Raw genomic sequence first — 57,671 nt, 5'->3', positions numbered from 1 at the left:
GGCCAGCCCATCGCGATCTTGAGGATGCCCAGCTCGGCGACCGCGTCGTTCCCACCGATCAGGAAGACGGGGAGCTGCGCCGCCACCCGGACCACGCACGGGATCATCAGCAGCCAGGTGAGCCTGGTGCACAGCTTCACCACGGCCGGATCCGCGCGCCACGCGGTCGGGTCGCCGGTGACGGAGCCGATGAGGAAGCCCACCACCGGCCATCGGGTGACGATCGACAGCAGCATCACCACGGAGTAGCCGGCGTTGTAGAGGATGCCCGGCAGGAAGACGTCCTTCGCCTCACCGGTACGGGAGGCGAAGAACGCGCCGATGCCGATGCCGATCAGGCTGTTGATCACGAACTGCGGCGTCGAGCGTTGCAGCAACCGCACGACGAGCAGCAGCACCGCGGCCGAGATGCTGACGATCAGGGACATCTTCAGGTCGGAGGTGGTGATCCACATGCCGGTGAAGGCGATGGTGGGCACGGCGGCCTCGATGACGCCCCGCACTCCGCCGAAGGCCTTGGCAAGCTGGCTGCGGATCGCGGCCTCGACCGTGTCGTGCGCGGCGGTCTCGCCGGTGGTGGTCATCTTCTCGCTCACCGTCTCGTGATCGTCAATCACTCACGCACCGCCCGCGGGGCGCAGCTCGTATCTCGGATTGAACATGACTTTGCGGCCATCCTGCACGCTGACGAGCCCTTCCGCCAGCACCAGGCGCCCCGGCTCGATGCCCGCGATCTTCCTGCGGCCCAGCCATATCAGGTCGATCACATCGGAACCATCGTAAAGCTCGGCCTCCAGCGCCGGGGCGCCCCCGCGAGGGCGCAGCGTCACCGTCCGCAGGGTGCCGGTCACACAGAAACGACGGCGCATGCCGCACGAGACGATGGGGGTGGCACCGTGGCGGTCGAGGTCCTGCTGGAGCTCGTCGGCCTCCAATTCGGCCTGACCGGCGGTCAACCGGCGAAAGAATCCCCGCAAACCGCTCTGTTTGTGCGGCTCCTGAGAACCCACGGACCTCTCCTTCACACACGAGTCGAACCAGAGTACGCGATCCGCCCCGTCAGCGGATCTCGGCGATCTCCGGGCCCCGGTCGAACGGGTTGAGGTCGGGCACGTCGCCCCCGGCGGCCTGCTGCTCCGCGGGCTGCCTGGCCTCGGGCGGCAGCCGCAGCTCGATGGGCTCCTTGGGGGCCATCGGCTCGTCGCCGCGTACCACGACTATGTCCCGGACGACATCCTCCAGCGTCCCGGAGACCTCGGCGTCCTCCGCGGCCTTCCCGCTGATCACCGCGCGCAGGAACCAGCGCGGCCCGTCCACCCCGATGTAGCGGACCGGCTGCTCGCCGCCCTCGGCGGGGATCCTGGCGGCCAGCTCGACGCCGAAGGCCCCCTCCCGCTCCTCGGCGGTGCCGCCGGCGCTCTTGACCCCCTCGGCCAGCTCGGCCCTGACCTCGTCCCAGATCCCGCTCCGCTTGGGCGCCGCGAAGGCGTGCACCTGCAGGGCGCTCCCCTCGAACAGGACCACCGCGCCGACGATCTGGTCGCCGGCCAGGTTGAGCTGCACCTCGAACCCGGCGTCGACCGGCAGGCGCATGCCCCCGAGGTCGACCCGCTCCCGCTCGGGGTGGGCCTCGTCGGCGTCCCACGGCCCCGACTCCCGCGCCGGGACCCGCTCGACCTCCTCCTCCACCACGGGCTTGGCGGCCTTGGCGGCCGGGGACTTCTCACGGCGATTGCGTCCGAACACTTTCCTCACGCTCCTTGAAGATTCACTGGTCACTCGTCCCCCGCCGGGCCGGGCGGCGGGCGGCCCCGGGGGCCGGAGACGCCCTCCGGCCCCCGGCGCCTCGCCGGGTCCACTCCCTGTCAGCGGCCGGTGGACCCGAACCCGCCGGCGCCTCGCGCCGAACCCGGCAACCGGTCCACCTCGTGGAACGCCGCCTTCTCCACCTTCTGGATCACCAGCTGCGCGACGCGGTCACCCCTGCGCAGTCGTACGGCGTTCTTGGTGTCGGTGTTGATCAGCGTCACCTTGATCTCCCCCCGGTATCCCGCGTCGACGGTGCCGGGCGCGTTGACGAGCGTCACGCCGTGCTCGGAGGCCAGGCCCGAGCGCGGGTGGACGAACGCGGCGTACCCGTCGGGCAGGGCGATCGCCAGCCCGGTGCCGACCACGGCCCGCTCTCCGGGGAGGAGCTCGACGTCCTCGGCGGCGTGGAGGTCCGCGCCCGCGTCGCCCGGGTGGGCGTACGAGGGCGGCGGCAGGTCGGCGTCGAGCCGGTGGATCAACACCTCGACGGTGTGGGTCACGGGTTCACCTCGTACTCGTGGTGCTCGTCGGCGATCGTCTGGATGTCACCGTGCTTGGCGAAATGCTCCATGGCCACCTCGATGAAGAGCGCCGCGGCCCGCACGGCGACCGGCCCGTCCGGGGAACCGATCCGGCCCTCAGCCTCAAGGTACGCCTTCCTGCCGGACATGCCGTTGCACCAGGCGCGCATATGCAGGACGGTGCCGACCGGAACCGGGGCGAGATAGTCGGTCTCCAGGCGGCCGGTGACGTAGGGGCGCTGGAAGAGCCACACGGACATGCCGATGACCTCGTCCATCGCCGCGGCGAGCACGCCGCCGTGCGCCAGGCCCGGCGCGCCCTGGTGGGTCTCCTCAACGGTGAACTCGGCGACCACCGAGACCCCGTCGGGGGTGAGGGCGGTCAGGTGCAGGCCGTTGGGGTGGTCGTCACCGCAGCCGAAGCAGCGGCTGTAGTGGGAGCCGAGCGGGGTGCCGGGAGCGGGCGCGCCGGCGAGCGGACCCGGCGGGGTCGCGTCCGGCGGGGGGGTGGTCAGGGCGGAACGGGTCACGGGGCAGAACGTTACCCCCTGGGCTGCGGTGATTCCTCATTCACCGGCTTTCCCGCGGCATCCGCCGGTGCCGGCCCGGCGGGACCGGCGTTCGGATCACCGGGACGGCCCGGACCGCGAGGACCGTCGGGATCGGCGCCTGAGGGATCGAGACCGCCCGGACCACCCGGACGGCCCGGACCACCGGGATCGGCGCCGGAAGGATCGGGACCGTCCGGACCGCTCAGACCGCGAGGACCGTCGGGATCGGCGCCTGAGGGATCGGGACCGCCCGGATGGCCCGGACCACCGGGACCGTCCGGATCGGCGCCGGAGGAATCGGGGCCGCCGGGATCGGGGCCGCCGGGATCGGGGCCGCCGGGATCGGGGTGCGGCGGGGCCGGTGGCAGGGCCCGATGCGCGCTGCCCGTGAGCTCGGGCAGCGCGCGGTAGATCACCGCGGCCACCGGCACCGCCACGGCGGCCCCGGCGATGCCCGCCAGGATGCCGCCCACCGCCAGCACCAGGATGATCGCCAACGGGTGGAAGTGGAGCACCCTGCCGACGATCAGCGGCTGGAGCACGTGGTTCTCCAGCTGCTGCTCCACGAGCAGAATTCCGAGGAAGATCAGGGCGTAGATCGGGCCCTTGGCGCCGAGGGTGACCAGGGTCGCCACCGAACCGGCGAAGAAGATGCCGACGATGGGGATGAAGCTGGCCAGGAAGATCATCACCGCGAGCGGCGCCCAGAGCGGCACGCCCATCCCCGCGAGCACGATGCCCATGATCACGCCGTGCACGGCGGCCACCGCGACCGTGCCCTGCACGTAGTGCGAGAGCGTCACCCAGGCGGCCCGCCCGGCCCTGTCGACGCGGGGCGCGACCTCGCCGAAGCCCTTCAGGAACCACGACCAGATCCGGTCGCCGTCTTTGAGCAGGAAGAACGTCACGAACAGCAGCAGCACAATGGAGGCCAGCACCTCCAGCGCCACCGTGGCGCCGGTGAGGACCGTCTGGGTGATCTGGTTGCGCTGGGTGGTGATCTGCTTGCCGATCTCGTCGACCCAGCTGGTGATCTGGGTCGGCTGCAGGTGCAGCGGCCCGGTGTGGAGCCAGTTCTGCACCGTCTTGACCGTCTGGCGCACCTGGTCGACGAGGCCGGGGAACTCGTCGTTGGCGCGCACCCCGATGATCCAGCCGGTGCCGCCGAGCACGGTGAGCGCGATGATCATCGTGAGCCAGGTCGCGTAGATGGGCCGCATGCCCATCGCGCCGAACCGCCGGGTGAGCGGGAACAGCAGCGCGGTCAGCAGGAGCGCGATGGCCACCGGCAGGACCACGATGCGCAACGTCGCGATGAACTGCGCGAAGTAGAAGACCGCCCAGCCGATGATGATCAGGCAGAGACTCCACATCGCGATGCGCAGCAACGCGCGAGGCACCAGGCTGGTCAGGCGTTCCCGATCGGAGATCACGTATTCCAGACTGTCACGCCGGCCAGGGAAATGCGCGAGAGTTATCGTCTGGACACGAAAAGCAGCGACCCGGCCGTACGGCGCCCGTCAGGGACGGGCACCCGCCCGCCGAGGGCGACGCCCGGCCGACAGAGATGAGCGCCCGCCCGGTCGAGGGCGGGCGCTCATCCGGCCGGGATCAGCGCTCATCCGGCGGGCGGGAGATCACCCTGTCTTCGAGGTAGCAGCTGCAGTTGCCACATCCTGGCGGCATGCCTGTCCTCCTCTCACCTGTCCTGCCTCGACCGTACGGCAGGATTCACCGACGGCGAGGACAGATTCGCGTGCGCCCCGGGCCCGCGCGCCCGGGGTCAGGTGAGATCGACCTCCACCAGCAGCTCACCCTCGCCCTCCTGGAGCACGAACTCGTCGATGACGCCCGCGCCGCACAGGTCGTCCTGCGCCCGGCGCACGAGGTCGACCCCCGCGCCGGTGACGGTGAGCCGGGAGACCTCCGCGCGCATGGACAGGCGGGCGTCGGACTTGGCCTTGCGGACCCGGCCGAGGACGGCGGCCACCACGGGCAGCAGCTCGGGATCGCCGCCCCGCTCGCGCGTCTCGGGCCAGGCGGCCCGGTGCACCGAGCCCTCACGCCACCAGGACCAGACCTCCTCGGTGACGAACGGCAGGAACGGGGCGAACAGCCGGAGCATGACGTCGAGCGCCTCGCGCAGCGCCGCGTGCGCGGAGCTCGCCGCCGCGCTCGCCTCCCCCGTGCCGTCCCCGCCGTCCCCGTCGTTCGCGTCGTCGTAGGCCCTGGCCTTGACCAGCTCCAGGTAGTCGTCGCAGAACTCCCAGAAGAACCGCTCGGTCCGCTCCAGCGCGCGGGTGTAGTCGTAGCCCTCGAACGCCTCGGTGGCCTCGTGGACCACCTCCGACAGCCGGGCCAGCATCGACAGGTCGATCGGCTCGGTGACCTCCCCGCCCCCCTCGCCCAGGCCCAGGACGAACCTGGAGGCGTTCAGGATCTTGATGGCCAGCCTGCGGCCGACCTTGATCTGGCCGGTGTCGAACGCCGTGTCGGTGCCGGGACGGCCGCCGGCCGCCCAGTAGCGGACCGCGTCGGAGCCGTACTGCTCCAGCAGGCCGAGCGGGGTGACCACGTTGCCCTGGGACTTGGACATCTTCTTGCGGTCGGGGTCGAGGATCCACCCGGAGATCGCGACGTGGCTCCAGGGCAGGCTGCCCTGCTCCAGATGGGCGCGGACCACGGTGGAGAACAGCCAGGTCCGGATGATCTCGTGGGCCTGCGGGCGCAGGTCCATCGGGAAGACCCGCCCGAACAGGTCCCGGTCGCGCTCCCAGCCCCCGGCGATCTGCGGCGTCAGCGAGGAGGTGGCCCAGGTGTCCATGACGTCCGGGTCTCCGATGAAGCCGCCCGCCTTGCCGCGCTGGTCCTCGGTGTAGCCGGGCGGGACGTCGGAGGACGGGTCGATCGGCAGCGCGGACTCGGGCGGCGCGATCGGCGCGGAGCGGTCGGGCTCGCCCTCGTCGTCCAGGGGGTACCAGACCGGGATGGGCACGCCGAAGAACCGCTGCCGGGAGATCAGCCAGTCGCCCGCCAGCCCCTGCACCCAGCTGTCGTAGCGGACCCGCATGTGCGGCGGGTGCCAGGACAGCTCCGCGCCGCGCGCCAGGAGCGCGTCGCGAAGGGCGAGGTCGCGCCCGCCGTTGCGGATGTACCACTGGCGGGTGGTGACGATCTCCAGGGGCCGGTCGCCCTTCTCGTAGAACTTCACCGCGCGCCTCACGGGGCGCGGCTCGCCCTCCATGTCGCCGGACGCGCGCAGCAGCTCCACGATCCGCTCGCGGGCGCCGTGCACGGTCCTGCCCGCCAGCTCGGCGTACGGCTCCGGGGGCACGCCCTCGGGCGCGTCCGGCAGCAGCCTGCCGTCCCAGCCGATGACGGCGCGGGTGGGCAGGTCGAGCTCGCGCCACCAGACGATGTCGGTCACGTCGCCGAAGGTGCAGATCATCGCGATGCCCGAGCCCTTGTCCGGCTCGGCCAGGTGGTGGGCCAGCACCGGCACCTCGACGCCGAACAGCGGCGTCCTGACCGTGGTGCCGAACAGGGGCCGGTAGCGCTCGTCGTCCGGGTGGGCGACGAGCGCGACGCAGGCGGGCAGCAACTCGGGGCGGGTCGTCTCGATCCAGACCCGGTCGCCGAACCCCCTGGCCCGCTGCTCCTCGGACAGGCCGAAGCCCAGCCGGTGGAAGGCGCCGGGCCACTCGCGGTCCTCCAGCTCGGCCTGGGCGACGGCGGTGCGGAAGGTGACGTCCCACAGCGTGGGCGCCTGGGCGACGTACGCCTCCCCCCTGGCCAGATTGCGCAGGAAGGCGCGCTGGGAGGCCGTCCGCGCGGCGTCGCCGATCGTGGCGTACGTCAGCGACCAGTCGACCGACAGGCCGAGGCGGCGCCAGAGCTCCTCGAACACCCTCTCGTCCTCGACGGTGAGCCGCTCGCACAGCTCGATGAAGTTTCCGCGCGAGATCGGGATCTGCCGCTTGGGGTCGGGCCTGGCCGGAGGCTCGAACGAGGGGTCGTAGGCGATGGAGGGGTCGCAGCGCACGCCGAAGTGGTTCTGCACCCGGCGCTCGGTGGGCAGGCCGTTGTCGTCCCAGCCCATGGGGTAGAAGACCTCACGCCCGCGCATGCGCTGGAAGCGGGCGACGGTGTCGGTGTGGGTGTAGGAGAAGACGTGGCCGACGTGGAGGGAGCCGGAGACGGTCGGCGGCGGGGTGTCGATCGAGTAGATCTCCTCGCGCGTGCGCGACCTGTCGAAACGGTAGGTCCCTTCGCTCTCCCAACGGCCCGCCCATACGGCTTCCAGGCCATCGAGAGTCGGTTTCTCGGGCATGGGCGCAGAGCGCGGTCGCTGTTGTGTCATGCCTCCCTATGGTATGGCTTCACGCGATCCGCCGCTCGGGGAGACTAGTGTTCTTGGGGCGGACAGTAAACGGGAGGACCACATGGCCGACAAGACCGAGAAGCAGGACATGGCGTGGAGGGCGATCGGCGGCCTCCTGGGCCTCGCCACCGCGTGGGGGGCGAAGAAGGTCATCGGGTTCGCCTGGGAGAAGGCCACCGGCAAGAAGCCGCCCCTCGACAACGAGTCCCTGGAGATCAGCCTCGGCGAGGCGGTCGGCTACGCCGTGGTGATGGGGGTCGGCATGCAGGTGACGCAGATCGTGGTCGCCCGCACCGCCAGGAAGCGCTACGACGCCTGGAAGGCCGTCAAGGACGCCGCCAGGGACGTCACCACCTGACGGCGAGGCCCCGCCGCCGGCCCGCCCTCCGCGACGACCCGCGCCCGGATCCCGGTCGTGTGAGTCGTCGCCACCGCCGGAACCCCCGCGCGTCGCACTCGCGCGGGGGCCGGTCACACGGACGGTGCGGCGTCAGGAGGCCTCCAGCACCTCCGGGGACTCCTGGGATTCCTGGGACTCCGTGGGCTCCTGCGACCCCTGGGACTCCTGCGAACCCGGGGACTCCAGCGAGGTGAGGAACTCCTTCGCCCAGCGGTCCACGTCGTAGGTGGACACCCTCCGGCGCAGCGACCGCATCCGGCGCGACAGGTCGTGCGGGGTGGCGCGCATCGCGGTCAGCATCGCCCGCTTGAGGCCGTCGACGTCGTAGGGGTTGACCATGAACGCCTGGCGCAGCTCGTCGGCCGCCCCGGCGAACTCGCTGAGCACCAGCGCGCCGCGCAGGTCGTTGCGGCAGGCGATGTACTCCTTGGCGACCAGGTTCATCCCGTCGCGCAGCGGCGTCACCACCATCACGTCGGCGGCGAGGTAGAGCGCGGCGAGCTCGTCCCGGCCGTACGACTGGTGCATGTACTGAACGGGCTGCTGCCCGAGCTCTCCCTGCTCTCCGTTGATCCGGCCGACCTGGAGCTCGATCGAGTCGCGCAGCCGCATGTACTCCTCGACGCGTTCCCTGCTCGGCGTGGCGATCTGCACGAACGCCGCCTCGCCCGGCTTGATCGCCCCCTCGGAGAGCAGCTCGCCGAACGCCTTCAGGCGCTGGCCGATGCCCTTGGTGTAGTCGAGCCTGTCGACGCCGAGCAGCATGCACTCGGGGTCGCCCAGCTCCGCGCGGATCTCCCTGGCCCTGGCGATGATGTGCGGCTCCCTGACCAGGGAGTCGAGCTCGCCGAAGTCGACGGAGATGGGGAACGCCCCGGCGCGCACCACCCGGTCCCCCACGTAGATCTCGTGCTTGTGGTGCTGGAGGCCGAGCAGGCGGCGGCAGAGCCGGATGAAGTTGGACGCGCCGCCGGGGCGCTGGAAACCCACCATGTCCGCGCCGAGCAGGCCTTCGACGATCTCGCGCCGCCACGGCATCTGGGAGAACAGCTCGACCGGCGGGAAGGGGATGTGCAGGAAGAAGCCGATGCGCAGGTCGGGGCGGAGCTTGCGCAGCATGGCCGGGACCAGCTGGAGCTGGTAGTCCTGGATCCACACGACGGCGTTCTCCGCGGCCTCCGCGGCCGCGGCCTCGGCGAAGCGCTCGTTGACGGTGCGGTAGGCCTCCCAGGTGACCCGGGAGTAGACGGGAGAGGCGACCACGTCGTGGTAGAGCGGCCAGAGGGTGGCGTTGGAGAAACCCTCGTAGTAAAGCTCGACCTCGGATTCGGACAGCGGGACGGGGACGAGCTGCATGCCGTCGTGTTCGAAGGGTTCGAGGCTCTCGTCGGGGGCGCCGTGCCAGCCGACCCAGGCCCCCTCCCTGCGCTGCAGGACGGGGGCGATCGCGGTGACGAGGCCGCCGGGGCTACGCCGCCACATGTCCTCACCGACCCTGTCGACGGGGAGACGGTTGGCGACGATCACAAATGCGCTGCGGCCCAGCACAGATTCCTCCAGGTAGTCGGGGGCTTACTGAAGTAACTACCCGTTTGAGAGGTTTCTATGACTTGCCTGGTGGGAGGGCGCGGTGAATCCTCAGATCGGCCCGTACGACCTCGCCGAGCTTCTTCGTGGCGGCGCGGTTGAGGAACCCTCCGGCCACGGCGCCGGTGAGGAAGGGGCCGAAGGTGGTGAGGTGGCGCCCGAGGGTGCGCATCAGCCTGTTACGCAGGGCGGTCTTGGCCGCGGTGCCCAGGGCGACGGTCATCGTCCCGGGGGCCATGGGGTCGACGCCTCGCTGCTTGGACCAGGCCATCGCGAAGGCCATGGCCCGCTGGGAGCCCGAGCCCGGCACCTGGATGCCGTACACCTCGTGGAGCTCGGCGATGAGCTTCACCTCGATCGCGGCCACGACGAGGGTCTCGGCCACGAGCTGGGCCGGGGCGGAGAGCAGAAGGGGAGGGGCGGCGAACTCGGCGGCGGCGACGGCCCCGCCGATGGCCCCGACCGCCATGGTCGCCTTGGTCGCCGTTCGTACCAGATCGTCGGCCAGCGCCTCGGAGGTGTGACCGTGATGGTGCTCGGAAAGGGTCTGCAGGTCGCGGATGGGGATGCGGGGCGCCACGGCCATGAACACGTCGGTCAGCCAGCGGCCCCGGCTCGCCCCCGACTCCTTGGCCTTCTTCGCCCCTCGCGCCAGTGCTTTCGTGAGACGGCCGAGCAGCCTTCGCCGCTCGGCCCCGTCCATGTCGCCCGGCTCGGCGAGCCTGCCGACAATCTCGGCCACTTCCCGTTCGGCCCGGCCGTCTTCCTCGCCGGCCCGGCCGTCCGCGACCGCGTCATGATCGGGACCGGCGCCCGCGGCCACCTTGTGGTCGGAACCGCCGTCCACGGGCACTTGCCGACCAGACCCGCCGTTCTCGGTCACCCTGTGATCGGAACCGGCATCCGCGGCCACCGTGTGGTCAGGACCCGCGTCCACGGTCACTTCCCGGCCGGACCCGCCGTTCCCGGCCACCTTGTGATCGTCGTGACCGGCGTCCACGGTCACTTCCCGGCCGGACCCACCGCTCGCGGCCGCTTTGTGATCAGGCGCGCCGTCCGACTCCTCGGCCGTGGAGTCGTCCGGCGCGGCACCGGTCCGCCTGTTCTCTGACGTCATGTCTCGGAACCTCCTCAAGGCTGTCCTGGGGCCCTACCCATACTTGGAAGAGCACACCTCGGACAGGCCATCGGAATCATCTCAAGCCGCGCATTCCCGGCAGATCTGCTGGCCGTTCTTCTCCACGGCGAGTTGACTGCGGTGATGCACCAGGAAGCAGCGCGCGCAGGTGAACTCGTCGGCCTGACGAGGAATCACCCGGAGCGAGAGCTCCTCATTTGACAGGTCCGCGCCCGGCAGTTCGAGCGACTCGGCGAGATCCGTCTCGTCGATGTCGATGCTGCCCGAGGACTTGTCGGTACGGCGGGCCTGCAGTTCCTGAAGACTGTCCTCGCTGAGGTCGTCGTCGGTCTTGCGTGGGCTGTCGTAATCGGTAGCCATCGGTCTGCTCCATCCCCCTCATCTATCTGTCTGCGCTCACTCGCGCGTGTGTAACGTTCGAGAGGCACGACTTGTGCCCGATCCGCCAGAGAGATTCCTGCTTCGGTACCCCGCCGGAATGGTCACTGAACCTCCCTACACGTGAGGGACGTACTGCCAATGGCCACGGTTAGCCAAATATGGCGTAAACCACAGCATCGGCGGCATGCACCACCGTGTTCGACGGCACATCCAACCACATGTACGGCGTGAACGAGACGCCCCCCGCCGGATCAACGTGACCGAAGTCGCACCGTGACCACCAGACCTCCTCCGTCCCTGGGTATGGCGGTCACGTTGCCCCCGTGGGCGCGCACGACCGCGCGGACGATGGACAGGCCCAGCCCCGCGCCCTTGTCCGAGTCGACCCGGTCGGCGTTGAGCCGCCGGAACGGCTCGAAAAGGCTGTTCACCTCGTACGCGGGCACATGCGGCCCCGTGTTGGCCACCTGAACAACCAAGGCACCCTCCACCATTCCCGTCCTGACCCACAGACGTCCGGAATCGGAGAGGTTGTGCTTTATAGCGTTCTCCACCAGGTTGGCCACGCATCGTTCGAGCAGCACCGGATCGCCCACGGTCTCGGCGTTCCGAAGCTCGGCGACCACGGTGACCCCGGCCTCCTCGGCCCGCGTGGCGAGCTGGTCGACGACCGTCTCGGCCACGTCCTTCATGTCCACCGGCTTGCGCACGCTCAGCTCGCGCTCGCTGCGGGCCAGCAGCAACAGGCCCTCGATCAGGCGCTCGTTGCGGGCGTTGACCTCCAGGAGCGTGCGGCCCAGCGCCTTCAGGTCACCCGACGCCTCCGGATCGCCCAGGGCGATCTCCAGGACCGTCCGGTTGATCGTCAGGGGGGTGCGGAGCTCGTGCGAGGCGTTGGCCACGAACCTTCGTTGTGTGTCGAAGGCCACATTCAGCCTGGTGAGCATCGCGTCGAAGGTGTCGGCCAGCTCCTTCAGCTCGTCGTCGGGGCCCTTGAGGTCGATCCGCTCGTGGGCGAGCGTGGAGCCCGACAGCTTGCGGGCCGTGGCGGTCATCTGCTGGATGGGCTTGAGCGCCCGGTCGGCGACGATGTAGCCGATGATGACGGCCAGGATGCCGACCCCCAGCAGCGCCAGCAGCGAGCGGGCCAGCAGCTCCCGCTGCGCCCCGGTGATCGCGGCGTGCTGCTGCCAGTACCACTGCTGCTTGAAGATGGCCGCCGCCTCGGGCCCCACGAGCTCCCGCAGCTCGTCGTACGGGAAGGGCGGCCACCCCGAGGAGAGCGCCCAGCCCACCATCAGGTAGATCACGGCCATCAGCAGGGCACCGGCGATGAAGAACAGCGCGGCGTAGGTGAGGGTGAGCCGCCACCTGATGCTGAGCCGGTCCAGGACCGTCCGCAGCCGGTCCAGCGGGGTCCGCGGGGCCGGGGCGGCACCCTCCGGGGGCGGTCCGTCCCAGGCGGGCGGGCCGGTCGGCGGCGGGGGCCGCTCGGCCGGCCTCCCCTCATCGGCGGGCCCGGACTCCAGCTGCTCGCTCTTCCAGGTGCCCCGCTCGGAGTGAGGGCTGATCATCGGGTGGGTCGGCACCGACTCGCGGTTCTCGCCCACCGGCACGAACGTCGGGCGTTCCTCTCCTCCGCCTGCCGGAGCGTTCACAACTTGTACCCGACCCCGGGCACCGTCTCGATCACCTGAGGCTCGCCCAGCTTCTTTCTCAGCGTCATCATGGTGACGCGCACCACGTTGGTGAACGGGTCGATGTTCTCGTCCCACGCCTTGTCCAGCAGGTCCTCCTGGCTGACGACCGCGCCCTCGGCGCGCATCAGCTCCTCCAGGACCGCGAACTCCTTCTTCGTGAGCGCGATCTCACCGCCGTCCCTGGTGACCAGCCGCTTGCCCGGGTCCAGGCGGACCCCGGAGCGCTCCAGCACCGGCGGCAGCGCCGGGGCCGAACGGCGGCCCAGCGCCCGCACCCGCGCGACGAGCTCGACGAACACGAAGGGCTTGGCCAGGTAGTCGTCGGCCCCCAGCCCCAGCCCCTCCACCTTGTCGTCGACGTCGCCGGAGGCGGTCAGCATGAGGATCCTGGACGCGGTGCGGGAGGCGACCAGGCGGCGGCAGACCTCGTCGCCGTGGATCTTGGGCAGGTCCCTGTCGAGGACGATGACGTCGTAGTCGATGTATCCCGTCCGCTCCAGCGCCCCGGCGCCGTCATAGGCCACGTCCACGGCCATCGCCTCGCGCCGGAGCCCGGTCGCGATCGCGTCGGCGAGCACCCGCTCATCCTCAACCACAAGCACTCGCACGGCTTATGGCACCTCCCGTCACATTCCCTGAGCAACCGCTGGGGCGGCTCCCCATTCTCCCCGCACCACCTGTAAGCACACGGTAAGGCCCCTCACGAGAAGGGGCACTCCGTGTGATGTCGGGAACACGCAGGTTTAGCTCGTGGTTCACCCTGGGTACAGCCGGTTCCAGTCTCTATCGCGGTACCTTCCGTCCCCATGAGCCCGTGAGAAAGAAGGTGAGATGGGCGAGTTCACCACCACAATCGAACACCGCCTCGACCAGGCACACAGGAGTCTGCAGGAGGCCAGGACCTCCGGCGACGACTACCTCGCCGACACCCTCACCGCCGAGATCGAGGATCTCCACCGTCTGGCCACAGACAACGGCGTCCCCATTCAGCGCTGACGGGAAAAGCCCCCCGGCCGCCCGGCCGGGGGGCTTTTTCGTGCCCTGGGCCTCGAACCCCGAGCCCTGGGCCTTGGAGCCCGAGCCCTGGGCCTTGGAGCCCGAGCCCTGGGCCTTGGAGCCCGAGCCCTGGGCCTTGGAGCCCGAGCCCTGGGCCTTGGAGCCCGAGCCCTGGGCCTTGGAGCCCGAGCCCTGGGCCTTGGAGCCCGAGCCCTGGGCCTTGGAGCCCCGAGCCCCGAGCCCTGGCCCCCGGGCCCCGAGCCCTGGCCCCCGGGCCCTGGGTCAGGCGTCGCGTTCCGGGTCGAGCGGGAGCAGCAGGTCGTGCAGCTCCTCGAACAGGCCGGGCGCCGCGCACAGGGTGAGCCCCGGATTGGCCGGTCTGCCCTCCAGCCCGCCGACCCTGGCCCCGGCCTCGGCGGCGATGAGGCCGCCGGCGCCGTAGTCCCAGTACTGGGGGCCGCGCTCGTAGTAGCCGTCCACCCGCCCCGCCGCCACCGCGCACAGGTCGGAGGCGGCCGAGCCGCCCCTGCGGATGTCACGCACCCGCGGCAGCACGTGGCGGAGCACCTCCGCCTGCACCTCGCGCCGCCCGCTCTCGTAGCCGAACCCGGTGGCGATCAGCGCCCGTTCCAGCGGCACGCCGGTGTTGCAGCTCAGCCGCTCCCCCGCCAGCCAGGCGCCCCCGCCCTTGACGGCGGTGAACACCTCGCCGCGGGGCACGACGTTGACCACTCCCGCGATCACCTCGCCGTCCACCTCGACCGCGATGCTGACCGCCCACTCGGGCACCCCGTACAGGAAGTTGACCGTCCCGTCGATCGGGTCGACGACCCAGCGGACCCTGCCCTCACCGGTGGGGCCGCCCTCCTCGCCGAGGATCGCGTCGTCGGGCCTGACCGCCTTGATCCTGTCTCGGATGAGCTCCTCCGAGGCCCGGTCGAGGGCGGTCACCACGTCGGTGGGGCTGGACTTGGTGACCAGCACCTCGGGGCGGGCCGGCCGCTTGGCCAGCAGCATCTCACCGGCCTCCCTGGCGATCTCCTCCGCCAGCCGGCCGAAGGTCACGGCGCTGTCCACGATCCGCTCCTCACTCCTCACTCGTCCCTCACTCGTTCCGGCGGGCCCACGACGGCACCCGCCGCCCCCATATGCCCAGCCTGGCGTACGGCATTCCCGCCCGCCTCCCGGATCCCCCGTCGTCGCTCCCGTCGTCGCTCCCGTCGCGCGGCGCCCCCGTTCGCCGCGCCGGGCTCACGACAGCGACTCCGGGCGCTTCCACTCGCGTCCGAGGACATGTTGATCGAGGAAGGCCAGGACGGTCTCGTACCAGACGACCGCGTTGCCCGGCTTGAGCACCCAGTGGTTCTCGTCGGGGAAGTACAGGAACTTCGACTCCACCTCCGAGCGCTGCAGGTCCCACCACAGGCGCAGCGCCTCCCCGATGGGCACCCGGTAGTCCTTGTCGCCGTGGACGACCAGCATCGGGGTGGAGATGTTCTCCAGTGACAGGTGCGGGGAGAGCTTGGTGTACAGGCCGGTGCCCGGGGAGCCGAACTCGCGCTGCCAGTACATGGACGCGTCTGTGGTGCCCGCGAACTGGTCGAGGTTCCAGAGCGAGGCGTGGGTGACGATCGCCCTGAACCTGCCGGTGTGCCCGGCGACCCAGTTGGCCATGTAGCCGCCGAACGAGCCGCCCATGGCGGCGGTCCTGGTGGGGTCGACCTGGGGCAGCTCCAGGGCGGCGTCGGTGATCGCCATCAGGTCGGCGTGGGTGCGCGGGCCCCAGTCGGCCCAGCCGCGCCGGATCATCTCCGGCCCGTAGCCGGTGGACAGGCACGGGTCGGGCAGCAGCACGGCGTAACCCTGCTGGGCCATGATCCACGGGTTCCAGCGCCAGGACCAGTCGTTCCAGCTGGACAGCGGGCCGCCGTGGATCCACAGCAGGAGCGGGGCGGGGTTCTCCGCGGAGGCGCCCTCCGGAAGCACCAGCCAGGCCCTGATCTCCGCGCCGTCGTCGGCGGTCACGGTGACCTCGGTGAGCGTGCCGGGCAGCTCCAGCTCGGGCGCGGGGGAGGTCAGCCTGCCGATCGTGCCGTCCGGGGCCACCCTGACCGGGGCCGGGGGCGCGTCCACGGCGCTGCGCAGCGCGTACACGGCACCGTCGGGCGCGATGTTGAGCGAGGAGTAGGCGGCGTCGTCGGAGGTGAGCCGCTCCGGCGCGGACCCGTCGACCGGGACCCGGAAGATCGGGCGGCGGCCGTGGTCGTCGGCGACCACGAACAGCGAGCGGGAGTCGGGCGCCCAGACGATGCCGGACGGCCAGAGCGCGCCGCCCGCCGGGCGGCCCTCTCCGGTGGCCAGGTCGACGATCCACAGGGTGCTCTCGGGGATCAGGTCGATGTCGGCGTGGTTGTTCCTGACGCACGCCACCAGGCGCCCGTCGGGGGAGATCCTGACCGGCCCGTCGAAGTCGTGGTCGTCCGCGGCGGCCACGACCCGCCGGGCGCCGCCGTCGGCCGTGTCGATGGCGACCAGCTCGAAGCGGAGCTCGCCCCGCGGCATCGACACGCCCCAGGTCGTCACGACCGTGGAGCCGTCCGGTGACACGTCGCACGCGCTGTGGCTGGACAGCGCCTTGCCCGGCTGCGGGGTGAGGTCCCTGACGTCGGCCAGCCGCTCGTCGTCGCCCAGGGTGCCCGCGAACAGCCGGGGCTCGCCGGGACCGAGGTCGTGATCCCAGTAGCGCACCGGGTAGCTCTCGTGCAGGATCGCGCTGACTCCCGCGTCCTTGCGTGTCTTGCGCCGCTCGGCCTCGTCCGCCTCGTCTCCGGGGAGGACGTCGGAGCCGAAGACCACGGTCTTGCCGCCGCTCATGAACCCGGCGATGCCGCCGGGCCTGGAGGCGATCTGGCGGGCCTCACCTCCGGCCGCGGGCAGCAGCCAGAGCCCGGGAACCTCCTCCTCCGCCTCCTTGACGGTCGGGTCGGGCCTGCGCGAGCCGAAGAGCAGATCGCCGTCCTGCGTGAACTCCGCCCCGGCCTCGCCCTTGACGGATCTGGTCAGCCGGTACGGCCGGCGGCCGTCGAGAGGAATCTCCCACAGGGAGGTCCCGTAGGATCTTCCGTCGGGATTAAGCGCCTGCACCACGCTGACCAGGCGCGCTCCATCGGGGGATAGCCGCAGGGATGCCACCCGCGGCACGCCGACATAATCGCGGATGTCGTTAAAAGGGGTCACGGTTTCGAACTTACCCCGGCGATCGTCTCCGAACATGCATCCGAACATGCATCCACAAACCTTGTTGATAACGAACTACTCAAGGTGGCAGTGCAAGAGGACACCCAGGCATGCGGTTTGATAAATCCCATGGGGAATTACGACGCGCTTCTCGTCGTCTCGTTCGGGGGACCGGAGAAGCCGGACGACGTGATGCCGTTCCTGGAGAACGTGGTCCGGGGCAGAGGCATCCCGCGCGAGCGGCTGCTGGAGGTCGAGGCGCACTACCAGCGCTTCGGCGGGGCCAGCCCGATCAACCAGCAGTGCCGCGACCTGATCGCGGCCGTGGAGCCGACCATCGACCTCCCGATCTACTGGGGCAACCGTAACTGGCACCCCTACCTGGAGGACACGCTCCGCCGGATGGCGTCGGACGGTGTTCGCAGGGCCGCGGCCTTCGTCACCTCCGCCTACAGCTCGTACTCGGCCTGCCGCCAGTACATCGACGACATCGCGCTGGCCAGGGCCGCGGTCGAGGGTGCCCCGGAGGTCGTCAAGCTCCGGCACTACTTCGACCACCCGGGGTTCGTCGCGGCGATGGCCGACCACACCCGCCAGGCCCTGGACCGGCTGCCCGCCGGGCTCCGGGACTCCGCGCGGCTGGTCTTCACCGCGCACAGCATCCCGATCTCGATGGCCACGACGGCCGGGCCGGGCGGCGGGGCCTACGAGGCGCAGCTGCGCCGGGCGGCGGCGCTGGTCACCGCCGAGGTGGGCGGCGGCGGCGACGGCGGCAGGGAGTGGGACCTGGTCTGGCAGAGCCGGAGCGGCGCCCCGCACATCCCGTGGCTGGAGCCCGACGTCTGCGACCACCTGCTGGAGATCGACGCCCCGGCGGTGGTGCTGGTGCCGATCGGCTTCGTCTCCGACCACATGGAGGTCGTCTACGACCTCGACGTGGAGGCCGCGGAGACGGCGAAGAAGATCGGCCTGCCGCTGGTCAGGGCGTTCACCGCCGGGACCCACCCGCGCTTCGTCTCGATGGTCGGGGAGCTGCTCGCCGAGCCCGAGCCCGTCGCGTGCGCGGCCACCTGCTGCCCGGCCCCGCCGCGCCGCCGCTCGTGACCACGAGGCCGTAGCCGATCACGGGACCGCACGCGGGCACGAGAACGCGGGTGGTCCTCGGCGCGGCCGGTCGCGGGCACAGCCGGTCGCGGGCGGCTCAGGGGTAGGCGGCGGCGTAGCCGCGGGAGATGCCCATGACCTTGGCGACGTACGACCAGGAGTGGTTGTAGAACCAGATGGCCTTCTCCAGCTTCTTGCCGCCCCGGCCCGCCCCGTTGGCGCACAGGTAGTTGGCCGCGCCGGGAACCGCGTCGTACGGGTTCCAGATGTCGGCGATCCCGTCGCTGTCGCCGTCCACGCCGTAGGCCTTCCAGGTGGCGGGCATGAACTGCATCGGTCCCTGCGCGCCCGCCGAGGAGGGGCCGTTGTTGCGCCCGTGCGAGCTCTCCACCTGGCCGATCGCGGCCAGGACCGTCCAGGAGAGCCCCGGGCAGACCCCGGCCGCCTTGCGGTAGAGCTCCAGGTAGCTGCCCGGCCTGCCGACCGTGGCCTGCCGCACCTGGCCGATGCCCGTCTTCCCGGTCGTCCCGGTCGTCCCGCCGGTGGCGGGCTTCGCGGTGGGTTTCGCCTTGCGGGAGCCGCCGACGGCGATCACCTGGGAACCCGGGCCCAGCAACCTGCCCACCCGTGTCCTGAGGACCGTGGCGGCCCGCTCCGAGCTGTGCACGAGCAGCGCCACGCCGGGCAGCAGGCCGAGCCTGCGGCCGGTCTCCTCCCCCACGATGCCGTCCACGCCGGGCAGGCCGAACCCGGCGGAGGCCGCGGCCCGCAGCCGGGGGCCGCCGTCAACCTGGTACTCCGAGCCGAGGACCAGTCCGAGGCGGCGCGCCGCCGAGTTGTCGGCGACGAACTCCCCCCTGGCGAGGGCGTCCCAGATCCTCTGGTGTTCGGCGACGGCTTTGGGGGCCCACGCGCGGAAGCGGGCCGGATCGACCGCGATGAGGTTGAGCCCGATCCCGGACACCTTGACCGCCCCGCCGTCGAAGGAGTCGATCTTCTGGACGTACTTGAGCCGGGAGATGTCCTCCTTGGTCTGCTCGGTCAGCGTCGAGGGGGAGATGACCATCAGCCGGGGCGGGGTGGGGACGAGCCCGGGAGCACCCGTCGCGCCCGGATCGGGGGACTCCCCGGTTCCCGGCCCGGGGGTCGGCCCCTGGGAGACGGAATCTCGCGGGCCCGGATTCTGCGGGCCCGGATCCTGCGGGCCGGGGCTCCGCGGGTCCTGGCCGCGCTGGTCCTGGCCGCCTCCGGCCGAGACGTCCGGATTCGGGTCGAGGCTCGGGCCGGGGTCCGCGGAGCCCAGCGGGTCCGGGTCGGCCGGGCCCGCCGGGTTCGAGTTCGGGTCGGCCGAACCCACCGGGACCGCGGGAGGGTCGGCCACCGGCGCGATCGCCGACAGGTCCCGGATGCGTGACTCCACGACGGCGCTCTCGCCGGAGGCCGCGGAGGTCGCGGGAGCGACGGGGCGACCGGCGTTGATCATCGCGAGCGCGACGCCGCCGAGGGCGAGGAGAGCGGTCATGACCACTGCTACTGGGACAAGCAACCGCAACCCGGGAAGACGTGACACCGCGCTCACGTTAGCTCCAATAGACCGCGTCGTGAGCCGTTGCCCGGAAAATCACTTGCCGATCAGCGGTTCTGTGCGAAATCGTCGGCGTGTTCCAGGCGTGCAGAGCAGCTAGGGGTTCATCGGTGGTCGGGCCGTACCGGGAGCTTTTCGACACGCCCGGCGTCAGGGGTTTCGTCCTCGCGGGATTCTTCGGGCGGATGCCCATGTCGATGTTGGGCATCGGCGTCATTCTGCTCATCGAGGCGCTCACCGGCTCCTACGCGGCGGCGGGCGCGGTCGCGGCCACCGTCAGCGTCTCCTTGGCCGTCGCGGCCCCGCTGTCGGGGCGCCTGGTCGACAGGTTCGGCCAGGCCAGAGTAGTCGTCCCGCTCGTCCTGACGCACGGCGCCGCGCTGAGCGGCATGATGCTCTGCGCCCATCACGGCGCCCCCCGCTGGACGCTCTTCGCCACCGGCGTCGCGGTGGGCCTGACCGCGCCCTCGCTCGGCTCGCTCGTGCGGGCCCGCTGGTCCCACCTGCTGGCCGGGTCGGCGAGGCTGCACACGGCGTTCTCCTTCGAGTCTGTCGCCGACGAGGTCATCTTCGTCGGCGGCCCCGCCCTGGTCACCGCCCTGGCCACCATGGTCAACCCGTACGCGGGCCTGATCGTCGCCCTGACCTGCACGGTCGCGGGCACGATCGCCTTCGCGCTGCAGCGCGGCACGGAGCCGCCCGTCCGACCCAGGCAGACCCGTTCGGGCACCCCGATCACCATTCCCGGCGTCGCCCTGATGTCGTGCGCCTTCCTGGCGATGGGGGCGGTGTTCGGCTCGGTCGACCTGATCACGGTCGCGTTCGCCGAGGAGCAGGGCGCCAAGCCCGTGGCCGGGCTGCTGCTCGCCTCGTTCGCCGGGGGGAGCCTGGTCTCCGGCCTGTGGTACGGCGCCCGGCAGTGGAGCATCCCGCTGAGCAGCAGGTTCGTCCGCTCGCTCGGGGTGTTCGCGGTGGGCCTGACCCCGATCACGCTCATCGGCGACCTCAGGGTCATGGCGGGCGCGCTGTTCCTGGCGGGGCTGGCCATCTCCCCGACCATCATCACCGGCTACAGCCTGACCGAGCAGCTGGTCCCGGCGAGCCTGCTCACCGAGGGCATGGCCTGGATCTCGACCTCGGTCGGGTTCGGCGTGGCGATCGGCGCGTGGGCGGGGGGCAGGCTCACCGACGCGTTCGGCGCCTCCAACGCCTACGGGTTCTCCTTCGCCTGCGCCCTGCTGGCCGTGACGGTCGGCGTCGGCGGCTCCGCCTGGCTGCGAACCCCTGTCGCCCAGCAGTGATCGTGAGTATCGTTCATATTCGCTGTCGAAACGCACGAACGTGAACCGGCGGTGGCCCGCCTGAGCGCGGGCGTGACTCCCCCGCGCCCGGGGGCGTCGGCGCCCCCGGACGGCCGGGTGCCGCCCGCGGGCAGGAGTGACCATGGGCGAGACCTTCCGCAACTGGGCCCGGAACCAGTCCGCCACCCCCGCGGAGGTCCGTACGCCCTCCTCCGCCGAGGAGGTGTCGCGGGCCGTGCGGGACGCCGTCGCGGCGGGCCGCCGGGTGCGCATGACCGGCACCGGCCACTCGTTCACCCCGGTGGCGCTGACCGACGGCCTCCTGCTGCGGCCCGGCGCGCTGACCGGGATCCGCGAGGCCGGGGACGGCTGGGTGACGACCGAGGCCGGGACGACGGTCGGCGCGCTCAACCGGGAGCTGCACCGCAGGGGCCTGGCCCTGGCCAACATGGGCGACATCGACGCCCAGACCGTGGCCGGGGCCATCCAGACCGGCACTCACGGCAGCGGCAGGGACGTCGGCGGGATGGCCGACCAGGTTCTGGCGCTGGAGATGGTGCTCGCCGACGGCGAGATCGTCACGGTCCGCGGCGACGGTGAGGGGAAGATCCGCGGGGTGGCCGAGCGGGACCTGTTCGACGCCGCCAGGGTGAGCCTGGGCGCGCTCGGCGTGGTGACCGCGGTGACCTTCCGGGTGGAGCCCGCCTTCCTGCTGCGCAACGTGCGGGAACCGATGACGCTGACCGCGATCCTCGGCTCCCTCGACACGCTCGTCGCCGGCAACGAGCACCTCGACTTCTTCTGGCTGCCGCACACCGACACCTGCCTGACCAAGCGCAACAACCGCGATCCCGGGCCGGCCAGACCCCCGGGCGCGTTCAGGCACTGGCTCGACAACCACTTCATGGAGAACACCCTGTTCGGCGCGCTGTGCGGTGTCGGCGGGCGCTACCCGGGGGCCATCCCCCGGCTCAACGCGCTCTCGGCCGCGACGCTGTCGGCCTCGACCCACACCGACGCCTCGCACCGGGTCTTCACGAGCGTGCGGGAGGTGCGCTTCCTGGAGATGGAGTACGCCATCTCGCGCGAGCACCTCGGCCAGGCCCTCCGCGAGGTCCGCGACCTGGTGGAACGGCGGGACTGGAAGATCACCTTCCCGGTCGAGGTGCGGGTCACCCCGGCCTCGGACGCCTGGCTGTCCACCGCCTACGGCAGGGACTCGGCCTATCTCGCCTGCCACGTCTACCGGCCGACCCCGAACCCGGCCTACTTCGAGGGCGTCGAGGAGATCATGACGAGGCTCGGCGGCCGGCCGCACTGGGGCAAGCTGCACACCCGCGACGCGGCCTACCTGGCACAGGTCTATCCCCGTTTCGCTGACTTCCTGGCGGTACGCGATGCCCTCGACCCGGGACGCGCCTTCGCCAACGACCATCTCGACACCGTCCTGGGCTGAGGTCCTGGGCTGAGGTCCTGGGCTGAGGTCCTGGGCTGAGGGACGGCGCCCTCGGGCCTCCCCCGGTCACGTCTTCGCGGCGGCGCCGATTCCCCTGACCCCCGGCCACCCCCGACCGCACGGCCCCGTTCCCCCGAATCGGCCGCTTCTCGCCAGCTTTCGGTAAAGGGTGGCGCAAAGGCTCGCTCGAAGAGTGACGCGTCCGCGTGTCCCGCCGTTCCCGGACGCGCGCGAGGGGCAGATTCGCAGACGCCCGCGCCGCTCGACCCCGAGGGAGTCCGCTGGAGATGACCTTCTCCCGCCGTCCATGCCCGCCGCCGCCGCGTCCCGTCCTCACGGACCTCGTCACGGACCGCGACGACCGGCCCCCGCACAACGCCGCAATCGCGGCATACCCTCCCCGGACCGGCGGACCGGCCTCACCGCCATCTCCCGGTTCTTGGTGGAAGTCCGCAGCGGTTCCCGGAGTTATCCGTGAGAATTCCTTGAGGACCCCGAAGTTGCTGCTCCAGCCCGGTGCCCTGTAATTAGATGAATGGAGCAAATGTGACCGGCGTCACATCGCTGCGAGCCCCATCCAGGAAGGCGATGTTCGGACATGCCGGGTACGGTGCTGGCAGGCAACCGGCACACGCGAGAGACTCAAGGGTCCGGGGGAAGATTGAGCACGACGACGAAGGGACTCGCATGCAGGAGCTCCGACTCGTCGCGGTGAGTGAGGACGGGACCTATCTCGTGCTGGCGACAGCCGGCCGGGGTACCCGGTTCACGCTGCCCGTCGACGACCGGCTCCGTGCTGCCGTCCGCGGCAACTTCTCCCGTCTCGGCCAGTACGAGATCGAAGTGGAGAGTCCGTTGCGCCCCAAGGAGATCCAGGCCCGGATCCGTGCCGGCGAGACCGCGGAGGAGATCGCCAACACGGCGGGAATCCCGGTCGAGCGCGTGCGGTGGTTCGAGGGCCCCGTGCTCCAGGAACGTGAGTACATGGCACAGCAGGCGCAGCGCTGCGCCGTACGCCTGCCCGGCGACTCCGCTCCCGGTCCCACCCTCGGCGACCTGGTCGCCGAGCGGCTGACCCGCCGTGGCGTCCCCGCCGACGAGATCGAGTGGGACTCCGCCAAGCGGGACGACAACATGTGGCGCATCAAGCTCGGGTTCGTGTGGAACGGTCACACGCGCAACGCCGAGTGGCTCTTCGACCCGCGCCGGCGCCACATCACACCCCACGACGACGAGGCCCTGCGGCTGTCCAGCGGCGAGGACGTCGAGGCGTTCGAGGACACCACGGTCACGCCGTTCGTGCCGCGCGTGGCCAAGCTCGCCCCGGTGCCGCCGCTGGCGCCCGAGCCGCTGAACCAGCCGCCGGTGGCCTTCCCCTCGGTCCTGCGGCACGAGACCCCGGCCCAGCCCCGGCCCGCCTACGCGCAGGCCGAGACCGCCGCGCCTCCGGCGCCCCCCGCGCCCTCGGTGCCGTCGGCGCCCTCGCAGTCCCCGGCCGCCTACCAGCAGCCGCCCATGCCCCCGCTGCCCGCCGGATACGAGGCGCCGAGGGTGTCGGTGCCGCCGCTGCGCGCTCCCGACCCGGCCGGATACCAGCCGGAGCGGGCTCCGGAGCCCGTCGCCCCCGCGGCCCAGGGTTCCGACCCCGTCACGCGGGTCAGGCCCCCCGAGCCCGTGCTGCCCGAGCCCCTCGCCCCCTACCCGCCCCCGTACGAGCCGGTCACACCTGCGGCGCACGAGCCCGTCACGTACGAGCCGGCCGCGTACGAGCCGGTCACACCGGCCGCCTACGAGCCGGTCACCGCCCCGGAGCCGGAGCCCCCGGCACCCGTCGTGCCGCGGCCCGTCCCCGCGACGGCGGCCGAACCGCCCGCGGCGACCACACCCGAACCGGCACCCGAACCAGTGTCAGAACCGGCGTCCGAACCGGAACCCGCCACGCACGGATCCGCCGCGCGGGGGCCCTCCCCCGAGCACGGACCGGCCGCTCCCCCCGAGGAGGCGGTCACCGCGGCGAAGGCCGTGGCCGAGCCCGCGACGGCGAGGGCACCGGAGGTCGTGAAGACCCCCGAGGTCGCCGAGCCGCCCGCCGCCGAGGCCACGCCGGAGGCGGCGGAGCTCGCTCCGGCCGCCGTACCCTCCGCTCCCGCCGACCGGCGTCCCCCCGCCGCGGAGAAGACCACCGAGCGGGTTTCCGCGGAAGCGGAGAAGACCGTCGCGGCGAAGGAGACCCCCTCCTCCGAAGCTGCGCCGGAGACCGGATCGGCCCAGGAGGGTTCGATAGCTGTACCGGCGGCGCGCGTCAGCGTGGACGAGCGGGCCAAGGCCGAGCCGGGCAGGCAAGAGACACAGGGGGACACGGGGGCAATGCAGGAGACCAAGGTCGACAAGCCCGCGGCGGAGAAGCCCGCGGAGCCGCCGAAGCCGGCACCGGCTCCGGCGCGGCCTGCCAAGAAGTCCCGGGGGCGGCGCGCGTCCGTGCCCACCTGGGACGAGATCATGTTCGGCGCTCGCCGCCAGGACTGACCGCACCGCGCCAGGCGGGGGTGACCGGGACACCGGTCGTCCCCGCCTCGCCGTGTGTCAGCCGTTCCCGGAGGCGTCCGGGGCGGCAGGGGTGCCCGGGACGAGGAACGGGGCGAGCCAGGCGGGAGTGACCTCGGCGGCGAAGGCGGGCCCATCGGCCTCGCCGACGTCGAAGGCGGCGTAGCCGCCGGTGCCCGCCCCCACGCCCGCGGTCACGGTCAGCACGCCGGCGCGTCGCTGGAACCAGGTCTGGCTCAGGGTCCAGCCGACCACGGCCCGCTCCTCCACCACCGCCTGGGAGCGCCGCAGCGACCCCGACCGGACCGACAGCCGGCTCCCGTCGTACGTGTGGCCGAGGGACCGGTAGCGGTCGAGGCCGAGCGGTACGCCCAGCAGGGCGAGCAGCAGGGCGGGCCCCGCGAGCACCCACCAGAACCCGGACCACAGCAGGGCGGCCGGCACCGTACAGGCGGCGATCAACAGCCACGGGAAGATCGCCCGGAACAGCCTGCGCCTGCGCGCCGCCGACGGGTGCGGCCGCAGCCCGGTGGCGATCGGGCCGATCGCCTCGCCCACCACGCCGAGCACGACGTCCCTCGGGGCCACGGGCATCAGCTGGCCCCGGGTCTCGGAGTCGCCGAGACCGGTCACGATCGCCCACGCGCGGCCGAGCCCCGCCCGGCGCTCGGCGGGCCCTTCGACGAACTCGAACCCCCGTACCCTGCGCCGCTCCAGCGACACGCTCCTGCGCGTGATCAGGCCGCGCCCGGCGATCAGGTATCCCTCGCTGGCGCGGAGGGTGAAGTCCCAGTTGAACACCGCGTACATGATCACGGCGATCACCGGCATGGCGAGGAGCAGCAGCACCCCGGCCGCGATGAGCAGGGGCGGGTGCTCCCAGATCCACTCCCCCGCGCCCACCACGAGCCGCCGGTCGATCCTGAGCTCGCTGCCCCACTGGAACGCCAGGCCCACGGCACCGGCCACCAGCGCGAACGGGGTCAGCAGGTAGGCGCCGGAGAGGGGGCCGTACGCGAGCCACTTCCTCGGCATCACGAAGAACACCCGCTCGGGGGTGGTGTCGCCCACCTCGTGGCGGGCGGAGGATCCGGCGGCTCCCTCCCGCGGTCCCGCGGGCGCCTCGGACGTGCCGGACGCGCCGGCGGTGAGCTCGTCGGGACCGGAGACGGCATCCGCCGCCGAGGCCGCCCCGCGCGCCTGGACACGTCTCGCCGTCCGGGCGCGGGCGTGCCAGAGCAGCACGGCCTTGAGCCGCTCCCCCTCCTCGACGGTGACCCCGTCGAGCTCGCCCTCCTGCTTCTCGTCCCCGCCCGCGCCGGTGTCGATCCGCAGGACGGCGATGCCGAGCAGCCGGTGCAGCGGCGGGGCGCTGACGTCGACGCCGCGGATCCGCTCCAGCGGGATCGTCCGCACCGACCTGCTGATCAGCGACCGGGTGAGTTCCAGCCGGTCGCCGACGATCTGGTAGGTGAAGGTGAGCCAGCGCACGGCCGCGAATATGACGGAGCCGACGACGGCCGACGCCGCCCACCCGAACGATCCGAGGGAGAAACCGCCGAGGAACAGGACACCGGCCAGCGGCAGGAGGAGCGAGGGCAGCATCCGGATCGGATCGGTCAGCAGCACCTTCGGGCTGAGCCGCAGGGGCCTCTCCGTCGGCGTCCTCTCCCCCGGCACGGCCCCCACCCCCTCCGGCCCTCCCGGGACCGGGGCCCCTCCCGGCACGGCTCCCGTCTCCGGCACGGCTCCCGTACCGGAGACGCCATCGCCGTGAACGGGCGGGAAATCCGGTGCGCCACCGCCCTGGACGGGCGGGGAGGCCGGCCGGCCATCGGGGGAACCCGGTGCGCCGCCGTCGGGGGCGGTCCACTCGCCCGCCGCGGGGCCGTCCGGCCCCGGCCGCGGGCCGGACCCGGCCGGTGAACGTCCGCCGGGAGCGGGTTCGGCCGGGCGGCCGGCCGGTGGATGCCCGTCGGAGGCGGGTCCGGCCGACGAGCGGTCGGCCGGTGGACGGTCAGCCGCGGAGTGGTCGGAGGATTCGGTCACGTCGCGTCGTCCCTGAGCTCTTCCGCGCGGCGGGCGAGGCCCTCGGCCAGCTCGGCGGCGACCTGGTACTCAAGACCCTTGATGGTGGACGAGCCCGCGTGGGAGGCGGTGCGGATCTCGACCGTGGCCAGGCCCAGCATGCGCTCGAACCAGCCCTGCGCCTTGTCGACCGTCTGGATCCTGCTGACGGGGACGAACACCCACTCCCTGCTGAGCCACCCGGAACGCGCGTAGACGACGTCCCCGCTGAGCTCCCACCGGTGCACGGCGTACCGCCAGAAGGGCTCGACCAGCGTGCCGGGGATCAGGAGCAGCACCATCAGCCACGGCAGCCACCCGATGTTGTCGAGTGCCCACCCGGGCATCCAGGACCACCGGTCGTCCTCGATCCACCCGGCCAGGAAGAAGGAACCCCCGGCCAGGACGACGGACCAGAACAATCCCTCCAGCAACCACAACGCGATCGCCTTGCGGGAGACCGGGTTGGCGGGGGCGCGCAGGGAGACACCGGTGCGGCCGGGAACGCCGGCGTGGCGCTCACCCGGCGGACCGGCCGTCCTGGCCTCTTCGGAGGCGGCGCTGTGCTCATCGGCTCGGTCGCTCACGCTGTCAGCCTAAACGCTCTTGTCCCGGCGAGCGCTCCGGCCGCGTCACGGAAAGGGTCCCGCGGGCACCGCGGGCGGCGGCGCCGCGGACCCGTGGACGGGTTCCCCGGGACGACGGCTCCCGGCCGGCCGCTCTCCGATGATCCGTCCGCGCTCCTTCGCACTCTCTTCTCCAGCTGGACGCCGGAAGTGTCGGTGCCACAGGGCATGCTGGAGGTCCGAAGATTACGGAGAGGTGCGAAAGATGACCGATGCGATCCGGGCCGAGGGTCTGGTGAAGCGTTACGGGGAGACCCGCGCGCTCGACGGGGTGGATCTCGTCGTGCCGCAGGGGCGGCTGCTGGGCGTGCTGGGCCCCAACGGGGCGGGCAAGACCACCGCGGTGCGCATCCTGGCGACGTTGCTGCGCCCCGACGCCGGCACCGCCAGCGTCGGCGGCTACGACGTGACGCGTCAGGCACACCAGGTGCGCTCGCTGATCGGCCTGACGGGCCAGTACGCCGCCGTCGACGAGATGCTCACCGGCGTCGAGAACCTGATGATGATCGGCCGCCTGCTGGGCATGACGCGTGCCGGCTCCCGGGCCCGCGCGAACGAGCTGCTGAAGCGCTTCGACCTGTCCGACGCCGGCGGGCGTGCCACCAAGACCTACTCCGGCGGCATGCGCCGCCGCCTCGACCTGGCCGCCAGCCTGGTCGGCCGCCCCCAGGTGCTCTTCCTCGACGAGCCCACCACCGGGCTCGACCCGCGCAGCCGCACCGACCTGTGGAGCGTGGTGCGCGGCCTGATGGCCGACGGCGTCACGGTGCTGCTCACCACCCAGTATTTGGAGGAGGCCGACCAGCTCGCCGACGACATCGTCGTCTTCGACCACGGCAAGGTCATCGCCTCCGGCACCTCCGACGAGCTCAAGGCGGCCACCGGCGCCCAGGTCATGGAGGTGCGCCCCCTGCGGGCCGAGCACCTCGACCTGGTGGGCAAGGTCATGGCCGACGTGCTGGGCGAGACGCCCGACCTCAGCGGCGGCAAGGCCACCGCCCCCGTCCACGACCCCGCCGCGGTCCCCGCGATCGTGCGCCTCCTCGACGACCAGGGCGTCGTCGCCTCGGAGCTCGCGCTGCGCAAGTCCAGCCTGGACGAGGTGTTCCTGTCCCTCACCGGCCGCCTGCCGGACGACGGCGCCCCCGACGACGAGGGCACCCCCCAGAAGGAAGAGGCCTTCGCATGACCACGCTGACGACGACCATCCCGCAGGTGGCCGCCAAGCGCGTCACCCCCCTGGCCACGCTGCAGCAGACCATGACACTGGCCTGGCGCAGCCTGGTCCAGATCAAGCACAACCCGTGGGAGCTGCTGGATCTGAGCATCCAGCCCATCATGTTCCTGCTGCTGTTCACCTACGTCTTCGGCGGCGCCATCTCCGGGTCCACCGGCGACTACCTGCAGTTCGCCCTGCCCGGCCTGCTCGTGCAGAACGCCCTGTTCTACACGCTGTCCACCGCCATCGGCCTCAACACCGACATCACCAAGGGCGTCTTCGACCGGCTGCGCAGCCTGCCCATCGCCCGCACCGCGCCCCTGTCGGGGCGCATCATCGCCGACACCGTCAAGCAGGTGTGGGCGTTCGCCCTGCTGATCGGTTTCGGCATGGTGCTGGGCTTCCGGGTGACCACCAGCGTCTTCGGCCTGCTGGGCGCGCTGGCCCTGCTGGTCGTGGTCGCCCTGGCCATGTCCTGGATGTCGGTGCTGATCGGCCTGAAGGCCTCCAGCCCGGAGAAGGTGCAGATGATCTCCTTCTCCACGATGATGCCGCTGACCTTCACCAGCAGCGCGCTGGTGCCCTCCGCCACCTTCCCGTCCTGGCTGAAGACCTGGTCGGACATCAACCCGGTCACGCATCTGGCGGACGCCATCCGCGGCCTTCTCATCGGCGGCGACGTCGGCCAGGCCACCTTCTTCTCGCTGCTCTGGGCCGTGGGTTTCGCGGTGGTCTTCGCCCCGCTGGCGATCCGGGCATTCCGCAGCCACGTCTAGTCTGTCGGCAGGCCGGGCCCGGGGGGTGGCGCCCGCCGCATGACGGAGAACCAGAGGTGGTCACGTGCTCGTGGTCCATGGCGTGTGGGTGGACGGACTCGTGGGGGTCTGGGCGGAGGACACCGCCCGGACCCCCACGGCCGTCTCCCGTGCCGCCCTGCGCCCGCACCCCTTCGCGGCGTCCACGGCCGCGCTGACCGCCGCCCTCAGTGGCATTTTGGGTGATTTACCAACAGAAGCCCTGAATGAGCCTCTGAGTGAAGTTTCGGGTGGGGCCCTCCCCCGAGGTGCGGGCGGGGCTCGCGGGGGCGTGGCGGCCCATCAGGGGGCCGTCACGGGTGTCCCCGCCGCCACGGGCGCCCCCTCCGCCGCGCGGACCCCAGGCGTCACGAGCCCCGGGAGCGTCGCGGCCCTGACGAACACCACGGCCGCCGCGCGGACCCCAGGCGTCACGAGCCCCGGGAGCGTCACCGTCCTGACGAACACCACGGCCGTCGCCGGGGAACTGGCTCTCCTGCTCCCCGGTTCGGCGTCGGGCCCGCTGCCCTCTCCCGAGTCCGGCCTGGCGAGCCGGGCCCGGAGCCCGAGGATCTCCGCCTGGCAGGTCCCCGCCCTGCTGTTCCGTCCGGCCGACGCGCTCCGCCTGCTCGGCTCCCTGCCGGACCTCGGCTCCGTCTCCGCCGGTCTCGGTGCCGGGAGCACGGGCGGCGCCGAGGATGCCGACGACCTCGCGTGGGAGCCCGCCCTCTCGCTGCGCTACCTCGCCGTGGTCGCCGAGCACGCTCGCGGCCTGGTCCGGCGCGGCCGGATCCTGCCCCAGCTCGTCGCCGAGGGCGACGTCCACGCGGCCCGCTGGCGCCCGGTGCTGACCGGTGCCGACCTGGCCGCGCTGCCCGGCCTCGCCGGCGCGATGCCGCCGGTGTGCAGGGCGGCGGTGCGTGAGAGGGCTCCGGGGGAGGTGCTGGGCGAGGTCCTGAACGGCCTGGTCGACGGCGCGGCGCGGCTGTCGCTGCCCGGCCGCCTGATCCTCGGCAACCGTCCCGGCTCCAAGGCCGCCCTGCCCGACCGCTGGCTGTACGCGCTGACCGGCGAGGACGCCTCGCTCCCCGGCGCCCGGCAGGACGAGGTCACAGCGCTCGGCGAGGCCCTGACCGGCTGGTTCGACTCGGCACACGAGCTGGGCGGCCCGGTCAGGCTCTGCTTCCGGCTGATCGAACCCGACGACGACGGCGACTCCTGGAGGGTCGAGTTCGGCCTCGCCCCGGCGGATGACCTGGACGCCACCTCCGGCGGGGAACGCGAAGGCGGCGGGGGACGCCCGGAAGACCAAAGAGACGAAGACGGCGGGGAGCAGGCGGAAGACCGGGAACGCGAAGGCGGCGCGGAGCACACCGGAGAGCGGGAAGGCGAAGGTGGTGGGGGCGACGGGCGCGGCGGGACCGGCGGGACCGGCCGGGGGCGTGAGGGCCGCGAGCCCGCCCGATACCTGTCGGCCGAGCGGATCCGGGCCGGCGAGCGGGCGCCGTGGCTGCCCGAGCGGCCCGAGGAGCTGATCCGCGCCGACCTCGGCCGGGCCGTACGCCTTCATCCCGATCTCTACGTCGCCTTACGCGCCGCCGAGCCGGTCGCCCTGACGGTCGAGACGGCGTGGGCGTTCTCGTTCCTCCGCAACGGCGCTCCGGTGCTCAGGGCGGCGGGATACGGCGTACGGCTGCCGGCCTGGGCCGGGCGCCAGGGGCTGGGCCTGAAGCTGACCACCCGCACGCTCACCGGCGACGGGGGCGGGGGCGGGGGCGAAGGCCTGGGCGGGCGGGTGAGCGTCCGGCTGGACGTCGCCGTCGGCGGTCACACGATCGGCGCGGAGGAGCTGGCCGGGCTGGCCGGGCTGCGCATCCCCCTGGTACGGGTCGAGGACCGGTGGGTCGAGCTCGACGACCAGCAGGTCAAGGCGGCCCTGAAGGTGATCGAGCAGCGCGGCGGCGGCGAGAGGACCGTCGGCGAGGTGATCCGCGAGGTCGTGGAGGGCGGCGACGAGACGCTGCCGCTGATCGCGGTCGACGCGGACGGCCTCCTGGGCGACCTGCTGTCCGGTGAGGCCGACCGCCGTCTCACCCCGGTCGCCACACCCCGGGCGCTGCGCGGATCCCTGCGCCCCTACCAGGAGCGCGGCCTGTCCTGGCTGAGCTTCCTGTCCGGGCTCGGCCTGGGGGGCGTCCTGGCCGACGACATGGGTCTGGGGAAGACCGTCTCGACCCTGTCGCTCCTGCTGGCCGAGCGCGAGACCGGCACTCCCGCCCCGACGCTGCTGGTCTGCCCGATGTCGCTGCTCGGCAACTGGCAGAAGGAGGCGTCCAGGTTCGCCCCGTCGCTGCGCGTCCACGTCCACCACGGCGGCACGCGCAGGCGCGACGAGGAGCTGGCCGCCGCCGTGCGGGAGGCCGACCTGGTCGTCACCACGTACGGCACCGCGCTCCGGGACCTGGGGGCGCTCGCGGGGCTCGGGTGGGAGCGGGTGGTCTGCGACGAGGCGCAGGCGATCAAGAACAGCTCGGCGCAGCAGTCCAGGGCGGTGCGCTCCATTCCCGCCCGCACCCGGCTGGCGCTGACGGGCACGCCGGTGGAGAACCACCTGGCGGAGCTCTGGTCGATCATGGAGTTCTGCAACCCCGGCCTGCTCGGCCCGGCCAGACGGTTCAGGAAGCGCTACCAGGAGCCGATCGAGCGCGACGGCGACCCCGACGCCACCGCCGCGCTGAAGCGGGCCACCGGCCCGTTCGTGCTGCGACGGCTCAAGACCGACCGCTCGATCATCTCCGACCTGCCGGACAAACAGGAGATGAAGGTCTGGTGCACGCTCACCCCGGAGCAGGCCGAGCTGTACAAAGCCGTGACCGGCGAGATGCTCGGGAAGATCGACGCCTCCACGGGCATCGAGCGGCGGGGCAATGTGCTGGCGACCATGACCAAGCTCAAACAGGTCTGCAACCACCCCGCCCAGCTGCTCAAGGACGGCTCGCGGCTGGCCGGCCGGTCGGGCAAGCTGGCCCGGCTGGAGGAGCTGGCCGAGGAGATCGTCGCAGAGGGCGACAAGGCCCTGGTCTTCACCCAGTACGCCGCGTTCGGCGCCCTGCTGCAGCCCTACCTGGCCGCCCACCTGGACCGGCCGGTGCTGTGGCTGCACGGCGGACTGGCCAAACGCCAACGCGACACCCTCATCGAACGCTTCCAGAACGACGACGAGCCGATGCTGTTCCTGCTCTCGCTCAAAGCGGCCGGAGTCGGCCTGAACCTGACCGCCGCCACCCACGTCGTCCACCTCGACCGCTGGTGGAACCCCGCCGTGGAGGACCAGGCCACCGACCGGGCCTTTCGGATCGGCCAGACCAGGAACGTCCAGGTCAGGAAGTTCATCTGCCTGGGCACCCTGGAGGAACGGATCGACGAGATGATCGAACGCAAGAAGGCACTGGCCCAGAGCGTGGTCGGCACCGGCGAGGACTGGATCGCCGACCTGTCCACCGACCAGCTCCGCGACCTGTTCCGGCTCGGTCCCGGGGCGGTGAGCTGACGTGGACGGCACCGGAGCCGGCGACAGGCCGCCGGACGGACGGACCTCCGAGCAGCGAACCCCCGGGGAGCGGCCCCCCGGCGAGCGGACCTCCGAGGAGCGAACCTTCGACGAGCGGATCGGGGACTTCTACTCCCCCGCCGTCTCCCTGAACCGCCTGCGGCCCCGGCCCGACGTCACCGCAGCCCCGGCCGACCTGCTGCTGCGGGCCCTGGAGCCGCCCGCGGTCAAGGTGCGGCACATCCCGCTGGTCGACCTGCTCAGGAAGCCCTACCGGGAGCTGGGCGGCGACTGAGACCTCGGGCCCGCCGCGCCCTGTTCCCGAGGCGTTCCCGGGACCTCGCGGATCCCGGGGCCTCGCGCGTCTCGGACGGCCCCGTGGCTCCCGGAACTCCACCGCGACACGGACGAGCCGCCGGGGGGACGGGCGGTGAACGGGCACTGGACGGGGGGCGAGCCGTAGGCGGCGAAACTCGTTTTGAAAATCACTCCAACCCCTTCCGCCCCTCGATTTCCCCTTATTTCCGTCTTTTTCCTTGCGGCAGAACCTCGCGATCCGGTCTGCACATCTTCCAGACCCGCGTAGCATCATCGGGCATGGGGCAGCCGAAAACGTCTACGCGCCGCCCGCGGCACACCCCGAAAGTGGCGGTGGCCGCGGCGCTGGTCGTCATGTCCTCAGGCTGCGGGATGGCGAACGGCATGGCCTCCACGGAGCGGTTGCAGCTGGAGCCGATCAGCGTCTCCAGCCCTCAGGTCAGAGACGGCGGCCCCCTGCCGTCCGACTACTCGTGCAAGGGTTCGGCCGGTAACCCGCCGCTCCGCTGGTCTCGCGTGCCGGAGGGGACGAAGTCCGTCGCGATCGTGGTGGACAACAACTCCCGGACGGGCGGCGAGGTGAACTGGGTCGTTTTCGGCATCGATCCGCGCACTAACGAGCTACCGGAGGGTAGCGTCCCGGTGGGAGCCGTTGAAGGGAGCACGACGAGCGGCAAGGTGGGCTATAGCCCTCCGTGCGACGCCCAGGAGAACTATCGTTTCACTGTCTACGCGCTGGACGGCGAGGTCGATCTTCGCAAGGGAGCTCTCCTCGACGCGACCTTGAAGAACATCGCGGACAAGACGATCGCCTGGGGGCGGCTCACCGCGGCACACATCGAGTGACTACCCAAACACCGGAGGTAGTAATGGTTACCAATTCTTCACTTAGGGTGTGACAACGCTCATAGTGGTCCGACACAATCAGATCCAATGTCCAAGCGCAGGTGATGCATGGGGGCAGGTCGCGTCGATGGCCGCGCGATCTCACCGGCGCCGCTGTAAGGCCATGGCCTTGAGGGTGGTGCAATGATCGCGGTCGTAGTAAGCCTGGTCGCCGTCGTGCTCCTCGTGCTCGTCGTCGTGGCACTGGGAATGCGGTCGATGAACCGCAGGGAGAGCGCACTCCCCGCGGAGCGTCTGCGGGAGATGGCGGAGAAGGAGGCGCTGACTCCGACCATGTCCAGCGACGACTTCGCCACCAGAGAACCGAAGATGAACCATTTCACCCCCGATCTGACCCCGTTCGACGAGCCGAAGCCACCGCGCCAGCCGCGGCCGCCGAGCTCCCGGGGCAAGCGCGGGCTGAACGAGTTCGGCCAGGTTGACGACTATGACGACGACTACTGGACGCGGCTCCAGGCCGACGAGGGCGGTTTCGGAGGGTCCCTGGCGGCCCGGATGGGCGCGAGCCGTCCCGTCGAGCAGGACGACCAGAAGGCCGACGCCGACGCGGTGACCGTGCAGGCGCCGCTGCCGACCAGGCCCCAGCCGTCCCGTGGCACCCCGCAACGGCCCCCGGCCACCCCGGCCAGGCCCGCCCCCGAACCGGCCATCGCCTCCGCCTCGCTGCCCTCCGGCCTCTCCGACCTGGTGGCCCCGGTCCAGCCGAACCCGGCTCCCACCGCCGCCTCGCTCGCCGAGCAGAAGACCGTGACCTTCGCGGCTCCCACTCCCGGCGCCTTCGGCGAGAGCCGCCCCTCCCGGGCGAGTTCCCGTCGCGGCGGCAACAGGGCGCCCTCGCAGCAGGCCGCCCAGCCCGCCCAGGGCAACGGCGGTCCGCCCAGGCCCGCCCAGGGCGGACCGTCCCGGCCCGACCCGCTGAACGACCCGCTCGGCTCCTCCTACTCCCGCCGTGGCGCGGGCTCCGCGGGCTCCCGGCCCAGCGGCGCCGCCTCCCCGGCGAACGGCAACGGCGCCCCCGGCGCCCGCCCAGGCCCGTCCGGCGCCCGCCCCGGCGCTCCGATGCCCCCCATGGGGCCGACGACCAGCGGCGGCTTCCCCGCCGCGGCCGTGCCCGACCCGCTCGCCGCCTCCTACCGCACCCCGCCGCAGCCGCCCAAGACCGGCAACGCGGCGGACAACCCGTGGGCTCAGGCCACGAACCCCTCGTCGGGGGGCTGGCCGGCGGCGAACACCGCCGACATCCTCGACGACCCCGGCCCGTCCTACTCCTCGTACCAGACGCCGGTCTACAGCGCTCCGACCACCGGCCCGTACGAGGTCAGCCCGGGCTGGGCCACCATCGAGGACGACGCGATCACCGGCCCGAGCCCGGCGGTCTCCACCCCGACCGGCCCCTCCCGGACCTTCTCCCCCACCCCCGACCGTCCGGCCGACCCGCGGGGCGGGGCGGCGACGGGCGGAACGCCGGGAGGGTACGGCTACGAGCCCCGTCCGGCCACTCCGGCCAGCCCGGCCGCGTGGCCGGAGCCCGGCACTCCCAACGGGAGTGACGCGGCGAGCTGGCCGAGCTACGGCGAGCTCTACGGAACGGCGCCGGCCCCCGAGCCCGCGTCCACCGGCACCGACGCGCGGGGCCGGGCGAGCTCGCGGGGCAACCACCACCGGGCGGCCCAGGAGCCCGATTACCCCGACTATTACCGCTGATTCTTTCCGCCCTCCGTAAAAGCCTCCGGTAAACGCCCGGCGGGCGAGGGGCAGCACCGTAAGGTCTGCCCCATGGAGACGGACACGAAGAGTGACGGTGTTCTGACAGCGGGTGGCCTCGGCTCCGTGCTGCGGCATGATCTGCCCGCCTCCCTGGTGGTCTTCCTGGTGGCCGTGCCCCTCTCGCTGGGCATCGCGGTCGCCTCGGGAGCGCCACTGGCGGCGGGGCTCATCGCCGGCGTGGTGGGCGGCGTCGTGGCGGGCTTCCTGGGCGGCTCCGTCGTCCAGGTGAGCGGGCCGGCGGCCGGGCTCTCCCTGGTGGTGGCCGACCTCGTGATCACGTACGGCTGGCGGGCCACCTGCATGATCACTCTGCTCGCGGGCGTCCTGCAGTTGCTGCTGGGCGTCTGCCGGGTCGCCCGTTCGGCGCTGGCGGTCTCCCCCGCCGTGGTCCACGGCATGCTGGCCGGGGTGGGCGTGGTGATCGCCCTGTCCCAGTTGCACGTGGTGCTCGGCGGGAGCCCGCAGCGCTCGGCGATCGAGAACCTGATCGAGCTGCCCCAGCAGATCATCCACAACCACACGCACGCGGTCTTCGTCGGCCTGCTGACCATCGCGGTCCTGGTCGCCTGGACCCGCCTGCCGCAGCAGTTGCGCAACCTCCCCGCGCCCCTCGCGGCCCTCTTCGCCTCCTCGGTGACCGCCTGGGCGCTCGGCTGGGAGGTCACCCGGATCGACCTGTCGGCCAGCCTGGATTCCTGGGCCAGTCCGGTGTGGCCCCGGGGCGACTGGCACGGGATCATCGGGGCGGTGCTGCTCGTGGCCCTGCTGGCCGGGGTGGAGTCGCTGCTCTGCTCGGTGGCCGTCGACAAGCTGCACGACGGCAGGCGCTCCGACCTCGACAGGGAGCTCACCGGCCAGGGCGTGGCCAACATCGTGACCGGCGCGCTGGGCGGGCTGCCCGTGGCCGGGGTCATCGTCCGCAGCACCACCAACGTCCGCGCCGGGGCCCGCAGCCGCTGGTCCACGATCATGCACGGGGTCTGGATCCTGCTGTTCGCGGTCGGGCTGGGGTGGATGATCGCGCTGATCCCGATGGAGGCGCTGGCCGCGCTGCTGGTCTTCATCGGCGTGCAGATGGTCAACATGGGGCATCTGCGCAACCTGCGCGGCCACAGCGAGGTCCCGGTGTACGTCGTCACGATGGCCGGGGTGGTGCTTCTCGGCCTCGCCGAGGGCGTGCTGGTCGGCCTCGGTCTCGCCGCGCTGTTCGCGTTGCGCCGCCTCACCCGGGTGACCGTGCGGGCCATGGCCGAGCCCGACGGCCGCTGGCACGTGGTGATCGCCGGCTCGCTGACCTTCCTGGGGGTGCCCACGCTCACCTCGGAGCTGCGGGCGATCCCCGCGGGGGCCGCGGTCGACCTCGACCTGAACATCGACTTCATGGACAACGCGGCCTTCGAGGCCATCCACGACTGGCGCAACGAGTACGAGCGCGCCGGCGGGACCGTGAACATCGACGAGATCCACGACGAGTGGTACGCCATGGCGGCCAGCGGGGTGCGGGTGCTCCCCGCCAAGACGCCGCCCCACGCCCCCGACCGGTGGTGGCTGCCCTGGTCCCACCGGCGCAACGGGCAGCGGATGGGTGGCCGGCCGCTGGTCGCCGCCCGGCAGGCGCTCCGCGAGGAGAGTCCCGCCGTGCCCGACCTGCTGGCCGGGGCGCGGGAGTTCCACCGGCGTACGGCGCCGCTGGTCCGTCCCCTCCTGCACGACATGGCCCGCGGGCAGGAGCCCTCGCATCTCTTCATCACCTGCGCCGACTCCCGCATCGTGCCGAACCTGATCACCGCCAGCGGCCCCGGCGACCTGTTCACCGTCCGCAACATCGGCAACCTGGTGCCCCGGCTGGGGTCGGTGCCCGCGGACGACTCGGTGGCGGCGACGATCGAGTACGCCACGAGCGCGCTCAACGTCCGCACCATCACGGTCTGCGGGCACTCGGGCTGCGGGGCGATGGCCGCGCTGCTCAGCGGGGGCGAGAAGGCGGCGGGCCTGCCCGCGTTCGGCCGCTGGCTGCGCCACGGCAACCACACGCTGGCGCGGTTCATCGCGGGCGAGAGCGCCGGTGAGGACGACGGGCCGCTGGACCGCCTGTGCAGGGTCAACGTGATCCAGCAGCTGGAGAACCTGCGGACCTACCCGCAGGTGGACCGGTTGTTCCGCGCCGGGCACCTGGAGCTGGTCGGCATGTACTTCGACATCGGCACCGCCCGGGTGCACCTGCTGGAGCATCCTCCGATCACGAGCCGTCCGCTCTGAGCGGATGCCTTGCGCCACGGGTGAAAGCCTGTGGTCACGCGCCGGCGGGCCGCCCAGGATGAGGCGTTATGAGAATCCTGATCATCGGTGGTTCGGTCTTCGTCGGCCGGGCGGTCGCGGAAGAGGCGCTGCGGCGCGGGCACGAGGTCACGACGTTCAACCGGGGGCTCAGCGGGGTGGACCTTCCGGGCGTGGAGGCGGTCAAGGGCGACCGCGAGGTGGCGGCCGACCTCGACCGCCTGGTGGAGGGCCGGGAGTGGGACGCCGTCATCGACGTCATCGGCAGGGTCCCGAGGCTGGTCGGCGAGTCGGTGCGCAGGCTCAACGGCCGGGCGGGCGTCTACACCTACGTCTCCAGCATCTCGGCGATCGCCGACTTTCCCGCCAGGGAGTGCGACGAGAGCTCGCCGCGGTTCGAGTGCGCGCCGGACGCGGGGCCGGAGGACGGCGAGTACGGCGCGCTCAAGGCCGGGTGCGAGCGGGCGGTGGAGGAGGGCTTCGAGGGCGAGGCGCTGATCATCCAGCCGGGTCTCATCCTGGGCCCGTACGAGGGCGTGGGCCGCCTGCCGTGGTGGCTGGACCGGATCTCCCGGGGCGGGCGGGTCCTGGCTCCGGGCGACCCCGGCCGCGCGATGCAGGTCATCGACGTGCGCGACCTCGCCGCGTTCGTCCTCGACCGCACCGAGGCCGGGAAGGCCGACCGCTTCCTCGCCGGCGGGGTGCCGGGCAACATCACCTACGGCGGCTGGCTCGCCGAGTGCCGCGCGGTGACGGGCTCCGACGCAGAGTTCGTCTGGGCCGACGACCGGTTCCTGCTCGACCGGGAGGTGCAGCCGTGGACGGAGTTCCCGATCTGGGCCCCCGACAACGCCGACTTCGCCGCGGTCTGGCTGCCGTCGTCGGCGAAGGCCCTCGCGGCCGGGCTGACCTGCCGCCCGGTCGCCGAGACCGTACGGGACACCTGGGCGTGGCTCCGTGACGTCCCCCCGGCCGAGCGGTCGTTCGGCAGGCACGGCATCGATCCCGAGAAGGAGGCCAGAATCCTCGCCGAGTGGGCATAGGGGTCTCCATGGAGATCCAGATCACTTTCGACGCCAACGACCCGCCGTCGCTCGCCGCCTTCTGGGCCGAAGCCCTCGGTTACCGCCTCCAGCCGCCCCCCGAGGGGTTCGACAGCTGGGAGGCGTGGGAGGAGTCGCAGGGCATCCCCGCAGAGAGGCGTTCCAGCCGGTCGGCCATCGTCGACCCGGCCGAGGGGCGGCCCCGCTTCTACTTTCAGCGCGTGTCCGAGGGCAAGACCGCCAAGAACCGCGTCCACCTGGACGTCAACGTGGGCGGCTCGCCCGATACGCCGCTGGAGGAGCGCCGCAAGCTCGTGGAGGCGGAGGTGGGACGGCTCGCCGGCCTGGGGGCCGTCGAGGTGCGGACGGTGGAGGAGTACGGCGAGTACTGGACCGTCATGACCGATCCCGAGGGCAATGAGTTCTGTCTGCAGTAAGCATGCATTTCTACGCATACATCCTGTTGGTGGACGCATAGATTCATCGCTGTCCGGCTCCGTCCCCCGAATGCCGGACGGCGGTCCACGCTCCCAGGGCCGGAGGTGGAGGGCGGCCGATTCCGCCCTCCACCCACCCAGGCCCCGCGCCGTGTCACGCGCGGCGGGTGTGCCTCATCGTCCAGTTGGTCTCCCAGGTCTTCTCCCCGTCCGCGGAGAACGCCTGCTCCCACAGGGCCGAGGTCGGCGTGATCTGCGACCAGGTGTATCTCATCCGGATGGGCCTGCCCTCACGGGTCTCGTCGCCGAGGAACACGCCCTCGCCGTCGGCGAACCTGCCGAAGACGGGGCTGTGCATGACCCCGGTCTCGCTGTCGACCCAGTAGATCGCCCACAGTTCGCGTTCGACGTCGAAGGTTCGTATCGACGCTCCCTTGAAGCCCTTCGTGGGGAAGGTGATCTCGTCGAAGACGCCCGCGCCGTCGAAGAAACCGTGGCAGACGGCGACGCTGGGAAACTCCTCCCACTCGTCCTCCCCGCTCAGCGGTTTGAGGAGCCTGCGGTTGTCTATGTCCCAGGTGCCGTGCAGGAAGTCGAAATCGCTGTTCATGCTGGGATGTTAAAGCGATTCTCCGACATTCTCAGCCGGTCGGGCACGAAGATTCCCCGCCCCCGCGGACATTGCGCGGCACCCGCTTGAGGGGTACCGTCACGGCCCCCGGGACCCGTGCGTTTTCCCGCCCGATTCCGGCACGGGGCGTCAGGAGACGGCGCATCACGGGGACGTTCGACATGTGCGGGGGCATATAACTCAGGGCACTACGCATACGGCACGGAGGTCGGCGATGACTGAGTGGCACGCGTTACGGGAAGAGCTGGTCGCGCAGGTACGCGCGCGGGGGATCAGCGAGGTCGTGGTCGACGCGTTACGGACGGTGCCACGCCATGTGTTCCTGCCCGAGCTCGCGGCGGAGACCGTCTACCAGGACGACGCGATCGTGACCAAGCGCGACACGGAGGGCCGTCCGATCAGCTCGTCCTCCCAGCCTGCGATCATGGCCCTGATGCTCGACCAGCTCGGCGTGGAGCCGGGGCAGCGGGTGCTGGAGATCGGGACGGGAACGGGCTACAACGCCGCCCTGCTCGCCCATCTGGTGGGCCCGGACGGGCTGGTGGTGAGCGTCGACATCGACCCCGACCTGATGGAACCGGCCGGGGAGCACCTGGCGGTCGCGGGCCACCCCGAGGTGAGGCTGGTGTGCGGCGACGGCGCCGAGGGGTTCCCCTCCGAGGCCCCCTACGACCGGGTGATCGCCACCGTCGGCGTGTGGGACCTGGCCCCGGCCTGGCTGGACCAGCTCGCGCCCGGCGGGCGCCTCGTCGCCCCGCTGGACCTGCGGGGGGTGCAGCGCTCGGTGGCGATGGAACGGGACAACGGGCACTGGACGAGCCGTTCGGTGCTGCCCTGCGGGTTCATGCGGATGCGCGGCCCCTTCGCCGGCCCGGAGACGACGCTGGTGCTGGACCGGGAGTCGGACCTGGCGATCTCACTGCCCGAGGCGAACGAGATCGGTGACGTGCTGGGGGCGCTCGACGGGCCGGTGGTCGAGCTGTCCACCGAGATCAGCGCCAGCCTCTCCCAGCTCCTCGACGGGTTGAGCCTGTGGCTCGCGGTGCACGAGCCCCGCTGGTGCACGATCTCGGAGGCGCGGCCCGGGTGGCTGGCCGCGCCGCCGCTCGACACGACGGGCTTCCGGATGTCCGTCGGCATCGTCGAGCGCGACAACCTCTGCCTGCTGGAGCCGTCCCCGGACGGGACGCTGATCGCGCGCGGCCACGGGCCGGACAGGATGCGGCTGGCACGCGAGATGGTCGCCCACATCCAGGCGTGGGACATGGCGGACAGGCCCATGACGACGGGGCTGCGCATCGACGCCTACCGGGGCGACCCGCCCGACGGCGGGCTGCTCATCCGCAAGCGCCACACCACGCTCGCCCTGTCCTGGAAGGACCTCTGAGCCGCGCTCACCCCGTCACGGAAGATTGAGACTTTTCTCGATACTTGGCCCCTTTCAAGGAAGATGGCCCGCGATCGTAGCGGGGGTCCAGCAGCGCCGCGACTCCCGGTCATGGATGGCGGCTCCCAGATCACTCACGTCTCGCGATCCTCCGGCCTGGTCGTTGATGGTGTCAGCAGCGTCGTCGTCCACCCGTTGGGAAAGTTCTTCACCTACGGGGAAGGCCCTTCGCGGTCTGAGCGGTGCGTGACTCAGGGCTGCTTGGGGTGGGACTGTGGTCATCGCGAGGGGGCGCTCCAGCTGGCCGGCAGCCGCAGGGCGTCGGCGTCGGCCGTGCCGGGGGCCGCGGCGTAGGCCAGCAGGGACAGGCCCGGGTCGGCGGCGACGGTGAGGACCTCGTAGGCCAGGGTGATGTCGCCGACGACGGGGTGACGCATCCTTTTGGCGCCTGTTCGATGCTCGCGCACAAGGAGGGGTTGATGCACCCCGAGTTCGGTGGAGTCGGCTTGGCGATCGCCAGGGTGGCTCGGCAAGTCGCCTAACCCGGCTCGCCGAGGTCTCGGGTGATCCAGCCGGGGGTGTCGAAGCGTACAGGCAGCGCTCCTACCAGCGCGGCCAGGTGTGTCTCGAAGGTCTCGAACTCGGCGGCGCCGATCTGCCGCTCCCATTGATCGCGCAGCTCGTCGAAGATCGCTTCACCTTGTCGCAACACGTCGAAGCCGAGCGGGGTGACCTGAAGGCGTTTGCGGCGGGCATCGAGGGGGTCGGTGTCGCGTGCCACGTATCCGCGCTCTTGCAGCACCGCGATGGTTTTCGCCGCCGACTGTTTGGAGATCGACAGGCGGCGGCCCAGTTCCGAGGCGCTGTCGGCTCCCGCGGCGATGGCACGCATGGCGAAGTCATGGACAGGACGTACGTCCTCGTAGCCGCGCCGGGCCAGCTCGACGATCGCCGCGTCGACGAGTGTACGGAAGCCTCCGAGCAGCAGCAGTGCCAGATCGGCGCCAGAGCGAGACATGGGAGCAGGCTACCGCAGCGCCTGGACAAACGACAGCCTGGGTGTCTAATATTAGACACCCAGGCTGTCGAATTAGGGAGAGACATGACCGTCGCACCAGCCAGTCCCACCGTGCCGGAGATCACCCACCATCACGCCGAGGTCAACGGAACCGCCCTGCACTACGTGGCCGCGGGAACCAGTGGATCGCCGATCCTGCTGGTCCACGGATTCCCCGAGACCTGGTGGGCCTTCCGGAAGCTCATCCCCCTGCTCGCGGTCAACCACCGCGTCTTCGCCGTCGACCTGCGCGGTTTCGGCGACTCCGGCAACGAGCCGGGCGAGTACGACAGCAAGACCTCGGCCGAAGACCTGCACCTGCTGATCGCACACCTCGACGTCGGCCCCGTCCACCTCAGCGGGCAAGACATCAGCGGGGCGACGGTCTTCCGCCTGGCCACCGCCCACCCGCAAGACGTCCTCAGTTTCACCGCCATCGAGATGGGCCTGCCAGGGTTCGGCCTCGAAACGCTGGCCGACGTCACCCACGGGGGCTCCTGGCACATCGGTGTCCTCGCCGCGCCCGGCATCCCCGAGATGCTCCTCGCCGGCCGCGAACGCGAGTTCCTCGGCCAATTCGCGTTCCCCGCCCTGAGCGCGACCCCGGGCGCGATCACCGACACCGACATCGACGAGTTCGCCCGCACCTACGCACGCCCCGATGGCTGGCGCGGAGCGATCGGCCTCTACCAGTCGATGCTGAAGGAAGGCCCCGAAATCAGGACCCTCGCGAAGACCCCTGGACTGAGTGTGCCCGTGCTCGCGGTCGGCGCGGGCGGAGGCCCCTTCACCGCCGACACCATGTCTCGGGCCACGTCGGCCGAAGTCACCTCGGTGTCACTCGACGGCGTCGGCCACTACGCCGCGATGGAGGCCCCCGAAGAACTGGCGAAGGCCATCCACGACTTCACCGCACGCGTCGACGCCGCCTGACCCTTCCACGCGCCGCCCCGGAGAAATTGGACAGCCGCCCCGCACCGAGACAGGCGCCGGCCGTTACGGGGCGCGCACCCGTCATCGAAGTCTGCACCGAAACGATGACACCGCGCCCGCTGGTCACTCGACCCGTCGACCTCCGACACCGGCAACAAGCTCCACACTGAAGTCGCCGTTCAGCCACACGATCAACACGACGAGGCTCACCCTGACGATCGGCCGTCAGTCCTCGCGATGTCTTTCTGCCGTATTCCGGCTGCTCTCGTTCCAGGACCGCACGGAGCTCCTGACCGCGATCGCAACCCGGAGCGAGCCGTTGCCCCGCTCGCGGCGGCCGGTTCTGTGATCGTTGCGCCCTAGGATCGCCGATCGGCGATCTGGTGGGGATCAGGGCCATGCTGACGGAGGTACGGTGGGCCGATCTCCTGGTGAGTCAATGTCGCACCCCTTCGATCGTCAGCTCGGTGAGCCGTACGAGGTATCGGTCGTCCACCGGCCGGTCGTGGGTCAGGCGCCAGAACATCGGTGCGACGGTCAGGTCCAGCACCAGGTCGACATCGTCGGCGGCCAGCTCGCCCCGGTCGCACGCCTGGCTGAGCGCGGTGCGAGCCCAGGTGACGCGCGGGCGCGTGACATGTTCCGCGACCGCCTCGGCGAGCACGGGGTTGCGGTCGGACTCGGCGATCAGGTCAGGCAGCACCGCCCGGATGCGCGGGTCACTCAGCCAGTCGAAGGCGGCCTGCATCACCGCCCGCACGTCACCGCGCAGGGACCCGGTGTCCGGGGCGGGACCGATCGGGGCGTCTGAGCGGGTCGCCGGGTGGCGATTGCCAGGTGATCGATCTCAGTGCCGCGAGTTGTCGATGTCGTGGGCGCGGTGCAGGCCCAGTCTCCGGTTCAGGCGCCCTGTCAGCCGGGTGACCGTGGTGCGGGGCAGTGCGCGAGGGGCCCACGTCATCGCCCTGGTGATCGTACGCCCCGGGTAGGAGTTGACGGCGCCCTTGGCGAAGGCGTCGAGGGTCCTGGCCGCGACGCCTTCCGGCGCGTCGGTGAAGGCCGGATTCATGGTGGCGGAGGAGTGGTCGAAGAACCCCGTGTCGGTGGCGCCGGGGTGGGCGCCCATGACACGGACTCCCGTACCGCGAAGTTCCTCGGCGAGCGCCTCGGTGAACGACAGCACGAACGCCTTCGTCGCCGCGTAGCTGGCCTGGTACGGCATCGACTGGAAGGCGGCCGTGGAGGCCACGTTGATGATCCCGCCGTGCCCCCGCTCGGCCATCCGGCCGCCGAGCACGTGGGTCAGGCTCATCAGGGCGGTGATGTTCAGCTCGACCGAGTCGACGTTGCGCTGAAGCGAGGTGCTCAGGAACGGGCCGACGGCACCCGCGCCCGCGTTGTTGACCAGGAGGTCGACGGTACGGCCCTGCCGGTCCAGTTCCGCGATCAGGGCCGTCACCCCGCCGGGGTCGGCGAGATCGGCCGTCACGGGGTTCACCTCGACCTGGTGCGCCTCGCGGATCTCGTCGGCGACTTGGCGCAGCGCGTCGCCGGAGCGGGCCACGAGCACGAGATGGGCCCCTCGACGTGCGAGTTCGTGCGCATAAGCCGCGCCGATTCCCTTTGACGCGCCGGTGACGAGTGCGGTGATACCGCGGTACCTGTACATACTGCCCCACCTCATTTACTTCGAGACTCGAACCAAAAGCAGGCTAACAGCTTCGAGACTCGAAGCAAACTGCTATCCTCCCGGCATGACGAACCAGGCACTGGAGCAGGTGGTGCGGGCCAGTCACGAGGTCTTCATGCTGACCGGTGACCGCATCGCCAAGGCGCTGGAGGAGCTTCGGCTCACACACGCGACCGCGCAGGCCCTGTGGGCGATCGATCCCGCAGAGCCCGCCCCGTCGATGACGGTGCTGGCGGGCCGGCTGTTCTGCAACGCACCCAACCTCAGCTTCGTCGTCACCCAGCTGGCCGATCGCGGGTACGTCGAGCGCGCCGTGGACCCCGCCGACCGGCGTTCCCGGGTCGTCGTGCTGACCGAGCAGGGCCGGCGGGTACGCGAGCGCGTCATCGGCGTGACGCTCACCGAAACCCCGTTCGCCGACTGCGACCCGCAGGACCTACGCCGCCTCGCCGAGATCTTCCAGCGGGTCCTGAGCCGCACCCGCGGATAAGACCAGAACAGAATTTCGCATGAGCGGGCTGAGCCTAGCGGGCGGAGCCCCCGGCCGCCCGCTCGATCCGGTCGAGGTGGTGCCGTCTCAGCGGTCAGTCGAGCAGCAGCGCCAGCCGGTCGATGACGACATCCTGCAGATCCGGCGGCCAGGGGAACAGCGGCGCCGCCACCCGAAGTTGCGCCAATCCGTGCAGTCCGACCCAGAGCGCCGTCGCGTCGGTGAAGGGATCCGCGCTGGTCGAGCGTCCTGCCGCGACACAGTCGGCGAGGGTGCGCCGGATGACCTCGAAGGCTCCCATGCCGAGCACGGCAAGCTCGTCCGCCAGGGCGGGAGCCCGTTCGAGGGCCTGGCCGGCATTCCACACCGCTCCGAACATCACCCGGTAGCGGTGGGGCCGATGTTCGGCGAAATGCAGGTAAGCCGCGCACGCCGCCCGCAGGCGAACGACCGGATCCGCGTCATCCGGCGCGGCGAGCTCCTGCTCCAGAGAGGCGAACGCCTGCTGGGCGACCGCCAGCAGGATCGTGTCCACGTCGGAAAAGTGCATATAGATCGACGGCGCGGAGATGCCGGCTTCCCGGGCCACCGCCCGCAGAGTCACGCTCTGCGGCATGCCGTCGTCCACAAGTTTCACGGCGGCGCTGACGATCTCGTCACGCAACTGAGCACCCTCGCCGCGCTTGTTGCGGGCCCGGGTCTTCGATGTAGCCACTCCCGTGACTTTACACCTGTTAGGCAATCGCGTATGTTTACGCATGTAAGTTTACGTCTGTTAGTAAGCGGATGGAGTTGCTGTGACTGCCACGACCATCGCCACCACTGCCCGCCTCCGCATCACCACCCCGACCCGCCGCGCCGACCTCATCGGCCGCGGCCTTCGCCTCCCTCGCGACCGGGGTCGCGGTCGTCGCATCGGCCTATGTGCTGTGCCGCGGCTGGCTGGCCTGGCATCCCGCGATCACCGCCAACGCCCGATGACAGGAGTATCCATGTCCGCCCTCCCCCTTCCCCAGACGCAGGAAAGCCGCAGGTCCCGTCGTGCCGCCCGGACCGTCATCATCTCGGCCTGGGCGGTGCCGGTCCTGGTTGTCGGCCAGTTCGCCATGCTGGCCATCGTCCCGGTCACCCTCGCGCTGGTCGCCACCTTGCGCCACGCCCGGCTGCGCGCACTGCGGCGGTGGACGGCGGCGCTCGCCACGGCCTACGGCCTCGCACTGATCCTCTGGGCGATCGGCCCCGACCGTGCACCCAGCCTTTCCAAGGACATGCACCCGATTTCCGCGGCACTGATCATCGCGGCGGCGCTCGCCACGGTCGTCGCCTTCCATGCCGACCGCCGGGGCTCACGCTGATCCGCGGGCCGGTCGATCCGGTCGCCACTCGATGACGACAGCGGAAACCGAAGCAGCCAACCCTTCACCGCAACCGGAGGTCTCCTGCCCTGCCGTCATACGCAGATGACGGCAGGGCAGGAGTAGGCCGGCCCCCTGACGAGCCGACAGATCTGGAACTAGACCACCAAGCTCCACAGGCGGATGGCCCTGGATCTGATCGACGAGGCGATCGGCCGGGGCCTTGTTCCGCGGGTGATTGTCGCCGACGCCGACTGCGACCAGATCGCCACGTTTCGTCATGCTCTGGCCGAGTGCGCCCTGGACTTCGTCGCGGCCCGCTCTGGCGAGTCAGCTCACTCTTACGATGCGGTACCCACCGCACCCGCGTGGAGCGGTAACAGGTGCAAGCCTGCCGCCCGCTACCACACTCAGGCGTCCTCACTGAAGGAGTTGACTGCTTTGCGCAGACTCATCGCAGCCAGAGCCGTCAGGCCGGAAAGAACGCAGTCCCTGAGAATGAGGTCACGCAGGACAGAGCCCCCAAGGTCATGTGAAGGACTTGTTTCCAAGTGTTGACTTAACCGTTTAAGGCCCGTTAACTCTGCGGAAGCAGGTAACAACACCCCCCGGAAGGAAGGAGCGGCGGATGAAACGCCCTCTGGCCCTCATCACCGCAATACTTCTATCGCTGCTCGGCACCGCACTGGTGACGACACCCATGGCGATCGCAAGCGCCGCAAGTAGCAGTTATCCGACGTGCAGCAGCAGTTCCAGCGACCCTGACGGCGACGGCTGGGGCTGGGAGAACAACCAGTCCTGCAAAGTCGCCAGCGGCTCCGGCGGATCCGGCGGCTACCCCACGTGCAGCAGCAGTTCCAGCGACCCCGACGGCGACGGCTGGGGCTGGGAGAACAACCAGTCCTGCAAAGTCGCCAGCGGCTCCGGCGGATCCGGCGGCTACCCCACGTGCAGCAGCAGTTCCAGCGACCCCGACGGCGACGGCTGGGGCTGGGAGAACAATCAATCCTGCAAAGTCGCCAGCGGCTCCGGCGGATCCGGCGGCAGCCTGAGCTGCCCTTCCGGGATGTCGTGCGGTTCCTACAGCGTCAGCGGGCTCGGTAATCGAAAGCAGCAGGTCCTCAACGCCGGCGGCAATACGCTCGACCTGGCCGTCGCCATGCTGGAGACCGACAACATGTCGACCAACTACGCCTATGGCGACAACAAGTCCTACGACGCCGCCAACTTCGGCATATTCAAGCAGAACTGGCTGATGCTGCGTACAGCGTGCAGCAGGTTCAAGGGGCAGGGCAGCAGCAGCTGGAACAACGGCGCGGCGCTCAACAGCAACCTCAGCGCCGACATCTCCTGCCTGCACCAGAGCCAGAGTCACTACGGCATCAACACCTGGTTCGCCGGACACCGCAACGGGGAGACCGGGCTCAACAACCCCAACACCTCTGACATCAACGGCTACAAGGCGGCCATCTACTGGATCCGCGACCAGATCAGCAAGAGCTCGTCGAACCTCAGCAACGACACCCGCTTCTGGGTCCAGGTCCAGCCGATCTAACAGGACGCGATCTCGAGGCCGACACCGTTGAGGACGGTACCCCTGACCCATTCAGGGGTACCGTCCTCTCGCCGCAACGACCGGTCAGCCGCGTGACTCCACCAGAGCGTTGAGGTGGTCGGGGTGCGATGCCAGTTCCTTCGACACCCGCCGCGACCTCTCCGCCACCAATCGTCGGCTGCTCACGATGACCGGCCATCGCCCTGCTCCACTCTCAGCATCTCGATCGTTCGACTCAGGCAGGTGACCTGCCTCTCATGGGCGCAGTCACAGGCGCGATACCTGCCGTCGACCACGACCTACCGCGTGATCCCAACAGGCGCAGGCCTTAACCGACATGTTCGGCGACATCGGACGATAGCGTCTCCGACGCCTGTGAGCGAAACTTAACCAGTAAACTAATTAAGATCTTTTGTAGTTCGACATCTCGTTTCTCGCGCGCCATGGAACGGCTCTGATACGGCGCGGCTCATGGAGGTGCTTACTTAAGCTCTCTCTTCGGAAAGCGGCCTTCAACCGGTTATTCCGAGCACTTTCTGGGACGTTGAGGGATCCGAAGGCGAGGACCTCTCGGATGAGCCGCCGAAGTCGCCCACGTCTTTCTCGGTGGGTGTACGCCGGGGATGACAGTGCCTCACATCGTGAACTTACCCGGCTGGGATATTGCCCCTAACGCATACTCCCAGGGCCGACCCAGGTGAATGAAAGAAATTCAGACATTGTTGAGGCCCTCGGTCGTGCCTGATAGCCCGGACAGCAGGCCGACCTCCATGGCGGCGGCGGGGCCGACGGTTTCAGCGGTTCGGCTGGCGTGGCGCGCAATCACCGGCGGCATCGATGTGTCCGGCCGTGGATGCCATCAGTGGCATCCCTGCCGGAGTGGGCGGCGGCTCTAGCACTGGCCTGTTCGTCAATCTCTCCATGGCAGGCGTGGCCAGGCGAGCAGTACCAGCCCCAATGCGTCGTCGACCAGGCTTCGAGCCCGGCCGGCGGTCAGCGATGCCGATCGGGTGGGCGATCAGGGCCGGTGTTCGCCGATGACGGCACGACCAGGCCGGTCTCGTATGCCACCACCACGGCCTGGGCCCGGCTGTTGAGGCCGAGCTTGCTCATCGTCCGTTTGACATGAGTTTTGATCGTCGCTTCGCTGAGCACCAGGCGGTCGGCGATGTCAGCATTGCTCAGGCCGGTGCCGACCATGCGCAACACTTCCGTCTCGCGCGGGGTCAGATCGCCCAGCCTCCCGTAGGCGCTCGTAGCCCGGTGCAGTTTGGCGTACGCCTCGATGAGCCGGTGCGTGATTCGCGGCGCGATGAGGATGTCGCCGGCCGCGACGGTGTTCACGGCCGCGATGATCCGCTGTGGCGGCGTGTCCTTGAGCAGGAAGCCGGAGGCCCCGGCGCCGAGCGCGGTGTACACGTACTCATCGAGATCGAAGGTGGTGAGGACGACGACGCGAGGGTGGTGTTCGCCATCGTCGGCGAGGATGCGGCGGGTGGCCGCGATGCCGTCCATCACCGGCATCCGGATGTCCATCAGCACGAGGTCCGGCCTGGTCTCGGCGGCGAGGGCCACGGCCTCTGCGCCGTCGCCGGCCTCCCCGACAACCTCTATTCCGGGTGCGGCTCGAAGTAGGGCGACGAGGCCGGCCCGGATCAGGGCCTGGTCGTCGGCGACGAGAACGTGGACGGTCATCGCGCCGCGTCGAGCGGCAGGCGCAGGGTCACGGTGAAGCCGCCCTCCTTCGCGGGTCCGGCGCTGAACATGCCACCGTAGAGTTCCGCGCGCTCACGCATGCCTCGGATGCCGTGTGACGCCGGCGATGCGTGGACGCGGTTCCCTCCGTTCCCGTCGTCGCTGATCCGGACCATGAGAGTGTGCGGACCGTAGTCGACCTCGACCCGTGCGCAGGCCGGGCCGGCATGTTTGAGGATGTTGGTCAACGACTCCTGCACGACCCGGTAGGCGCACAGATCCAGCCCTGGTGGAAGCGGGAGCCGGCGGCCGGTCACCGACAGATCGACCTCGACTCCGGCGTTACGCGTACGGTTCACCAGTTCCTCCAGTTGGGCGAGCCCCGGTTGTGGACGGTACCCGGAACCTGAGACGGATTCGGTGTCGGCCGCCACGTCCAGCTCGTCGCCGGGTTCGATCCGCAGCACGTCGAGCAGGCGACGCATGTCCAGCAGCGCCTCTCGGCTGGCCTCGCCTGCGGTGACGATCGCCGTTCGCGCCGTGCCCGGGTCGCTGTCCAGCACGTACTCCGCCAGTCCCGACTGCAATGAGACGACCGACATGTGGTGCGAGACGATGTCGTGCAATTCCCGGGCGATGCTCACACGTTCGTCGGCGGCCGCGCGCGCCGCCTGCGCCGCCAGCCGCTCGGCCCGCAGCGCCCAGTTCTTCGTGCTGTCGCCCAGTGCCCAGACGCCCGCCATGATGAGGCCCACCTGGACGACCTGCGACCAGGCGGCGGCACCGGCGGGCGCGTCACCGGTGAAGTAGGCGATCATCGTCGTGGCGATCGTCGCCAGGAACATCACGGCCGCGACGCCGGGTGGGCGCAGCATGGCGACAGTGAACATGCCGACCAGGATGCCGACGCCACCATTGGGGAAGTCGCCGTAACCGAGCAACGCGTATGCGGTGAGCGCGCCGACGATCACCGCCATGGTGAGCACAGGTGCCCGCTGCCGCATTGCGATGGGCACGACGGTGAGTACGGCGACGACACCCTCGGCCCACGGAATCCGGCCGCCGTGCTGTTCGTTGAGTGTCACCATGGTCAGCCCGGTGAACGCGACGGCCAACAGCACGTCCACCAGGATGGATCGCAGCATTGTCCGCACCGGTCCCACGATATCCGCCGATCACCGGCCCGTAACCGGCCGATCGGGGTACTCGTGGTTACCCCCGGAGGGGTAGCCGAAGTTGCCGTCGTCGGGTGACGACCCGCGCCGATGTGATCCGTAGGTTCAGCGGCGTGACAAAACGACGAATCAGGGCGACCACATGCACCGCCATCGTCCTGGCGGGCGGGATGGCGCTCGGGGTCGGCACCGCCGACGCCGGCGCAAGCCCCCGCCACGACCTCCGGTCCACCTTGCAGCACGACGCCGACAGACTGCTGAAGTACGGCGCGCCGGGCGTGCTGGTCGGCCTCGACCGGGCACGCGGCGACATCACGGTGCGCAGCGGGCTCGGCGACACGGCCAAGCGGACACCCGTGCCGTGGGACGCGAAGTTCCGCGTCGGCAGCTTCACGAAGACGTACGTCTCGGCGACCGTGCTGCAACTGGTCGGCGAACGCCGGCTGTCGCTCGACGACACCGTGCACCGGTGGCTTCCCGGACTGCTGACCGGTAACGGCAACGACGGCCGCACCGTCACCGTGCGGCAACTGCTGCAACACACCAGCCCGGTGCCCGACTACACGGGCAAGCTACCAATGATCATGAGCCAGGAAGTGTTCGAGCGGGACCGGTACAAGACGCTGACGGAGAGGCAACTCGTCCGGCTGGCGATGACCCTCCCGCCGCGGGACCTGTCCAAGGGACAGTGGGAATACTCGAACACCAACTACATACTGCTCGGAATGATCATCTCCCGGGTCACCGGGAACACCTGGCAGGAAGAGGTGCGCGACCGCATCATCCGGCCGCTGCGCCTGCGCGGCACCTCCATACCGAAGACCAGCCCGGCCATCCCCCAGCCGCACGCCGTCGGGTACGAACGCTTCCCGGGAGAAGGCGCCTCACAGGAGGATCCCAAGTACGGCGAGTTCCTCGACGTGACCAGGTTCAATCCATCCCTCGCCGGCGCGGCCGGCGCGATGATCAGCACCACGGACGACGCGAACCGGTTCCTGCGGGCACTGCTGAGCGGCCGGGTGCTGAAGCCGGCCCAGCTGGCCGAGATGAAGAAGACCATACCCACCAGCAAGGCCTTCCAGGGATTCCTTCCAGGCGCCCGCTACGGGCTGGGCATCATGCTCATCCCGAACTCCTGCGGCGGTCACTGGTCCCACGGTGGCGACATCTTCGGCTTCATGACCCGCAACGGCGTCAACCACGACGGTTCCCGCAGCGTGGTTGTGTCGATCAACACCGACTCGCTGAAACCCGATCCGGGCATCCCGTATCCGAGGAAGGACGTCACCCTGGATCTGGTCGACCACGCCCTGTGCGGCGGCCGGTAGCCGGACGGGAGGGCACCGCGACTCTCCTTTGACCACCGGGCGGCAGTCCAGCCCACGAGTCCGGCTTCCGGTGCTGGACGAGGAATCCGAGCGGCACCTCGTCCGGGAGTTCGCCCATCACGCAGGCCGAGGAGCGCAGAACGCCCGCGCGGACGAAACCGTTCCGCTCGACGGAGCGCGGCGCCGCGGCGTCGTCCGACAGCGCTTCAGTCTGCAGCCGCTGCAGACCGCGTACGACGAGACCGTAGTTGCACAGCACCGCAACCACGTCAGTGCCGTACTCCTTGCCGCGGGCCGACGACGGCATTCCCAGCCCGACGCGCGCGGACCGGTTGTGGCTGGTTCAACGGGCGGCCCGTCGTCTTCGATCCGGAGCGCTACCGGCGGTGCGACACCGTCGAACGCTGTTTCCAAAAGATTAAGACCTGGCGTGGTCTGGCTACCCGCTATGACCAAGCCCCGGAAAGCCACAAGGCCGGACTCCGCCCCTGAGGCTCGATCATATGGCCGAAGCTCCCCACCTCAACCACATGATCCGAACTCTGAACAGCTCTCTGGCTGTACTCCCATTCGGGTGTACGCGGGAATGACTGGGGGTCCGTGCCTGGTGTGCTCATCACTGTCAGTCGAGTTCCCCAGAGGAGAAGGTGAAATGGCAGTCAACAGCCGGCCGGATGTCGAGCGATATCCGAGCCAGACCGGGCTTCGAGGCCTCATCCGTCGTAGTCCGCTGATCAGTTTCTTCGTGCTGGCCAACCTGATGAGCTGGATCGCCTGGGTTCCCTACATCCTTTCGGCGACCGGCCTGGGGGTCTGGGATTTCACGTTCTCCTCGCAGCTCCTCGGGGTTCTCCCCGGGGCCTATCTCGGCCCCATCCTCGCCGCGTTCATCGTGACCGCGGTCGCGGACGGCAGGGAAGGCGTCCGTCAATGGGCCAGGCGAATGACGAAGTGGCGGGTCAGCTGGATCTGGTACCTCGGGACCCTACTCGGTGTTCCCGCCACCATCATCGTCTCCGGTCTCGCGCTGTCCGGCGGGGACATCCATCTGCCACCCGTCGTCGTACTGGTGGCCTACCTACCGAGCCTACTGATCCAGATGGTCACCACCGGTCTGGCGGAAGAGCCCGGCTGGCGTGACTTCGCCCTGCCTCGCATGCAGCGCAGGTTCGGTCCACTGGGCGGCACCTTCATCCTCGGCCCGCTGTGGGGCCTGTGGCACCTGCCGCTCTTCCTGAGCGAGTGGGGCGGCTGGCCGGCTGTCACGTGGATGAGGGTCGGTGAGTTCATCGCCTTCTGCTGCGTCTTCAGCGTGGTCGTCACCTGGGTGTTCAACAGGACCGGCCAGAGCCTGCCGCTCGTCATGCTGCTGCACGTCGGCGTCAACAACTTCATGTCGCTCGCCTACTCGGACATGTTCCCCTCGATCGCCGACGCCGAGCAGGCGTCCCGGGTCACCCTGCTCGCGGGCACCGTGGCGGCGATCGTGGTGATCGTCGCGACCCGCGGCCGCCTTGGCTACCGTCCGGAGGAGGAACCCGCCTCGGAGATCACACATCAGAACTGAACGACATGTCGCAGTGCGTCAGTTTCCGCACGGACAAGCGCCGACTGAACAGGTAGCCCTCGCCTATCGAGCGGCGCATGCCGCGCGGGAACGCCTGCTGCTCGTCGGTCTCGACCTTCTCGGCGACCGCGGGCAGACCCAGACTCTCGCACAGACCGAGGATCGCCCGGGTCAGGGTGTGCCGGCCTCAAGGCGGTGCTCAGTCAGACTTGACGGCATGGATCGGATACCCAAGCTCGCGGAACCTGTCCACGTCGCGACGCACGGTGCACTCGCTGATATCGCAGCAAGGGTGTCTCGCGTGTCCGGCTGCGCGGGCGAATCGTTTCTAGCGGCTCATCGCGGTGAGCCGGGTGCGATTCCGGCCATGTTCGCCTTCAGCATCGCCTGCTGGGTTCGCGTTCACGAGGTTGATGTGCTGCATCGTCGGTTTCCTCACGTGGCAGGGGAAGGCGATGCTCCGCGTCACGGCGGCGGGGCGAACGCTGACGGTGCCCGTTGGCGCGCAGGCGACGGCGGCCGGAGCGGTGGAGCCGGAGCGAGCGGCGAGGATTCCGCCGGTCAACCCGGTGACGCCCAGTGCACCCAGCACGCCCAGCGCGGTCAAGGCGCCACGGCGTGAAACGCCCGTTCGCGGGGAGGCGGTCGCTTCGGCCGGTGTTCCGGCGCCGGCCTCAGGGGAAGGTCCGGCCGGGGCGGAGCCTGGTCGGTCGTGGTCGGGCATGAGTGTCCTCCGGGATCGGTCTGGAATATGGCGGTGAAGTCCTTGTGCCGGGAACTGGGTCGGCCCGCGGGCCGGTTCGTTCAGCGTGATCATCCGCGTTCCGGGAATGATCGCTGTCTCCTCCGGGCGGGGCGGCCGGGTCTCGACGGCCGCGCCGCGGGTGGGGACGCTTTTGCTCGACCGGCCTTGGTCAGAGCTTGGCGCGCGTGCCGCGGCGCCATACGGCCTGGATGTTCAGGGTGTCGGAGATGGTGGTGGTGGGGTCGCCCTGAACCAGGAGCAGGTCGGCGCGCAGGCCCTCGGCGATGCGTCCGCGGTCGCGGAGGTCGAATCGCCGGGCGGGCACGGAGGTGGCGGCGGACAGCGTCTCGACGGGACTCAATCCGGCCTTCACAAGCATCTGCAGTTCGTGATGGACGCTCGCACCGTGAGCGAGCCCGCCAAGGTACGGCACCGCCACGGAGGCGTCGGTGCCGACGAGGATGTCCACTCCGGCGTCCCGCAGGGCTTTGACCGAGGCCAGGACGTCAGAGAGTTTGCCTTTGGGGTAGCGGTTGAAGCTGCTGTTCAAAGTGGCGAGCCATTCCTTGCTCAGCCTGGAGCGCACCCGGGGATCGGCCGAGAATTCCTTGCCGGTGATACCGATCATGGAGGCGTCCAGGACCACGCAGGGTACGACGAACGCGCCGGACTTCGCGATCAGGTCGATGATCTCGGGAGTGTGGGGCTTGTCCATGAACAGGTGCACGAGACCGTCGATGCCGGCCTCGATCGCCATCCGAGTGGCGTCGACGGTCAGGGTGTGCGCGACGGTCAGCTTGCCGAGACGGTGGGCTTCGGCGACCCCGGCGTTGAGGGTCGCCTGATCGAGCATCGGCAGCCCCGGTTCCCCCAGGACCGTCCCATCGTCGATCATGAATTTGATGTAGTCGGAGCCGCCCGCGATGAGTTTCGGGACGAAGGCGACCGCCTCCTCAGGCGTGGTGCAGAACGGCATGACGAGGTCCGCCATATCCCCCTGGTCGTCCCCGCCACCAGGGGGGCCGCCACCGGGGGGGCCGTCGCCGGGGCCCTCACCCTCGGGGAAGAGCTCCTCGGGATGGCCGCCGGGAGGCGTGATGCCGAACCCCGCCGAACGGACGTCCGCCACGGCGTCGTTGTCGGTGATGTCCGCTCGATGACCGGCGGTCGATCCTCCCTGCATCTCCAGCTCCGTCGTGACCCCGAACGTCAGAGCCAGCGCCAGAGACTCGATGGAGGTGTGCACATGCGCGTCGAACAAACCCGGCAGTAGCGTCATGCCGCGCGCGTCGACGGTCTCGGAACACTCCGGAAGCGGCCGCGACGGACCGGCGCCGTGATCGCGTGAGGCGTCGACAGCCAGGATCGTCGTCCCGTCGATGACCACGGTCCCCGTGCCCAGCACGCGTTCACCGTCGAAGATCCGCGCATTCGTGATGGCGGTAGCCATGAGGTCCCCCTAAGGCGAGCCGCACGGGCGAGTCCCGCGTGGCCATATGCATGATGTACTGCACATGTATGACCTACAGCATAGATACTCGAGCTGAGAACACGCTGAGAACGGGGGCGAAACCGACGATCACGATGCGTCGTCCCTGCTCAGGGCACTGGTCGCATCGGCGTACTTGAGCAGCAGGCGGGCGAACTCCAGCCTTTCCCCGGTCGGCCAGTCCTTGGTGATGTGCTCGAACGCCTGCCGGTGCTGGCTGCGATAGCGATCGCGCAGGACGACACCCTCCTCGGTGAGGCGCAAGACGGTCCGCCGGCCGTCGTGCTGGGAAGCCGCCCGCTCCAGGTAGCCATTGGAGATCATGTCCGAGACGATCCGGCTGGCGACCGACGCGTCGAAGCCGAGCTGCTCGGCGATACCGCCGACCGTCATCTCACCAGCCGCCTCGTCGATGACGTTGATGATCAGGTTTCGGGACAGATCCTTGCGGTCGAACTGTTGTTCCCTGGTCTTCACCAGATGCGTACGCCGTCGAAGTCGTGCGAACGCCGCACCGACCGAGTCAAGCAGTTCGTCGTCAGCCGACCGAGATCCATCTACCACGGTCTCAGCCTAGTCCCGATGTACGGAGCGTTTCGGTGAGGTTCGCCTGCTGAGCGCCACTTGGGCAGGCTTACGGGGAGTGCGAGAACATCTCTGGCTGCATATCTGTCATCGAGTGTGACACGGGCGGAGTGAGTGGGATCGATACCGCCGCGTGGTGCGTCAGGCCGTGGGTGTCGACAAATCGCCGGCAGGACAGCCGAGACGTCAGCCAGCCGGTGGGGCAGACCCGCCGCAGCGTCACCATGAACATCATCTGTCAGTCGGTGCCCGGCTCGGCCCAGAAGACCGTTCCCGAGCCGCGCACCTCGACGG

General features: G+C 70.6%; 52 protein-coding genes (2 of these 52 cut by a window edge). 23 read left to right on the top strand and 29 right to left on the bottom strand.

Annotated features, from left to right (window positions below):
* The 7 genes from AC5L38_RS00460 to valS all read right to left on the bottom strand — a co-directional run.
* On the bottom strand, positions 1-584 hold the 5' portion of the coding sequence (locus AC5L38_RS00460; RefSeq protein ID WP_495241528.1) for a DUF3159 domain-containing protein. 79 nt of this gene lie to the left of the window's left edge; the window shows 584 of its 663 coding nt (coding positions 1-584); the start codon lies at positions 582-584; the stop codon falls past the left edge of the window.
* Between the two features lie 33 nt (positions 585-617).
* Positions 618-1,010, bottom strand: coding sequence for an OB-fold nucleic acid binding domain-containing protein (locus AC5L38_RS00455; protein ID WP_344744598.1), 393 nt, complete (start codon positions 1,008-1,010; stop codon positions 618-620).
* Between the two features lie 49 nt (positions 1,011-1,059).
* Entirely contained in the window at positions 1,060-1,746 is a 687-nt protein-coding gene (locus AC5L38_RS00450; RefSeq protein WP_495240706.1) for a DUF3710 domain-containing protein, read from the bottom strand.
* A 119-nt stretch (positions 1,747-1,865) separates the two neighbouring features.
* Positions 1,866-2,309 carry a dUTP diphosphatase gene (gene dut, locus AC5L38_RS00445; protein WP_495240705.1) on the bottom strand — a complete coding sequence of 148 codons (444 nt, stop codon included), beginning with the start codon at positions 2,307-2,309 and terminating at the stop codon, positions 1,866-1,868.
* Complete coding sequence (locus AC5L38_RS00440; RefSeq protein ID WP_495240704.1) at positions 2,306-2,860, bottom strand: PaaI family thioesterase; 555 nt, start codon at positions 2,858-2,860, stop codon at positions 2,306-2,308. The genes dut and AC5L38_RS00440 overlap by 4 nt, the downstream gene beginning before the upstream one ends.
* A gap of 11 nt (positions 2,861-2,871) precedes the next feature.
* Positions 2,872-4,314 (bottom strand): AI-2E family transporter, encoded by a 1,443-nt coding sequence (locus AC5L38_RS00435; protein WP_495240703.1) that lies wholly within the window; start codon positions 4,312-4,314, stop codon positions 2,872-2,874.
* A gap of 350 nt (positions 4,315-4,664) precedes the next feature.
* Entirely contained in the window at positions 4,665-7,241 is a 2,577-nt protein-coding gene (gene valS, locus AC5L38_RS00430) for a valine--tRNA ligase (protein ID WP_495240702.1), read from the bottom strand.
* 82 nt (positions 7,242-7,323) lie between these two features.
* On the opposite strand from valS, the gene AC5L38_RS00425 reads away from it, so the two are divergent.
* Complete coding sequence (locus tag AC5L38_RS00425) at positions 7,324-7,620, top strand: DUF4235 domain-containing protein (protein WP_495240701.1); 297 nt, start codon at positions 7,324-7,326, stop codon at positions 7,618-7,620.
* Positions 7,621-7,752: 132 nt separating this feature from the next.
* On the opposite strand, the gene AC5L38_RS00420 is transcribed toward AC5L38_RS00425, so the two are convergent.
* From AC5L38_RS00420 to AC5L38_RS00400, 5 genes are all read right to left on the bottom strand, one after another.
* Positions 7,753-9,210 carry an alpha,alpha-trehalose-phosphate synthase (UDP-forming) gene (locus tag AC5L38_RS00420; protein ID WP_495240700.1) on the bottom strand — a complete coding sequence of 486 codons (1,458 nt, stop codon included), beginning with the start codon at positions 9,208-9,210 and terminating at the stop codon, positions 7,753-7,755.
* A gap of 55 nt (positions 9,211-9,265) precedes the next feature.
* Complete coding sequence (locus tag AC5L38_RS00415) at positions 9,266-10,366, bottom strand: hypothetical protein (RefSeq protein ID WP_495240699.1); 1,101 nt, start codon at positions 10,364-10,366, stop codon at positions 9,266-9,268.
* Positions 10,367-10,447: 81 nt separating this feature from the next.
* Entirely contained in the window at positions 10,448-10,747 is a 300-nt protein-coding gene (locus AC5L38_RS00410; protein ID WP_030914836.1) for a DUF4193 domain-containing protein, read from the bottom strand.
* Positions 10,748-11,019: 272 nt separating this feature from the next.
* Complete coding sequence (locus tag AC5L38_RS00405) at positions 11,020-12,342, bottom strand: sensor histidine kinase (protein WP_495241527.1); 1,323 nt, start codon at positions 12,340-12,342, stop codon at positions 11,020-11,022.
* An 80-nt stretch (positions 12,343-12,422) separates the two neighbouring features.
* Complete coding sequence (locus tag AC5L38_RS00400) at positions 12,423-13,076, bottom strand: response regulator transcription factor (RefSeq protein ID WP_362864398.1); 654 nt, start codon at positions 13,074-13,076, stop codon at positions 12,423-12,425.
* Between the two features lie 223 nt (positions 13,077-13,299).
* Between AC5L38_RS00400 and AC5L38_RS00395 the strand changes: the two genes are divergently transcribed.
* Positions 13,300-13,464, top strand: coding sequence for a hypothetical protein (locus tag AC5L38_RS00395; protein ID WP_495240698.1), 165 nt, complete (start codon positions 13,300-13,302; stop codon positions 13,462-13,464).
* Between the two features lie 282 nt (positions 13,465-13,746).
* Here the strand turns inward: AC5L38_RS00395 and AC5L38_RS00390 are convergent, their stop codons facing one another.
* Together AC5L38_RS00390 and AC5L38_RS00385 are read right to left on the bottom strand one after the other, a co-directional pair.
* On the bottom strand, positions 13,747-14,481 hold the full coding sequence (locus AC5L38_RS00390) for an inositol monophosphatase family protein (RefSeq protein WP_495241526.1): 735 nt from the start codon (positions 14,479-14,481) through the stop codon (positions 13,747-13,749).
* A gap of 234 nt (positions 14,482-14,715) precedes the next feature.
* The gene (locus AC5L38_RS00385) at positions 14,716-16,737 is read right to left on the bottom strand and encodes a S9 family peptidase (protein WP_495240697.1); all 2,022 of its coding nucleotides are present in this window, start codon (positions 16,735-16,737) and stop codon (positions 14,716-14,718) included.
* A gap of 93 nt (positions 16,738-16,830) precedes the next feature.
* Between AC5L38_RS00385 and AC5L38_RS00380 the strand changes: the two genes are divergently transcribed.
* Entirely contained in the window at positions 16,831-17,805 is a 975-nt protein-coding gene (locus tag AC5L38_RS00380; RefSeq protein WP_495240696.1) for a ferrochelatase, read from the top strand.
* Positions 17,806-17,902: 97 nt separating this feature from the next.
* Here AC5L38_RS00380 and AC5L38_RS00375 read toward each other — a convergent pair whose 3' ends face one another.
* A complete protein-coding gene (locus AC5L38_RS00375; RefSeq protein ID WP_495240695.1) occupies positions 17,903-19,327 on the bottom strand; it encodes a lytic transglycosylase domain-containing protein in 1,425 nt (474 codons plus the stop codon).
* A gap of 173 nt (positions 19,328-19,500) precedes the next feature.
* On the opposite strand from AC5L38_RS00375, the gene AC5L38_RS00370 reads away from it, so the two are divergent.
* From AC5L38_RS00370 to sepH, 3 genes are all read left to right on the top strand, one after another.
* Complete coding sequence (locus AC5L38_RS00370; RefSeq protein ID WP_495240694.1) at positions 19,501-20,691, top strand: MFS transporter; 1,191 nt, start codon at positions 19,501-19,503, stop codon at positions 20,689-20,691.
* Between the two features lie 142 nt (positions 20,692-20,833).
* The gene (locus AC5L38_RS00365) at positions 20,834-22,147 is read left to right on the top strand and encodes a D-arabinono-1,4-lactone oxidase (protein WP_495240693.1); all 1,314 of its coding nucleotides are present in this window, start codon (positions 20,834-20,836) and stop codon (positions 22,145-22,147) included.
* A 687-nt stretch (positions 22,148-22,834) separates the two neighbouring features.
* On the top strand, positions 22,835-24,673 hold the full coding sequence (gene sepH, locus AC5L38_RS00360; protein ID WP_495240692.1) for a septation protein SepH: 1,839 nt from the start codon (positions 22,835-22,837) through the stop codon (positions 24,671-24,673).
* A gap of 57 nt (positions 24,674-24,730) precedes the next feature.
* Here the strand turns inward: sepH and AC5L38_RS00355 are convergent, their stop codons facing one another.
* Positions 24,731-26,371 (bottom strand): PH domain-containing protein, encoded by a 1,641-nt coding sequence (locus AC5L38_RS00355; protein WP_495240691.1) that lies wholly within the window; start codon positions 26,369-26,371, stop codon positions 24,731-24,733.
* 365 nt (positions 26,372-26,736) lie between these two features.
* Positions 26,737-27,345 (bottom strand): PH domain-containing protein, encoded by a 609-nt coding sequence (locus AC5L38_RS00350; protein WP_495240690.1) that lies wholly within the window; start codon positions 27,343-27,345, stop codon positions 26,737-26,739.
* A 244-nt stretch (positions 27,346-27,589) separates the two neighbouring features.
* Here AC5L38_RS00350 and AC5L38_RS00345 point away from each other — a divergent pair, with 244 nt between their 5' ends.
* The 9 genes from AC5L38_RS00345 (at position 27,590) to AC5L38_RS00305 (ending at position 39,695) form a co-directional block, all read left to right on the top strand.
* Positions 27,590-28,573 carry an ATP-binding cassette domain-containing protein gene (locus AC5L38_RS00345; RefSeq protein ID WP_495240689.1) on the top strand — a complete coding sequence of 328 codons (984 nt, stop codon included), beginning with the start codon at positions 27,590-27,592 and terminating at the stop codon, positions 28,571-28,573.
* The gene (locus AC5L38_RS00340) at positions 28,570-29,379 is read left to right on the top strand and encodes an ABC transporter permease (RefSeq protein WP_389917649.1); all 810 of its coding nucleotides are present in this window, start codon (positions 28,570-28,572) and stop codon (positions 29,377-29,379) included. Before AC5L38_RS00345 ends, AC5L38_RS00340 begins: the two co-directional genes overlap by 4 nt.
* 310 nt (positions 29,380-29,689) lie before the next feature.
* A complete protein-coding gene (locus AC5L38_RS00335; RefSeq protein ID WP_495240688.1) occupies positions 29,690-32,947 on the top strand; it encodes an SNF2-related protein in 3,258 nt (1,085 codons plus the stop codon).
* A gap of 1 nt (position 32,948) precedes the next feature.
* A complete protein-coding gene (locus AC5L38_RS00330; RefSeq protein WP_495240687.1) occupies positions 32,949-33,242 on the top strand; it encodes a hypothetical protein in 294 nt (97 codons plus the stop codon).
* Positions 33,243-33,544: 302 nt separating this feature from the next.
* The gene (locus tag AC5L38_RS00325; RefSeq protein ID WP_495240686.1) at positions 33,545-34,111 is read left to right on the top strand and encodes a YbhB/YbcL family Raf kinase inhibitor-like protein; all 567 of its coding nucleotides are present in this window, start codon (positions 33,545-33,547) and stop codon (positions 34,109-34,111) included.
* 183 nt (positions 34,112-34,294) lie between these two features.
* A complete protein-coding gene (locus tag AC5L38_RS00320) occupies positions 34,295-35,875 on the top strand; it encodes a hypothetical protein (RefSeq protein ID WP_495240685.1) in 1,581 nt (526 codons plus the stop codon).
* A gap of 72 nt (positions 35,876-35,947) precedes the next feature.
* Complete coding sequence (locus AC5L38_RS00315; RefSeq protein ID WP_495240684.1) at positions 35,948-38,197, top strand: SulP family inorganic anion transporter; 2,250 nt, start codon at positions 35,948-35,950, stop codon at positions 38,195-38,197.
* 68 nt (positions 38,198-38,265) lie between these two features.
* Positions 38,266-39,258 carry an NAD-dependent epimerase/dehydratase family protein gene (locus AC5L38_RS00310; protein WP_495240683.1) on the top strand — a complete coding sequence of 331 codons (993 nt, stop codon included), beginning with the start codon at positions 38,266-38,268 and terminating at the stop codon, positions 39,256-39,258.
* Positions 39,249-39,695 (top strand): VOC family protein, encoded by a 447-nt coding sequence (locus AC5L38_RS00305; RefSeq protein WP_495240682.1) that lies wholly within the window; start codon positions 39,249-39,251, stop codon positions 39,693-39,695. The genes AC5L38_RS00310 and AC5L38_RS00305 overlap by 10 nt, the downstream gene beginning before the upstream one ends.
* Before the next feature lie 154 nt (positions 39,696-39,849).
* Here AC5L38_RS00305 and AC5L38_RS00300 read toward each other — a convergent pair whose 3' ends face one another.
* Complete coding sequence (locus tag AC5L38_RS00300; RefSeq protein WP_495240681.1) at positions 39,850-40,305, bottom strand: hypothetical protein; 456 nt, start codon at positions 40,303-40,305, stop codon at positions 39,850-39,852.
* A gap of 235 nt (positions 40,306-40,540) precedes the next feature.
* On the opposite strand from AC5L38_RS00300, the gene fxlM reads away from it, so the two are divergent.
* The gene (fxlM, locus tag AC5L38_RS00295) at positions 40,541-41,713 is read left to right on the top strand and encodes a methyltransferase, FxLD system (protein ID WP_495240680.1); all 1,173 of its coding nucleotides are present in this window, start codon (positions 40,541-40,543) and stop codon (positions 41,711-41,713) included.
* Positions 41,714-41,991: 278 nt separating this feature from the next.
* Here fxlM and AC5L38_RS00290 read toward each other — a convergent pair whose 3' ends face one another.
* Both AC5L38_RS00290 and AC5L38_RS00285 read right to left on the bottom strand, forming a co-directional pair.
* A complete protein-coding gene (locus tag AC5L38_RS00290) occupies positions 41,992-42,180 on the bottom strand; it encodes an MmyB family transcriptional regulator (RefSeq protein ID WP_495240679.1) in 189 nt (62 codons plus the stop codon).
* A 71-nt stretch (positions 42,181-42,251) separates the two neighbouring features.
* A complete protein-coding gene (locus AC5L38_RS00285) occupies positions 42,252-42,731 on the bottom strand; it encodes a MarR family winged helix-turn-helix transcriptional regulator (RefSeq protein ID WP_495240678.1) in 480 nt (159 codons plus the stop codon).
* Positions 42,732-42,815: 84 nt separating this feature from the next.
* Between AC5L38_RS00285 and AC5L38_RS00280 the strand changes: the two genes are divergently transcribed.
* A complete protein-coding gene (locus AC5L38_RS00280) occupies positions 42,816-43,703 on the top strand; it encodes an alpha/beta fold hydrolase (protein ID WP_495240677.1) in 888 nt (295 codons plus the stop codon).
* Between the two features lie 436 nt (positions 43,704-44,139).
* Here the strand turns inward: AC5L38_RS00280 and AC5L38_RS00275 are convergent, their stop codons facing one another.
* Together AC5L38_RS00275 and AC5L38_RS00270 are read right to left on the bottom strand one after the other, a co-directional pair.
* Positions 44,140-44,502 (bottom strand): TetR-like C-terminal domain-containing protein, encoded by a 363-nt coding sequence (locus AC5L38_RS00275; protein WP_495241525.1) that lies wholly within the window; start codon positions 44,500-44,502, stop codon positions 44,140-44,142.
* A gap of 48 nt (positions 44,503-44,550) precedes the next feature.
* A complete protein-coding gene (locus AC5L38_RS00270; protein ID WP_495240676.1) occupies positions 44,551-45,372 on the bottom strand; it encodes an SDR family NAD(P)-dependent oxidoreductase in 822 nt (273 codons plus the stop codon).
* Positions 45,373-45,457: 85 nt separating this feature from the next.
* On the opposite strand from AC5L38_RS00270, the gene AC5L38_RS00265 reads away from it, so the two are divergent.
* Positions 45,458-45,883: a MarR family winged helix-turn-helix transcriptional regulator gene (locus AC5L38_RS00265; protein ID WP_495240675.1), complete on the top strand. Its 426-nt coding sequence runs from the start codon at positions 45,458-45,460 to the stop codon at positions 45,881-45,883.
* 94 nt (positions 45,884-45,977) lie between these two features.
* Here the strand turns inward: AC5L38_RS00265 and AC5L38_RS00260 are convergent, their stop codons facing one another.
* The gene (locus AC5L38_RS00260; RefSeq protein ID WP_389918206.1) at positions 45,978-46,598 is read right to left on the bottom strand and encodes a TetR/AcrR family transcriptional regulator; all 621 of its coding nucleotides are present in this window, start codon (positions 46,596-46,598) and stop codon (positions 45,978-45,980) included.
* Between the two features lie 277 nt (positions 46,599-46,875).
* Here AC5L38_RS00260 and AC5L38_RS00255 point away from each other — a divergent pair, with 277 nt between their 5' ends.
* The 3 genes from AC5L38_RS00255 to AC5L38_RS00245 all read left to right on the top strand — a co-directional run bounded on the left by AC5L38_RS00255 (position 46,876) and on the right by AC5L38_RS00245 (position 48,793).
* Complete coding sequence (locus tag AC5L38_RS00255) at positions 46,876-47,238, top strand: hypothetical protein (protein ID WP_495240674.1); 363 nt, start codon at positions 46,876-46,878, stop codon at positions 47,236-47,238.
* Positions 47,239-47,421: 183 nt separating this feature from the next.
* Entirely contained in the window at positions 47,422-47,796 is a 375-nt protein-coding gene (locus tag AC5L38_RS00250; RefSeq protein ID WP_495240673.1) for a transposase, read from the top strand.
* 70 nt (positions 47,797-47,866) lie between these two features.
* The gene (locus tag AC5L38_RS00245; RefSeq protein WP_495240672.1) at positions 47,867-48,793 is read left to right on the top strand and encodes a carbohydrate-binding domain-containing protein; all 927 of its coding nucleotides are present in this window, start codon (positions 47,867-47,869) and stop codon (positions 48,791-48,793) included.
* Between the two features lie 993 nt (positions 48,794-49,786).
* Here AC5L38_RS00245 and AC5L38_RS00240 read toward each other — a convergent pair.
* The gene (locus AC5L38_RS00240) at positions 49,787-50,488 is read right to left on the bottom strand and encodes a response regulator (RefSeq protein WP_389918213.1); all 702 of its coding nucleotides are present in this window, start codon (positions 50,486-50,488) and stop codon (positions 49,787-49,789) included.
* On the bottom strand, positions 50,485-51,633 hold the full coding sequence (locus tag AC5L38_RS00235; RefSeq protein ID WP_495241524.1) for a sensor histidine kinase: 1,149 nt from the start codon (positions 51,631-51,633) through the stop codon (positions 50,485-50,487). The genes AC5L38_RS00240 and AC5L38_RS00235 overlap by 4 nt, the downstream gene beginning before the upstream one ends.
* A gap of 143 nt (positions 51,634-51,776) precedes the next feature.
* On the opposite strand from AC5L38_RS00235, the gene AC5L38_RS00230 reads away from it, so the two are divergent.
* Positions 51,777-52,991, top strand: coding sequence for a serine hydrolase domain-containing protein (locus AC5L38_RS00230; RefSeq protein ID WP_389918214.1), 1,215 nt, complete (start codon positions 51,777-51,779; stop codon positions 52,989-52,991).
* Positions 52,992-53,643: 652 nt separating this feature from the next.
* The gene (locus tag AC5L38_RS00225; protein WP_495240671.1) at positions 53,644-54,558 is read left to right on the top strand and encodes a CPBP family intramembrane glutamic endopeptidase; all 915 of its coding nucleotides are present in this window, start codon (positions 53,644-53,646) and stop codon (positions 54,556-54,558) included.
* Between the two features lie 328 nt (positions 54,559-54,886).
* Here the strand turns inward: AC5L38_RS00225 and AC5L38_RS00220 are convergent, their stop codons facing one another.
* The 4 genes from AC5L38_RS00220 to manA all read right to left on the bottom strand — a co-directional run.
* Positions 54,887-55,165, bottom strand: coding sequence for a hypothetical protein (locus AC5L38_RS00220; protein WP_389918218.1), 279 nt, complete (start codon positions 55,163-55,165; stop codon positions 54,887-54,889).
* A gap of 307 nt (positions 55,166-55,472) precedes the next feature.
* Positions 55,473-56,690 (bottom strand): amidohydrolase family protein, encoded by a 1,218-nt coding sequence (locus tag AC5L38_RS00215; RefSeq protein ID WP_495240670.1) that lies wholly within the window; start codon positions 56,688-56,690, stop codon positions 55,473-55,475.
* Positions 56,691-56,882: 192 nt separating this feature from the next.
* On the bottom strand, positions 56,883-57,269 hold the full coding sequence (locus AC5L38_RS00210) for a MarR family winged helix-turn-helix transcriptional regulator (RefSeq protein ID WP_495240669.1): 387 nt from the start codon (positions 57,267-57,269) through the stop codon (positions 56,883-56,885).
* Between the two features lie 346 nt (positions 57,270-57,615).
* Positions 57,616-57,671 carry the 3' end of a mannose-6-phosphate isomerase, class I gene (gene manA / locus AC5L38_RS00205; RefSeq protein ID WP_495240668.1) on the bottom strand. The gene runs 1,090 nt beyond the window's last position, so 56 of the gene's 1,146 nt are visible here — the last part of the coding sequence; its start codon lies off the right edge, out of view — the gene reads right to left on this strand; it ends in the stop codon at positions 57,616-57,618.

Source organism: Streptosporangium nanhuense (assembly GCF_059358815.1).
Note: the sequence above shows the minus strand (reverse complement) of the source record. Positions and strands in the feature narration are given on the sequence as shown.

Bases quoted from the DNA above. Each gene is read 5' to 3' on its own strand.
- valS (WP_495240702.1), bottom strand. From the start codon at position 7,241: ATGACACAACAGCGACCGCGCTCTGCGCCCATGCCCGAGAAACCGACT.
- AC5L38_RS00425 (WP_495240701.1), top strand. From the start codon at position 7,324: ATGGCCGACAAGACCGAGAAGCAGGACATGGCGTGGAGGGCGATCGGC.
- AC5L38_RS00415 (WP_495240699.1), bottom strand. From the start codon at position 10,366: ATGACGTCAGAGAACAGGCGGACCGGTGCCGCGCCGGACGACTCCACG.
- AC5L38_RS00410 (WP_030914836.1), bottom strand. From the start codon at position 10,747: ATGGCTACCGATTACGACAGCCCACGCAAGACCGACGACGACCTCAGC.
- AC5L38_RS00405 (WP_495241527.1), bottom strand. From the start codon at position 12,342: ATGATCAGCCCTCACTCCGAGCGGGGCACCTGGAAGAGCGAGCAGCTG.
- AC5L38_RS00395 (WP_495240698.1), top strand. From the start codon at position 13,300: ATGGGCGAGTTCACCACCACAATCGAACACCGCCTCGACCAGGCACAC.
- AC5L38_RS00390 (WP_495241526.1), bottom strand. From the start codon at position 14,481: ATGCTGCTGGCCAAGCGGCCGGCCCGCCCCGAGGTGCTGGTCACCAAG.
- AC5L38_RS00385 (WP_495240697.1), bottom strand. From the start codon at position 16,737: ATGTTCGGAGACGATCGCCGGGGTAAGTTCGAAACCGTGACCCCTTTT.
- AC5L38_RS00380 (WP_495240696.1), top strand. From the start codon at position 16,831: ATGGGGAATTACGACGCGCTTCTCGTCGTCTCGTTCGGGGGACCGGAG.
- AC5L38_RS00375 (WP_495240695.1), bottom strand. From the start codon at position 19,327: ATGACCGCTCTCCTCGCCCTCGGCGGCGTCGCGCTCGCGATGATCAAC.
- AC5L38_RS00365 (WP_495240693.1), top strand. From the start codon at position 20,834: ATGGGCGAGACCTTCCGCAACTGGGCCCGGAACCAGTCCGCCACCCCC.
- sepH (WP_495240692.1), top strand. From the start codon at position 22,835: ATGCAGGAGCTCCGACTCGTCGCGGTGAGTGAGGACGGGACCTATCTC.
- AC5L38_RS00345 (WP_495240689.1), top strand. From the start codon at position 27,590: ATGACCGATGCGATCCGGGCCGAGGGTCTGGTGAAGCGTTACGGGGAG.
- AC5L38_RS00340 (WP_389917649.1), top strand. From the start codon at position 28,570: ATGACCACGCTGACGACGACCATCCCGCAGGTGGCCGCCAAGCGCGTC.
- AC5L38_RS00325 (WP_495240686.1), top strand. From the start codon at position 33,545: ATGGGGCAGCCGAAAACGTCTACGCGCCGCCCGCGGCACACCCCGAAA.
- AC5L38_RS00320 (WP_495240685.1), top strand. From the start codon at position 34,295: ATGATCGCGGTCGTAGTAAGCCTGGTCGCCGTCGTGCTCCTCGTGCTC.
- AC5L38_RS00315 (WP_495240684.1), top strand. From the start codon at position 35,948: ATGGAGACGGACACGAAGAGTGACGGTGTTCTGACAGCGGGTGGCCTC.
- AC5L38_RS00310 (WP_495240683.1), top strand. From the start codon at position 38,266: ATGAGAATCCTGATCATCGGTGGTTCGGTCTTCGTCGGCCGGGCGGTC.
- AC5L38_RS00300 (WP_495240681.1), bottom strand. From the start codon at position 40,305: ATGAACAGCGATTTCGACTTCCTGCACGGCACCTGGGACATAGACAAC.
- fxlM (WP_495240680.1), top strand. From the start codon at position 40,541: ATGACTGAGTGGCACGCGTTACGGGAAGAGCTGGTCGCGCAGGTACGC.
- AC5L38_RS00285 (WP_495240678.1), bottom strand. From the start codon at position 42,731: ATGTCTCGCTCTGGCGCCGATCTGGCACTGCTGCTGCTCGGAGGCTTC.
- AC5L38_RS00280 (WP_495240677.1), top strand. From the start codon at position 42,816: ATGACCGTCGCACCAGCCAGTCCCACCGTGCCGGAGATCACCCACCAT.
- AC5L38_RS00270 (WP_495240676.1), bottom strand. From the start codon at position 45,372: ATGTACAGGTACCGCGGTATCACCGCACTCGTCACCGGCGCGTCAAAG.
- AC5L38_RS00265 (WP_495240675.1), top strand. From the start codon at position 45,458: ATGACGAACCAGGCACTGGAGCAGGTGGTGCGGGCCAGTCACGAGGTC.
- AC5L38_RS00255 (WP_495240674.1), top strand. From the start codon at position 46,876: ATGTCCGCCCTCCCCCTTCCCCAGACGCAGGAAAGCCGCAGGTCCCGT.
- AC5L38_RS00250 (WP_495240673.1), top strand. From the start codon at position 47,422: ATGGCCCTGGATCTGATCGACGAGGCGATCGGCCGGGGCCTTGTTCCG.
- AC5L38_RS00245 (WP_495240672.1), top strand. From the start codon at position 47,867: ATGAAACGCCCTCTGGCCCTCATCACCGCAATACTTCTATCGCTGCTC.
- AC5L38_RS00240 (WP_389918213.1), bottom strand. From the start codon at position 50,488: ATGACCGTCCACGTTCTCGTCGCCGACGACCAGGCCCTGATCCGGGCC.
- AC5L38_RS00235 (WP_495241524.1), bottom strand. From the start codon at position 51,633: ATGCTGCGATCCATCCTGGTGGACGTGCTGTTGGCCGTCGCGTTCACC.
- AC5L38_RS00225 (WP_495240671.1), top strand. From the start codon at position 53,644: ATGGCAGTCAACAGCCGGCCGGATGTCGAGCGATATCCGAGCCAGACC.